Genomic DNA, 57,671 nt, shown 5'->3' on the forward strand with positions numbered 1-57,671 from the left:
GAGGCTGGACGCGCCGCTCCCCGCGCCCCTTCAAGGCACCGCCCACCAGCAACCATGCCACCCAGGCCGGAGCAGATGCCCGCCATGGGACGACACATCGGCAGCCGGGCACGGGAGGCGATGAGGCTGGACGCGCCGCTCCCCGCGCCCCTTCAAGGCACCGCCCACCAGCAACCATGCCACCCAGGCCGGAGCGGACGCCCGCCATGGGACGACACGTGGGCGGCCGGGTGCGGGAGGCTTCGTGGCTGGACGCGCCGCTCCCCGCGCCCCTTCAAGGGGGCTGCCGCCGGCGCGCTGTTTCTCGCGTTTCTTTGGCGGGTGCCGGAGGGCTGGGGTGTTCTGTCGGCGTGCCTGGTGGGGGGAGTGGGCGGCAGTATGGGAGCGGTCTGGTGTGACGCCCGGGAGGTGATGGCGTTGGACGGTAGCAGACGGGGCCCGGGACCGATGGCCTCGACGTGGGAGCACCCGCGGCTCATCACCGCGGGGCTGATGTCCCTGCCCGTCGCGCTGCTGGTGGTGGACCAGCTGGTGAGCCGGTCCATCAGACTGGGTCCCCTGATGGTGGGCGCGCCCGCGCTGGCCGCGGTGTTCTGCACACCGCTCGGCGTGGTCGCCGTCATCGCGATCGCCATCCCCTGCGTGGTGCTGGCGGCGGCCGGAAACCTGGCGCTGGGCACCGCGAACTTCTGGGTGCAGCTCACCGCGCTGGTGCTGATCTGCATGGGCGCCGTGGGCGCCAGCTGGATCCGCGAACGCCGCGAGGACGAGCTGGCCCGCACCCGCGCGGTCGCCGAGGTGACCCAGCGGGTCCTGCTCAAACCCCTGCCGCCCCGCATCGGCGACCTGGCCCTCGCCTCGGTCTATCTGGCGGCCAACGAGGACGCCGCCGTAGGCGGGGACCTGTACGCGGTCGCCGACGTCGGCGGCAGGGTGCGGATCCTGATCGGCGACGCACACGGCAAGGGCCTCGCGGCGGTGGAGACCGCAAGCTATGTGCTGAGCGCGTTCCGCCGCTCCGTGCGCCAGCGCGGACCGCTGCACGCCATGGTCACCGATCTCGAAGAGGACTTCAGGGAGGACCTGCGGGACGCCACGGCGGCGCAGCAGGACCCCATGAGCACATCCCTCGCCCTGGAGGAGTTCGTCACCGCCATGGTGCTGGAGGTGCCGGAGAAGGGCGAAGGACCCACGTTCATGATCAACTTCGGGCATCCGTCGCCCCTGCTCATCGACCGCGGACAGGTCACCGTGCTCGACCCCACGTCCTATGCGCCGCCGCTCGGACTGGGCGATCTCGACCACGCGCATCCGCCCGTGGAGACCGTGGACTTCCCGCCCGGCGCCACCCTGCTGCTGTACACGGACGGCGTCGTGGAGGCCCGCAACCGGGCCGGTGACTTCTACCCCCTCGCGGACCGGCTTCCCGGCTGGGCCGGGCTGGAGCCCGAGGAACTGCTCAGCGCCATCCACAGCGACCTGCGGCGGTATGTGGGCCGCGGCCTGAGCGACGACGTGACCATGGTCGCGCTGCACCGCACCCGTCCGTCGTAGTTCACGGAGGGAGACGAGGAATGTGATCTTCCGTGGTGGCCGAGCAATCTCTCGCCGAGGGCACACCGTAGGTATGGATATGCAGAGATTCCGGTTCTCTGCGGGACGCCTCCCGGACGAAGCTCTGTTGTCCGGGCTGGCCACGGGTGACCCGGAGTTGGCCGTCACCTTCGTACGCAGGTTCCAGCACACGGTCTTCGGTGTCGCCGTCGCCGTCACCGGGGACCCACAGCTCGCCGAGGACGTCGCCCAGCAGACGTTCGAGCGTGCGTGGCGTCATGCCCAGGTGTACGACGCGCGCCGCGGCTCCGTGTCGACCTGGCTGACCACCATCGCCCGCAACCTGGCCATCGACGCCATCCGGACGCGGCGGCCGGAGCCGGTGCCGCCCGAGGACCTGGACGCGGTCCTCGGTGCCGTCAGCGAGACTCCGGAGCAGTACGCGCTGGCCGACGAGGCGTCGACCCGGCTGCGGGCCGCGGTGGCGGAGCTGCCGCGGGAGCAGGGCCGCGCTCTCGTGATGGCGGGCATCTACGGAATGACGGCCCAGCAGATCGCCGACTGGGAGAGGATCCCGCTGGGTACCGCGAAGACACGCATCAGGACGGCGATGGGCAAGCTGCGGACCTCACTCGCAGCCTCGAAGCGAGGCGACGATGGCCAGTGACGTGACCTGCCGGACGCTGCGGGAGATCGGCGCCGAACTGGCTCTGGGCGTACTGCCCGGCCGGGAACGGGCGGAGGCGGTCGCCCATCTGGACCGGTGTCCGGAGTGCCGGAAGTACATCGAGGAACTGACCTCGGTGAGCGACCGGCTGATCGGTCTGCTGCCGGGCAGCGAGCCGCCGGTGGGCTTCGAGGAGCGGGTGGCGCGGAGGCTGACCGCGACGGCGCGGGAGCGGCGTCCGCCCACGCGGGCCGCCGCCACGTTCCCGAGTCGCCGCAGGCGGATCCGGGTGCGGCTCGCCGCGGCGGCGGCCACCCTCGTCCTGGCCGTGGGATTCGGCGGCTGGGCGATCGGCACGGCGATCGAGGACGTCGTGGCCGGCCCCTCCTCCACGGCCGGGACCAACGGGGGCATGCTCTCCGGAGACCTGTCCTCGGCCACGAGCCCCGGGAAGGCGGTCGGCGAGATCTACACCCACCCGGGCAGGCCGGGCTGGATCTATATGGCCGTCGACCTGGCCGACGTGGGTGTTCCGCGCGACGGCAAGGTGACCTGTCTGCTGGTGCACAAGGACGGGAGCACGGTACGCGTGGGCACGTTCGCGCTACGGCACAACGGAACCGGGTTCTGGGGCAGCCCCGCCATGGTCGACACCGCGAAACTCTCCGCCGCCCGACTGACCACCACCGACGGCACAATCCTGGCCACCGCCCACCTCACCACAGGCGACGAGTCCTGACCCGCCCCAAAGGGGCACGGGGAACGGCGCGCTCAGCCACCCAGACAAGACGACACACGGCTGGGCCATCGCCCTGAAGGGGGCGCGGGGAACTGCACGCTCAGCCACGACGCCGCCGCACCCGGCCACCGACACGCTGCCCCACGGCGAACAGCCACCCCGCCGAGTCGCACAGCGCCAACACGGGGAACGGCGCACTCAGCGCCACAACACCACCCGCACTCGCCCCGCCAGAGCGCTGCACGACGGCGCATAGGCGCCCTGCGGCTACCGGCCCGCCGCGAACGGCGAACGGCCACCCCCGCCAAGCCGCCGGCCAGGCGCGTGTTCGGCGTTCAGCCGGTGCAACCGCGCGTATGCGCCACGGCGGGCCAGCAGGTCGTCATGGGTGCCGGACTCGACGACCCGGCCGTGGTCGAGGACCACGATCCGGGTGGCGTCACGGACGGTGAGCAGGTTGTGCGAGATGACGACGGTCGTGCGCCCCGCCATGAGACGCCGCAACGGGCCCATGATCCGCAGCCCGGACTCGACGTCGAGGCCGCTGGTCGGCTCGTCCAGGAGCAGGACGGGCGCGTCCCGGATCATCGCGCGGGCGATCGCCAGGCGCTGCCGCTGACCGCCGGACAGCATCCGGCCACGCTGGCCGACCAGCGTGTCGTAGCCGTCGGGGAGCGACTGGATGAACTCGTGCGCGTCGGCCGCCCCGGCCGCCGCGACGATCTCCGCGTCCGTCGCCCCCGGCCGCCCGTAGGCGATGTTCTCGCGCACCGTGCCGTGCAGGACAAGGGTTTCCTGCAGCACCACCGCGACGTTCTCCCGTACGTCCCGCAGACGCAGCTCGCGCAGATCGGTCCCGTCGAGGCGGATCGCGCCCAGGTCGGGGTCGTAGAAGCGCAGGAGCAGCTTGGCCGCCGTGGACTTGCCGGCCCCGCTGGCCCCGACCAGGGCCAGGATCTCGCCGGGGGCGACGTGGAAGGACACGTCGGACAGCGCCTGGCGCGCGGTGCCGGGGTAGTGGAAGCAGACGCCGTCCAGTTCGATGTCGCCGTGGGCCCGGCCGGTCCGCCGGGCGTCGGCGGCGTCGACGACCTGGGGCCGCTGGTCGAGCAGTTCGAGTATCCGTTCCGCGGCGGCGGAGGCCGTGTAGAAGGTGGCGGCGAGGCCGGACAGGCTGCTGACCGGGCCGTAGAGCTTGCCGATGAGCGCCAGGAACAGCAGCAGCCCGCCCAGCGTGAGCTGTCCCTGGGCGAGTTTCCAGGTGCCGAGGCCGAGCACGGCGAGGATGCCCGACACCTCGATGATCTCGACGAGCGGCGAGTAGACGGCGCCGATCCGCGCGGACGCCATCGCCGCGTGGAAGCGGCCCAGGTTCTCCCTCTCGAAGCGGCGTTCCTCCCAGCCCTGCCGGTTGTACGCCTGGACCAGGGCCACATTGCCGAGCGTCTCCTCGACGACCGCGCTGAGCGAGCCGCTGCGCCGTCTGCGCTCCCGGGACGCCTCGCCGATCAGCCGGGAGAAGTGCCGGGCCGCGCGCCAGAACAGCGGTACGACGACCAGGGCGAGCAGCGTCAGGTCCCAGCGGAGGTAGCAGAGCAGGCCGAGGAAGACGCAGAGCCGCACCACGTGGTAGAGGCCGTCCGCCACCCCTGAGAGCAGCAGCGTCTCTACGGCGTCCACGTCGCCGGTCACCCGGGACAGTACGTCGCCGAGTCGCCGCCGTTCGAAGAACCCGAGCGACAGCCCTTGGACGTGCCGGAACACATCGCGGCGCAGTGACAGCAGGAAGCGTTCGCCGACCCAGGCGGACGTCACGCTGTCGGCGAACCCCAGGATGCCGGAGACGACGATCAGCCCCAGATAGGCGGGGGCGATCCACAGGAACGGGCGCGGATCGCGCGGGACGAGCGCCTCGTCGATCACGGTCTTGAAGAGCCACAGTTCCGCGCCGTCGACCGCCGGGCCGATCAGGCTGAACAGCAGCAGGGGGACCAGCCAGCGCCTGCGGCCCCGGGTGTAGGGCCAAAAGCGCCGGAAGACCTCACGCGGGGACAGGCGCGGTGCGGGCGCGACGACGGCGGGGTCCCGCTCGTCCCCGCTCGCCGGCCCGCCCGGCGACAGCAGTCCCCGCAGTGCATGCCGGAGGACACCCACCATGGCACCGCTCCGTCGCTTTCCTCGCAACCGGACGGCGAAGCGGGCCGGCTTCCCTGGTCACCGACCCGCTCGGCCTTCCCTCACTCTCAGTATTCGAAGCGGTGGTCGTGGTCGTGGTCGCGGTCGTGACGGCGGTCCCTGTCCTCGTCCCGCCGGTCCCTGCCGTGCCGACCATGCTCACCGTGGTCATGTTCGCCGCGACCGTGGTGCCCGTGGCCGCCGTGGTCCCCGCTCCTGCCGGGGAAGAGATGACCGAAGACTGTCATTGCGTTCCTCCAATCGCTTCTCGTAGGAGGTACGCGTCCCGGCTGGAGTTGGATTGCGTCTGCCGGAAACTCCCGGCGGGGAAACCGACGCGCCGGGGGGCGGCCGATGAGGTCCGGTCGGCCGGCGCGCCCTGACACGGTCCCCTGACGGCCGCCGCGTGTCATGGGCGGGTTGCGAAGGCCTCGCTGCGCGGGCGCGACGGGAGGTGAGTGCTGCCTGACGGCCGGTTCACGCGCCCCTGACATCCCGGAGGATGCGGCCCGACGCTGTCGCAGTGGCTGACATCTCCCCCACCACCCCGCCCCGGACCACCGCACCGAGCCTCTTCGAGCAACGGGGAGGCGAACCCGCGATCAGCGCCGTCGTCGACATCTTCTACGACAGGGGGCTCGGCGATCCCCAGCTGCGGCCCCACTTCCCCGGGGTGGACATCGACCGGCTCGAAGGGCGTCAACAGCGCTTCAACTCCCCACCGCCTGGCGGCATCAGAGGTGTTCGCGTGCCGCCCCGTCGGGCCAGAAGACCTCCACGTCGATGCCGCTGCTGCGCGCGTAGGCCACCAAGTGGGCTGTGGCGTCCCGGCCGTTGGACGGCGAGCCGTCCCATATCGCGACCAGACGGCGGCAGGTGCGCAGCAGACTCTCGTCGGCGCCCACGCATGCGCCGCGGTCGACCGGGTCGTACTCCAGCAGCCGCACCTGATCGGAGAGCAGCAGCAACTCCCCGGCGGCCTTGCGGTCGTGCTCCTCCAGCACCGCGGGGACCCCGTTCCTGGCGGGCAGCACGGTCACCAGCGCCAGCCCGGCCTTCCGTGCGGCGCGGCCGAAAACGACCGGCAGCCCCTGGCCCGCACGGACCAGTCCGGCCCTGCCCGCGCGTGCGAAGCCCGCCAGCCGTCGGCCCAGCGCCTCCTCAATCATCGTCAGCGTAGGCGCGGTGAGATCGGGGTGTCCCACAACAGCGATCACTTGAGGCTTCCTCTCTCTCCGGGCCGAGCCGACCACCCGTCACCATCTTCCGTGCGGCCTTGCCGCTCCGCTGCCGGCGACGGCAGTCGATCCTCTCGGAAAGGGGCGGGGCGGGCCAGGGCCTCGGGGGGCGGATCGGGGGCCGTTCGGCCCTTGCCCCGCAACGGCCCCGCGGCACCTTTCAGGTCGCCTGCGGGATTACGCGGCGAGACGGAACAGGGCCTGTCACGGCTCTAGTTCCGAGCCCCCGGCAAATCCGGGTCCTGTCACGGCTCTCGAATCCAGGCCCACCCGGGAAATACCGGGCCTGTCGCGGCAAAGTCCCGAATACACCGGCGTGATCGAGATGCGGTCCGCGGACAGCGGTGCCAAGAATCGAACTGAGAGGCCGTGACGCCGACAAAGAAAGGCTGCCGACCATGCGAAACAGGATCATACGCGCTCTGGCCGCCACTGCCGCCGCGGGCATGCTCGCCGGCGGAGCAGCGGTGGCCTCTACGGGTACCGCCTTCGCAGCTCCGGCGACCACCACGGTGGCGGACAGCCACAACGCGCCCACACCGCACCCCACGAAGACTCCGAAGCACAAGAAGTGCCCGAAGGGTGAGCGTTACACCAAGGTCCACGGCAAGTGGGCCTGTCACAAGAAGTAGCCACCAAGCCGGGCGCCGGGGAGTTTCGGCCCCCACCCTCCGCACAGAGCGGCACGGTGGGGTCCGAGGGAGCCTCCCCGGCGCCCGCGACCTGCCCGCGCTCCTCCAGGCGACGCGCGGTCGCGGTACCGTTCCCTACGGCCCGATCCGCTGCCCCGCCGCGACAGAAGTGCAAGACCGCTGCCGGCGCGCGGTCACCGCACGCCCGACGAGTACGACGACGACAGCCACCGCCGCAAGGCGGGTGACGTTCCATGTCGCGCCGACGAGTGCCCCTCGCACCGGGAGTTCGGTCTGGAGCCGCGTCGATGTCTCCACGACGGCCGCCAGCGGAATCAGCACCTGAAAGGGAAGACCGCGCATTCCCTGATGCCGGGCCAGATTCCCGGCCACCCCCAAAACGGGCCCGAAAAAGACTGCCGCAATGCACCAGGCCGCCGTGGCCGTCAGGAATCCGGACCACTGCACCCGATTTCCTTGCGTAAGGTTTTCCAGGTTCACTGGGAGCAGGAAATCACCCTGCCCGAGTTCGGTCGTGTAATAGGCGATTACCGCGGCGATGAGGGATGCGGGAGCCAGGACGGCGGCCCTGAGCATGCCTGGGCAGCGGAGGCCGATACAGAAGGCCAGTGCCGACCAGGACCAGCCCGCGTTCAGCACGAGATGGAGCGCGTGCAGGGCCGGGGCGTCGGCCGGTTCGAGGAGTGGAGCGAGAACTCCGAATACCGCACCGGCCGTCAGCGCGGCAGCGCATGCCCGGGGCAGAGAGCGTAACGGGAGCACGGCGTTCACCGGCGCCCTGTTCACCGTCGTCCCTCGCTGACGGAGGGCAGGTGGATCAGGCCCGCGTCCGTCGGCCGGAAGCCACAGGCGTCGAAGTAGAAGCCGCGCAGATGGGGGTCGAAGTCCACATGCAGCCACTCGCAGCCCGCCGCCCGCGCCTGGACCACCGCTCGACGCACAAGTGCCGTTCCGATGCCGCGACGTTGGTGGGTGCCCCGGGTCTTCGTGTCGATCAGGAAGGCGTGGTCCGCGCCGTCCCACGCCACGTTGACGAATCCGACGAGGACGCCCTCGCCGTCACGGGCCCCCACCCAGCCGAGGCTGTGCTCCATGACCTTGCTCCACCAGCCGGGTACGGCGGCGCCGCCATGGGACCGGACGAGGTCGATCATCTCCTCGTCGGTGATGGGGTCGCGCCACGTGTAAGAGATCGCTCCGCTCATCCCGCCAGCCTCACCGACCGGCCCCCGCCACGGCAACACACTTCCGACGGCGGGGGCCGCTCCGCCCACCCGGGACATGAACGCTGCTACGCCGCCCCCCGATCGCACATGTTGTCCTCGGCGTAGTCGCGTGCCCGGGCGGAGTCCGGTGGGATCAGGCGATGGCGCGGGCCGCCCGGCCGCCGCCCGGCTGTCCGGCTGTCGGCCGCCCGGCTGTTCGCCGTTCGCCGTTCGCCGTTCGCCGTTCGCCGTTCGCCGTTCGCCGTGGAACGACTGTGCGCGACCGGGCTGGAAGCCGGTGGGCGCGAGCGGGAGCAGCCGGGGCACGGCGGCCGAGGTGACCGCGGTCGCCGCACCCCTACGGTCCGAGGCGGGCGCCGCCGCCGGGTCGTCGTCCCCCTGGGATCCCGCCGTCAGCAGCTCGTGGTGCAGCCGCTGGACGGCGGCGCCGGGGGTGAGCCCCAACTCCTCGTCCAGGCTTCGCCGCAGCATCTGGTAGTGCTCCAGCGCCTGTACGGTGCGCCCCTGCCGGTGCAGCGCCAGCATCAGCTGCCCGGCGAGCCGTTCGTCGAAGGGCTGCGCGGCCACCGCCGGGAGCAGCCGCGGCAGCAGTTCCGCTTCCCTGCCCTGCCGCAGCACGAGGGCTTGTTGTGGTGGCGGTGGGTTCTCGTCAGCGGATCTGGGCGGCGAAGGCGTCGTACGCGGACTGGTCGAAGAGGACGAACCGCACCTCTTCGACGTCGGTCGGTGTGTTTCGCACCGTTTCCAGTGCGATGCGGGCCGCGGCCCGCAGCGGCCAGCGGTAGGCGCCGGTGGAGATCGCTGGGAAGGCGACGGTTCGGGCACCCAGTTCGTCGGCCACACGAAGCGACTCTCGGTGGCAGGACGCCAGCAGGTCCGAGCGGTCCTCGGTCGAGGAGAAGACCGGGCCCACCGTGTGGATGACCCAGTGGGCGTCCAGGTCGCCGGCCGTCGTGGCGACCGCGCGGCCGGTGGGCAGGCCCTTGCCGTACCGGGAGGCGCGGAGCTTGCGGCACTCCTCCAGGATGGCGGGGCCGCCGCGCCGGTGGATCGCGCCGTCGACGCCTCCGCCGCCCAGGAGTGAGGAATTGGCCGCGTTGACGATCGCGTCGGCGGTCTGCCGGGTGATGTCACCCCGCACAAGCGTGAGGGTGGTCATGACTGTCTCAGCCTGCGCCACACGGCCTTCGCCGCGTTGTGCCCCGACATGCCGTGCACGCCGGGGCCCGGCGGGGTGGCCGCCGAGCAGATGAAGACCGCGGGGTGCGGGGTGTGGTACGGGAAGAGGGACGGTTTCGGCCGCAGCAGGAGTTGCAGTCCGGAGACCGAGCCGCAGGCGATGTCGCCGCCGATGTAGTTGGCGTTGCGTACGGCCAGTTCGGGCGGCCCGGCGGTGGCGCGGGCGAGGACGCGGTCGCGGAAGCCGGGGGCGAACCGCTCCAGCTGGCGTTCGATGGCATCGGTGAGATCGCCGGTCCAGCCGTTGGGCACATGGCCGTACGCCCAGAAGACATGCCGGCCGGCCGGGGCCCGGGTCGGGTCGGCGACGCTGGGCTGCACGGTGATCAGGAAGGGCTTGTCGGGGGCCCGGCCCTCACGGGACGCCGCACGCAGGGCGGTGCCGATCTCCGCGGTGCTCGCGCCGATCTGCACGGTCCCGGCGGAGCGCGCCTCGGGCGCGGTCCAGGGCACCGGCCCGTCGAGGGCGTAGTCGATCTTGAAGACGCCCGGGCCGTAGCGGTAGCGCGCGTAGTGGTTGCCGAAGCCGGCGATGCGGGCCAGGGCGGTGGGCGAGGTGTCGAAGACGTACGCCCGTGCGGGTGGCAGGTCGTCCAGCCGTTTGATCTCGTAGTCGGTGTGGACGCTGCCGCCGAGATCCTTCAGATAGGCGGCGAGGGCGTCGGAGATCGACTGGGATCCGCCGCGGGCCACGGGCCAGCCACGGGCGTGCGCGGCGAGGGCGAAGATCAGGCCGATGGCACCGGTGGCGAAGCCGTTGAGCGGCGCCATGACATGGGCGACGAGCCCGGCGAAGAGGGTGCGGGCGCGCTCGTCGCTGAAGCGGCGCATCAGCCGGCTGGACGGCGGCAGGCCGACGAGTCCGAAACGGGCCAGGGTGACCGGGTCACGCGGGAGCGCGGTCAGCGGCAGGGACATGAAGTCGCGGGCCAGCGTGTCCCACTTGGGCAGGAACGGCGCGACGAGCCTGCGGTACGCGCCCGCGTCGCGCGGACCGAAGGAGGCGGCCGTCTCCGCGACGGACCGGGCCAGCACGGCGGCGGTGCCGTCCGGGAACGGGTGGGCCATGGGCAGGGCGGGGTGCAGCCACTCCAGGCCGTACCGCTCCAGGGGCAGGGCGCGGAAGGCGGGTGAGTTGATCCCGAGGGGGTGCGCCGCCGAACAGGGGTCGTGGCGGAAGCCGGGCAGGGTGAGTTCTTCGGTGCGGGCTCCGCCGCCCACCGTGTCACGGGCCTCGAACAGCGCCACGGAGAAGCCGCGGCGGGCCAGCTCCACGGCAGCCGTCAGCCCGTTCGGCCCCGCTCCCACCACGACCGCATCGAGCATCGACGGCACCTTCGGACCCCTTCGTCAGCCGATGGCCACTCAGGGTCAGCATATGCCGGGGCGGTGACAACCCCGGCGGCGCGGGGAGGAAACGGGCGCGGCCATGGCCAGCCGGGGCCCCGCGACCTCCGGTCGGCTCAGCCGCCGTCGCACAGCAGCTCGCGTACGCGGTCGGCCGTGGCCGCGTCCCGTGCCGTGGTGAACGGCAGGGCGTTGCCGCCCGTGATGCGAAACGGCTCGCCGGTGAGCGTGCGATGGGCGCCGCCCGCCTCCTCGACCAGGAGCAGGCCCGCCGCGTGATCCCAGGCCGCTTCCCAGGAGAACGCGGTGGCGTCCAACTCGCCCCGGGCGACGGCGAGATACTCCAGGCCCGCGGAACCGCAGGCGCGCGGCGCGACACCGTCGGCCCACAGTCCGAGCAGTGCGCGCTTTTGCTCGTCGGTCGTGTAGTCCGGGTGGGAGGTGGCTATCCGCAGCTTCCGGCCGGCCGCCGGCGATCCCGCGCGGAGCCGCTCGCCGTCGAGGAACGCGCCCCGGCCCCGTACCGCGGTGGCGAGTCGGTCGGGGACCGGCGCGTACGTCCAGGAGGCGAGCAGGACGCCCCGGTGGGCGAGCGCGACGAGCGTGCAGAAGCCGGGGTCGCCGTGCACGAACTGGCGGGTGCCGTCGACCGGGTCGACGATCCACACCGGCGCGTCGCCGCGTATCGCCTCGTATGTCGTCGGGTCGGCGTGGACCGCCTCCTCGCCGACGACGACGGAGCCGGGCAGGAGAGCGGCGAGCACCCCGGTGAGGTGGCGCTCCGCGAGGCGGTCGGCGTCCGTCACCAGGTCGTGCGGACCGCTCTTCTGGTCGATCTCGTGGTCGGCGAGCCGGCGGAAGCGGGGCAGGATCTCGGTCGCCGCGGCCGTACGGATCGCGTCCTCCACATCGGCCGCGTGCCGGGCGAGGAAGTCCCCTGTCAGGGCCGCGCCGAGGTCTTCGTCCAGGGGACACCCCCAGGTCTTCGTGTCTTCGATCATGCCTCCATGAGAGCATGCGGCACTGACAATCCCCGCCGGTTCGGTGTATCGCGGGTGGAATCGAGACGAACAGACGGTTCCGCCTCCACCGGTCAGAGGCCGGCAGAGGCCAGAGGCCAGAGGCCGGCAGAGGCCAGAGGTCAGCAGTCCGGCGGTCAGCAGTCCGGTGGTCAGCAGTCCGGTGGTCAGCAGTCCGGCGGTCAGCAGTCCGGTGGTCAGCGGCCCACCGCGTAGCCCTGCATCCCGCGCGGGTTGGCCGCCGCCGAGAGCACGCCGGTCGCGGGGTCCCGGGCCACCGCGCACAGGCGTCCCTCGGACCAGCCGTGGCCGACGGTGACGTCATGGCCGCGCCGCCGCAGTTCCGCGACGACCGCGGGGTCGGTGCGGGACTCCACGGTGACACTGCCCGGGCGTCGGCCGCGCGGGTGGAAGGAGCTGGGGAAGCTGTCGTTGTGCCAGTTCGGGGCGTCGATCGCGCCTTGGAGGTCGAGGCCGCCGCGGACCGGGCCGCGCAGCGCGACGGCGAGGAAGAAGTGCAGCTGCCACTGGTCCTGATGGTCCCCGCCGGGGGTGCCGAAGGCCATCACGGGCGTCCCGTCGCGCAACGCGATGGACGGGGTGAGGGTGGTGCGCGGGCGACGGCCCGGGGTCAGGGAGTTGGGCAGGCCCTCCTCGAGCCAGGTCATCTGGAGCCGGGTGCCGAGCGGGAAGCCGAGTTCGGGCACGACCGGGTTGGACTGGAGCCAGCCGCCACTGGGCGTCGCCGCGATCATGTTGCCCCAGCGGTCGACGACGTCGAGGTGACAGGTGTCCCCGCGGGTGGCGCCGTCGGCGGCCGCCTCGGGCCCGCCCGGCGGGTGCGCGACGGTCGGCTCGCCGGCGCCCATCGGGTCGAACCCGGTCTCGTCGCCGGCGATCGCGTGCGCGTGCACGCTCAGCCGTGGGGTGCGCCCACCGGGGCTGCCGGGCCGCAGTTCGTGGGAGGCGCGGTCGCCGACGAGCGCCCGCCGGCCGGCGCTGTACGCGTCGGACAGCAGCTCGGCGAGCGGTACGTCGGCGGCGTCGCCATACCAGGCCTCGCGGTCGGCCATGGCGAGCTTGCAGCCCTCGATCAGCACGTGGAGGTAGTCGGCGGAGCCGTACGGGGGCAGTTCGGGCGGGAGCAGGGCGAGCTGCTGGAGCAGGGCGGGGCCCTGGCTCCAGGGGCCCGCCTTGCACAGCGTCCAGCCGTGCCAGTCGTAGGTCGCGGGGGCCTCGTAGGTCGCGGACCAGCCGGCGAGGTCGGCGGCGCCGAGCGTGCCGCTGTGCCGTTCGCCGCTGGTGTCCAGGGTGGGCCGCCGGGCCTGCCGTACCAGCGCCTCGGCGATGAAGCCCGTCCGCCACACCTCTCGGGCGGCGTCGATCCGTGCCTCTCTGTCACCGGCGCCCTCGGTCTCGGCGAGCAGCCGCTTCCAGGTGGCGGCGAGCGCGGGGTTGCGCAGCAGCCGGCCGGGCCGGGGCGAGCGGCCGCCGGGCAGGTACACCCGCGCCGACGAGGTCCACTCGGTCTCGAACAGTTCGCGGACGCTCTGCACGGTCCGGCCGAGGTTCTCCACGGGCGGATGACCGTGTTCGGCGTAGCCGATCGCGTAGCGCAGGATGTCGGCGAGGGACTTGGTGCCGTGGTCGCGCAGGAGCAGCAGCCAGGCGTCGAAGGCGCCGGGCACGGCGGCGGCGAGCGGTCCCGTGCCGGGTACGAGATCCAGGCCGAGTCCGCGGTAGTGCGCGACCGTGGCTCCCGCCGGGGCCACGCCCTGACCGCACAGCACCCGCACCTCGCCGCCCGCGGGAGCGAGCAGGATCGGCACCTCGCCGGCCGGTCCGTTGAGGTGCGGCTCGACGACATGCAGGACGAACGCGCCGGCCACGGCCGCGTCGAAGGCGTTGCCGCCGTCCTCCAGCACGGCCATCGCGGACTGCGAGGCCAGCCAGTGCGTGGAGGACACCATGCCGAAGGTGCCCTGGAGGGTGGGCCGGGTGGTGAACACGGGGACTCCTCACTGACGGCGACCGATCGTGCGATCGTAAGCAGGGGAGGGATCCCTCCGTCCAGAGCGCGCGCGGTGGCGCGGGACCGGCGCGCGTCAGGCGTGTCAGCCGCGTCGGCGGCGAGGGACACGGTCGGGGACCCGGCCCGACTCGTGGGCGAAGACGGCCAGTCGGACGCGGTGCCGGGCGCCGGGCTCACGCCCGTGATGCGTACGGTTCGTCCACACCTCCCCACGGTCTCCACCGTCACCGCACGGGTACCGAGCGGGTTGGCACTTCCGCCGCACAGCCAGTCGTGTGACACTGGCGTCCCACAGTGTGGACTCCCCCTCCGCACTTCCCTCCCCCACGAGAAGTACGCCGTGCGTCATCTTCCTCTGCCGCTCGCTCTCACCGCGCGTCTGTCACCGGTCGTCGTGCTCGCCGTGGCCGGCTGGGCGCTGACGTCCGGTCCGTTCGCGGCGTCATCGGCCACGCAACAGCAGCCGGAGCAGAAGACGGCCGACCGGTCGTCGCCCTCGGCGCCGTCCTCGACGTCCGCGGCGAAGACGTACGCCGCCGCGCCCGCACCCTGCGGCAGCGTGCCCAAGGCGACCGTCACCGACCTGGTGCCGGGTGCCAAGACGGCCGGCAAGGAGATCCCGTCGACGGACCCGAAGCTGCGCCGCACCTGCTCCTGGAACGCGCTGAAGGGGTACGACTACCGCTGGCTCGACGTCTCCTACGAGGTCGCCGAGTCGGACAAGGCGGCACAGAAGGAATACGAGAAGCGGGTTTCGGAGAAGACCGGCGGTGGTGCCGTTCCGGGTGTCGGCGACTCGGGTTATTCGGTGGTGAACCTCACCACCGAGGACAAGCAGGAGACCCGCGAGGGCATGGTCGTGGTGCGCGCCGCCAACGCCCTGGTGATCGTCACCTACAACGGCAGCGACTTCGAGACGAAGAAGGCGCCCGCCACCAACGAGATCAACAAGGGGGCCATCAAGGCGGCGAAGGCGGCCGTGTCGGCGCTGGAGGACGGCACCGGGAAGAGCTGAAGGCCCAGCACAGGCAAGCGAGTTGCGCGACCGGGCCCGCGCCGGACCCGGTGGGTACCGGATCCGGCCGTCGGGCGGGGAGCAGCCCTACCACAGCCGTCCCGTCGACGCGCTCAGCCCGCGCGGAATCACCAGACGGGACCTCACCATCGCCGTGGAGGAAGCGGGCCGGGCGGTCGTTCCATTGTCAGGGTGCGCTGCCGGGCCGGCTTCTGCGCGCGCCTCCTCGGGTTGCTCCTTCCCGAGACGTTCAGACGGGTCGTTCGGGAGTTCGCCGAAGTAGTCGGCGAGGCCGGAGCGGCCGGGTATCGAGAGCTTGCGGTAGACCGCGCTCAGATGGAGTTCGACGGTCCGCTGTGCGACGAACAGGCTCGCCGCGATCTCACGGTTGGTGCGTTTGGACACGGCCAGCAGCGCGACCCTGCGCTCGGTGGGGGTCAGCGCGTCGATGCCCACCTCGGTCGGGCGGCGCGGCCGGGCGCCGGACACCAGCAATTCCTCGCGGACGGTCTGCGCCAGCTTCGTCGCGCCGCAGATCTCGGCCAGCGACAGCGACCGGCGCAGATACTCGCGGGCGTCCTGGAGGCGGTGGGAGCGCCTGGCCAGGATGCCCAGATCGGCCAGTACCCGGGCGAGATCGAGCCGGGCCGGTGAGGACTCCAGGACCTGCGCGGCATCACCCAGCATGGCTTCCCCCTTGCGGCCTTTGGCCAGCAGACCGGCCGCCCGCAGCGCGCGCCCGATGGCCCGGGGAGCACCCCAGCGGCGGGCCCTGGAAAGCTCGGTGTCGATGAGCCGGCGTGCCTCCTGACGGTCGCCCAGCTCCGCGTAGGCCAGTGCCGCATCGGAACGCCAGGTCAGCACCGCCGGGTTGACGGTGCCCGACTTCGCCAGCTGCGCGCCGCACTCCATGAGATCGGCCAGGCTGCCCTCGACGTCGTCGTCGGCCATCCGCAGCTGCGCACGGTGGAAGAGGAGCGGGCCGAAGCTGCTGCGGTCGGGCATCTGATGTTCCAGCCCGGCCCGTGCGAGGAGGCGGTGCGCCTCCTCGAACTGTGCGGTCTCGACCAGTGCGCCGACCCCCGCTGCCATGGCCTGGCCGGTGCACACCCAGTACTCGAAGGAGGACAGCGGCATCAGCTTCAGGGCGCAGTACGCGTCCTCCAGCGCTTTGGGGACGTTGCCGATCCGGATGTGGACCTCGGCGCGCATGCTGTGCGCCAGCGCACCGAGGGTCCGGGAGCGGGCGCCCTTGGCCTGCTCGACGAGCGCATCGGACTCGCTGAGGGCACTGTCCAGCTCATCGGCTGTGGTGAGCACTTGGATGGGTACGGTGCGGGCGGCCAGCCGCTCGTTGAGGCCGGTGTAGGGTCTGCGCAGCGACCGTTCGGCTTGCTGGACCGCTTCCTCCCGGGCCTCGCCGCGGCAGCAGGCCAGCATGCTGGCCAGGTCCAGCCGGAGCCGATGGTCGAGCGGGTCGACGGATCCGGCCGAGACGGTCTCCGGCCCGCGGCCGAGGGAGTCTTGGCCGGTCTCTCTGCCGGCCAGGACTCCCAGCACGAACTGCTCGCCCCACAGCCTTGGTCCGCCCGTGGGGTCGCTGCTGCTGCTCTCCGCGAGACCCTTCTCCAGGATTTCCTTGGCCTCGTGCGGCTGGTCCAGAATGTAGAGGCAGTGGATCAGGTCGATCTGGATGTCGATGCGCTCGGCCGGGTCGGGACTGAGGGCCAACGCCTTGCGCAAGTATTCGGCCGCGGTCGCCGGATCCGTGGAGAGTTCGATCTGGCCGAGGACCCGCAGAAGCTTGCCCTGGCACCGGCCCTCGCATTCCTCCAGGCCGCGGATCAGATAGTCCCGTGCCACCTCGTATGCGCCGCGGCCCACGGCCTCCCGGGCGGCCTCGCTCAGCACGCTGCACGTCCAGTGCTCGGCCGCGTCGTTGTAGCTGCGCAGGATCTGCGTAGCGATCTGTTCGTGCGGTGCGCCGGTCTCGTACAGCACATGGGCCGCCCGGATATGCAGGGCGTTGCGGCGGCTCGGCGGCAGCCGGGCCAGTACCGAGGCGCACACCATGGGCTGGGTGAAGCGGACGGTGTCGGCGTCCTGGGCCAGGAGTCCGGCCCGCCCGAGGGACGCGACGGTGTCGGCCACCTCCAGCTCTTCACTGCCGGTCAGTCTGGCGATGGCAGCGACGGAGGCGGCGCCGCCGAGCACCGCGGTGGCTTCCGCCGTTGTCTCCGCGCCGGGCCAGGCGCGCTCGTAGCGGTTCAAAAGGGTCTCGGCCACTTCCACCGGCCCTTGGGACGCGATGTCCTGGGGGGTGATGTCGCACGGGCGCAGATTGTTCAGCCGCAGTGCGCGGAAGAGGGCGTTGAGGAGGTAGGGGCTGCCACCGGTGGCGTCGACGGCGGCTTCGAGAGTCTCCGGCTTCGCGGGGGCGCCGAGCGTATCGGTGGAGAGGAGGGCTGCCTCGTCGGTGGTCAGCCCGGCCAGCACCACCCTGTGCTGGAACCCCGAAAGTACCTCGGTCATCAGGGAGTTGGCCGGTGCCTCGCCGAGCGCGAGAGTGGCCACCAGAGCGACCGAAGCGCTCTCCAGCCGCGCCATCAGATAGCCGAGGCAGCGTAGTGAGGACAGGTCCATCCACTGCAGGTCGTCGATGGCCAGCAGGACCGGCACGTCATTGGCCAGCACCCGCATCAGCGGGTGCAGGTCGGCGTCGGCCGACGTCAGGTCCTCGTTGGGAAAGGGGCAGGAAAGTCTGCCGGGCCGGCCTGGTGGCCCGTCGGTTCCCCGGGTGTCGCCGAGCTTCGCCATGAGCTGGTGGGCGACGCCGTACTCCACATTCTGCTCCGAGGCGCGGGCACGCGCGGTGAGGACGCGAAGGCCGAATCCGGGCGCGGCTTTCCCGACGGCACGCAGCATGCTGCTGCGGCCCATACCCACGGCGGCCTCGATAAGTAAACTCTGGCCCTCTCCGTCCCTGGCCCTGGATAAGAAATCCAACATTTCCCCCGCGTGTCATAGGCGATAATGCGGTGCAAGGATATCGAGATGAATTTCTTCGCTCAAGATAAGTCAGGCACGCCTTGCGGTCAAGGAGGTTTTGCACACTCCGTCAGGCGTCACGCCGCCCGCCTTGGTCTATCTGCGCCCAGTCTTCCGTCTGACCTTTCCGCTACGCGTCGTCCGTCGCACTCGAACCCCGCCCATCGCACGGGAAAGTTATGCAATGTAGTGATATGTGAGACTTAAGGGCCCGGGTACATCGCCTATCACTTCGGTACCAGGGGCATAATCTCTCGGTGTCCCTGCGGGGCTCCCGTGGAGACCGGTGCATGCCTCCGGGAAATGGTGGGGGTGTCCGCAAAAGCAGCTGTTAATCAATGTTACGTGAATTTGGAGCCGACAGCTGAATGGCTACTTTCATCCGGGCGGATCACCCACCCTTCCGGCTTTCAAGGAGTCACTATGTCAGAGGCTTCGGTGGAGAAGAATATTCCGCAGTACGATCTCATAGGTGCGGCATATGAGGCGTCAAAGCAGCTGCCGCTGACCCGGTTCGTGGAGCGGCCGAGCGTCCTGCGGCTCATGGGTGACCTCCGCGGACAACGTGTCCTGGATCTGGCGTGCGGCAGCGGGGTCTACACGAGGGCCGCGCGGCGACTTGGTGCCGAACACGTGGTGGGGGCGGACATCTCCGCCGAGATGGTGGCGGTGGCCGAGCGGCTGGAGGCGGCCGACCCGCTCGGCATCACCTACCGGGTCGCGGACGCCGCGGAACTCCCCGCGCTCGGTACCTTCGACACAGTCCTCGCCATCTATCTGCTCAATTACGCCGATTCCCCGGACACCATGCTGAAGATGGCTCACGCCGTCGCGCGCCAACTCCGTCCCAAAGGCGCCTTCCGCGCGCTGACCGCACGGCCGGACCTGGACCTCAACGGGCCGGACCTGGCCAAATACGGCTTCACCTTCGCACACGAGCGCACACTCCCGCGCGGCAGCCAGATCCGTGTCACGGCGGGTACCCGTCCGCCGTTCGACTTCCGCGCCTATCTGCTGCACGCATCGGTCTACGAGGATGCCTTCGCGGCCGCCGGCTTCGAGGACTTCCGCTGGGCATCCACCGAACTCGCGGTCGAGGGGGTCTTCGAGTTCGGCTGGCCCTACTGGCAGAGCTACTTCGCCAATCCGCCGTGGGTCTCGTTCAGTTGCCGCCGGGCCGCCGACGCATGACCACGGGGGGATGATGGAGTTCCTGCTGCCGCGCCACTGGGACGAAGCCCTCGCCATGATGGCGGCACGGCCCACCACCGTGCCGGTCGCGGGAGGCACGGAGGTGATGGTCCGGCTGAACGCGGGTGACGCACCCCCCGACGTGGTGTTGGACCTCTCTTTGCTGGGAGCCGCGGCCACCTGGCGGCGGCAAGAAGGGACGGTCCGGCTCGGCGCGACTTTGACGTACACACAGCTGGCCGACGAGCTGAGCGGTCTGCTGCCCGGCGTCGCCGAGGCCGCCGCGGCGGTTGGCTCCCGGCAGATCCGCAACCGCGGCACCCTTGGCGGCGGCCTGGGCGCCGCCTGGCCTGCGGGAGATGCCCACCCGATACTGCTCGCCTGCCGGGCGGAGATCGAGCTGGACTCGGTGCGCGGCACCCGGCGGGTGCCGGCCAGGGACTTTTACACCGGGCCCGGTCGTACGGTCCGGGAACCGGACGAACTCATCTCCGCCGTCGTGCTGCCGGTGGCCGACGGGCCGCAGAGCTTCGCGTGGGTGGGCCGGCGCGCCGCCGTGACCCTCTCCACGGCCTCGTTCGCGATGGCGCTGTGGCCCGCGCGGCAAGGGGTGGGCACCGGCATGGGCGGGGTCGCCGACCGCCCCCTTCCGGCCCTGGCCGCCGAGGAGTTCCTGGCCGGCGTGCTGGCGGACCGCGAGGCATGGCGGTCCGGGGCCCCGCTCCCGCCGGACGTACTGCGGCGGTTCGGCGAACTGGCCGCGCAGGACACCGCACCCGTGGACGACGTCCGGGCCAGTGCCGCCTACCGGCGGCATGCCGTGGAGGTCCTGGCCCGACGGACCCTCGCCCGGACATGGGAGAACTACAGGACGGAATGGCGATCATGCGCATGACCCTGACCGTGAACGGCGAGCGGCACGTACTCGACGACGTGCGGGAGACTGAGAGCCTGCTGTACGTGCTGCGCGAACGGATCGGCCTGCCGGGCACGAAGAACGCGTGCGAACAGGGCAGATGCGGCTCCTGTTCGGTGCAACTGGACGGACTGCTCTGCTGTTCCTGCCTGGTGCCGGCGGCCCAGGTGCACGACCGGCCCGTGCGCACCGTCGAGGGCTTGTCCCCGCCCGGCTGTCAGGAGGAACCGCACCCCCTGCCGCGGGCCTTCCTCGACGCGGGAGCCGTGCAGTGCGGGTTCTGCACCCCCGGCATGCTGATGGCCACCGAGGATCTGTTGAGCCGGAGCCCGGACCCCGACGAGGCCGAGGTGCGGGCCGCGCTCGCCGGGAACCTGTGCCGTTGCAGCGGCTACCAGCACATCGTTGACGCAGTGCTGCTCGCCGCCGCCCGGCTGAAGGCCCCCGCCCCCGAGGCCGGCCGGTGACCGCCGCCGTGCCGGCCCGGTACCCCCATCAGGAGACGGTCGTCTCCGGAGGCGTGATCGGGGACAGCACGCCGCGGCCGGACGGCCCGGCGAAGACCGACGGCACCTTCACCTACTCCTCCGACCTGTGGGCCGAGAACATGCTGTGGGGGGCCACCACCCGCAGCCCCCATCCGCACGCCCGCATCCTGCGCATCGACACCCGCGAGGCACGTGCCCTTCCCGGTGTGCACGCGGTACTCACCCATCAGGACGTCCCGGGGCGGGCGCTGCACGGCTCGATGGTGGCGGACCAGCCGGTGCTCGCAGTGGACACCGTGCGCTACCAGGGTGAGGCCGTCGCCGTGGTGGCCGCGGACCACCGCGAGACCGCCCGCCGGGCCGCAGCGCTGGTCCGCGTCGACTACGACGTCCTGTCGCCGCTCACCGACGCCGAGGCTGCCCTCGCCCCGGACGCCGAACGGGTGCATCCGGACGGCAATCTGGTCCGGCATGTGCGGCTGCGCCGGGGCGACGCGCAGCACGGCACGCTGCCGCCCGCCGAGGTGGTGGTGTGTGGCGAGTACCAGGTAGGCATGCAGGACCAGGCCTTCCTGAGCCCGGAGTCGGGGATGGCGGTGCCCGCCGATGACGGGGGCGTCGACCTCTATGTCGCCACTCAGTGGATCCACATCGACCATGAACAGGTCGTGGCCTGCCTCGGGCTGCCGCACGACAAGGTCCGGCTCCGACTGGCCGGCGTGGGCGGCGCGTTCGGCGCACGTGAGGACCTCTCCATGCATGTGCACGCCAGCATGCTGGCGCTGCGCACCGGGCGCCCGGTGAAGATGTGCTACTCCCGTGAGGAGTCCTTCTTCGGCCATGTGCACCGGCATCCGGCGACGATGCGCTACGAGCACGGAGCCACCCGGGAGGGGAAGCTGGTCTACGTCAAGGCATCCATTGTGCTGGACGGCGGCGCGTACTCCTCCAGTTCGACGGCGGTGGCCGGCACCGTGGCCACCTGCAGCGTGGGCCCGTACGAGGTGCCGCACGTCGAGGTGGACGTGCGGGCGGTCTACACCCACAACCCGCCTTGCGGTGCGATGCGCGGCTTCGGTGCCGTACAGACCTGTTACGGCTATGAGTCGCAGATGGACCGGCTCGCCCGCGAACTGGACCTGGATCCGGTGGAGTTGCGCCTGCGCAACGCCATGGCGCAGGGCTCCGTCGTGGCTACGGGGCAGGTGCTCGACCATCCCGCGCCGGTCGCCGAACTGCTGCACCGGGTCAGGGCCATGCCGCTGCCGGAGCCGGCCGCCCCCGAGGACGGCGCGGGCACCACCGGGGGCCCGCGCACCGTGCGGGGCGTGGGCTACGCCGTCGGCCTCAAGAACGTCGGTTTCGTCGAGGGCTTCGACGACTACTCCACCGCCCGGGTACGGGTCGAGGTCCACGAGGGCACCCCGCGGGCCACGGTCACCACCGCGGCAGCCGAGGTCGGGCAGGGGCTGGTCACCGTGCAGGCGCAGATCGTCGCCGAGGAGCTGGCACTGGACGAGGTGGTGGTGGAACAGGGCGACAGTAGCTTCGGCGACGCGGGCCCCTCGTCCTCTGCCCGCCAGAGCTATGTCACCGGCGGCGCCGTCAAGGCCGCGGCCGAGGCGGTACGCGCCCGGATATGCGAGCGAGCGGACCGGCTCGTCGGGGTGAAGGGCGCCGCGGCGGGGCTGGCCCGGGGCGCGGTGGTCGACACCGGCGGGCGAGTGCTGGCCAAACTCACCGAGGTACTGGGCGAGGCGGCGGTGGAGGAATCGGCGGAGTTCCACCACCGGCCGACCCGGCCGCTGGATCCCCGGACCGGCCAGGGCGACTCCGTCTTTCAGTTCGCCTTCGCCGCGCACCGGGCGGTCGTGGAGGTGGACCGGGAACTCGGCCTGGTGCGGGTGGTGGCACTGGACAGCACGCAGGACGTCGGCCGGGCGCTGAACCCGCGGGCCCTGCGTGGGCAGATCCACGGCGGCAGCTGCCAGGGACTCGGCCTCGCCCTGATGGAGGAGATCCAGCTGGCTGACGGAAAAATCACCAATCCCTCCTTCACCGACTACCTCATCCCGACGATGGCCGACATGCCCCGGATGCGGGTGGACATCCTGGAGCTGCCCGACCCGCATGCCCCCTACGGGCTGCGCGGAGTGGGCGAGATGCCGCACGTCACCTCGCCGGCCGCCGTCGCGGCCGCCGTCCGCGACGCCACCGGGCGTGAGCTGCCCCGGATCCCCATCCGTCCCGAGGACATCCTCGGTATCGCATCCGGACCCGCAGGGGGCCCCGGCCCCGGTCACAGGAAAGGCATCCGGCATGACTGAAGGTTTCGAGGCCCAGCAGTACGACGCGATCGGCGCGCACTGGAAGAACGCCAGGGAACTGCCCACTGTGTACCCGGAGCGGGAGAGCTTCCTGCGGCTGCTGGGCGATGTCAGCGGATCCCGGGTGCTGGACCTGGCCTGCGGTGACGGCTTCTACACCCGCCAGATCAAGCAGCTGGGTGCGGAGCGGGCCGTGGGGGTGGACATCTCCCCGGCGATGATCGAGGCGGCCCGCGCGGCCGAACGGCAGGCGCCGCTGGGCGCCGAGTACCTGGTCGCCGACGCCGGGGATCCGGACCTGTCGGAGCTGGGCCGCTTCGACCTGGTCACCGCCGGTTACCTGGTGAACTACGCCAAGGACGCCGAGGAGCTGACGGACATGTGCCGCGGCGCCCGGAGCCTGCTGGGCAGGGGCGGGCGATTCATCGGTGTCACCCAGCACCCACGGTTCTCCTTCGACGGCCCCCGTCCGGACCCGTACGGCTTTGTCTTCGACCGGCAGCGGGTCACGCCGTTCGGCACATACATACAGGTCACGGCCGCACTGCAGCCACCGATCAGCTTCGAGACCTGTCTGATCCGGCCCGAGGTGTACGCACATGCCTTCGCGGCGGCCGGCTTCAGTGAGCTGCGCTGGGTCGAGATGACCGTGGGAAAGGACGCCATGCGCCGCTTCGGCGATGACTTCTGGCAGGACTTCCTGGCGAACCCGCCGATCGTGCTCTTCGAAGCCCGGAGCTGAGGTGTCGGCTACCGCGCTCGTCTGCGCAGACGGGGAATCGAGGCGCCCCTTGCCCAGCCGGACGACCAGCGGGCCAAGCGCCGGCGCAAGGGCGGGCCGGCGGACGTCCGCCGGCCTTCGACCACACGCAGTACCGCCGCCGCAGTGCCGTCGAGCGGTGCGTGAGCGAGTGGGCTTCACCATGATCAAGCACCACGAGTGTCAACAACGCTCGTGATCAATACGCCTAGCCCACGTCGGCCAGGGCTGCCGGTGCGAGCCCCTCCAGCAGCTCACGCAGCTCGGCGATGGCCTCCGGCCGCACCGAGTAGCAGATCTGCACACCACGGCGCCGTGTGCTCACCACACCGGCCTCGCGCAGCACCTTCAGATGCTGGCTGATGGTCGGCTGTGACACGGCGAACAGCTCGGTGAAGTCGCAGGCGCAGGTCTCCGGTTGAACGGCCAGCGCACGCACGATGCCCAGCCGCACGGGATGGCCGAGAGCCTTCAGCATTGCGGCACTTGACTGGTTGGTGGTCACGCTTGACAGCGTATCAAGGAATCTCTATATAGTGGTTTCACTGTATAGGGAATCTCCTATATGAGCGGGGCGGGCTAAAAGCGCCCCATAGCCATCGCGCAGCCGCGCTGTACAGGTTTGGAGAGCTCATGAGCGAGTCCGCTCGCACGAGCGCCCAAGAAGAGGGCATCTGGTCCCCCCGATATCGGTCCCTCACCATCGGGCTGATCCTCTCGGTCACTTTGGTGGCGTTCCTCTGGCTGGGCGTCGCGACGGTGCTCCCCTCGGCGGCTGAGGACCTCGATGGGCTGGGCTTGTTCGGCTGGGCTTTCACCGCGTTCATGCTGGCCAATATCTTCGGCACCGTTCTCGCCGGCCAGGGGGCGGACCGGACGGGGCCGACCCGTCCCTACCTCCAGTCATTCCTCTATTTCATCGTCGGCTGTGTGGTCTCCGCCATCGCGACCAACTGGTCTGTGTTCCTGCTCGGCAGGACGCTTCAGGGAGCCGGTGTCGGCGGGGTGCTGGCCCTCGCCTATCTGACCGTGGGCCGCGCCTACCCGGACAAGCTGCGCGCCCGGATGCTCGCGCTGGTGGCCTCCGCCTGGACGCTGCCCGCGCTGCTCGGGCCGGCCGTCGCCGCCGCCATCGCCGAGGCCAGCAACTGGCGGGTGGTCTTCATCGTCCTGGTGCCGCTGGTGCCCTTCGGCGTGGTGCTGACCCTGCCCGCACTGCGCAAGCTGGGACCGCCCGAGGTCTCGGCCCCCGACAAGAGCCGTATTCCCTTCACCCTGCTCCTGGTGGTGGGCGCGGGCGCCGTGCTGGCCGGGCTGGAGGAGCACAATCTGGCGCTCACCCTGCCGCTCGTGGCGGTGGGTGCCGCACTGGCGCTGCCGATGCTGCGCAAGCTGTTGCCGCCCGGCACGCTCGCCGTTAGGCGCGGTATGCCGGCCGGCATGATCGTGCGCGGACTCGTCAGCACCGCCTACTACGGTGCCGAGTCCTTCTTCCCGCTGAGCATGACCCAAGTCCTGGGGCTGAGCACCCTGGAGTCCGGACTGGCGCTCTCCGCGGGAGCGCTCACCTGGGTCAGCGGTGCCTGGATCCAGGCCAAGCTGGACACCCGCAGTGGCGGCAAGGGGCGGCACAGCCGCGTCGTCGCCGGCTTCGTGCTGCTGCTGGCCGGTGACGCGCTGATCGCCGTCTCCATCGGCACCGAGCTGCAGAGTGTGGCGCTCGCCGTCATCGGCTGGGCCATCGCCGGCTTCGGGATGGGGCTTGTGTACCCCGCCGTCACCACCATCGTCCTGGCGCTGGCCCCCAAGGGCCAAGAGGGCGCGGCCAGTTCCAACCTCCAGCTGTCCGAGACCCTGTCCGTCGCCGTGATGACAGGCCTGGGCACCGCCGTCAGCGCCTTGGGCGCCGCCCAGGGCTGGGCGCAGCACAGCGCCCTTGGCATCGTCTTCACCATCACCGCGCTGGCGGCCCTGCTGGGCATCGGTGCGGGGCTTCGGACCGTGGTGCGGGAGGCCCCGGAAGCCGATCCGGCTGACGAGGACACCACCACCGAGACCGATCCGCTTCGCAAGGGAGCGGGACGGACCGCCTGACCGGGGACACCCCGCGGCAAGCCGTGCCGCATCCGTCACGCCGCCCGTCGGCCCCTGGAGGTCCGCCAAGGGCCTTACACCGCTGGATACGAACGACGCCGCCGACCGCACCGCACCGGGCCGCCACCCTCGCGCTTCAGGGTGGCGGCCCGGTGCGGTGCCGAGGCACCCAACGGTTCCGCGGCAAGACCGACTCTGGTGCGGCGAGGCCCTTTCGGTGGGGACTCGGCAGGCACCGGAAAATGCTTCGGGCATGTATCGGTGCGTACCGCATGTCCGTTGCGGGCCGCGTTGTGAAGACTCTTGCTGGTCCGGAAGCAACGCATACAGGTGGCTCGTCAACCTGGAGGATCAGTGACCGACGCACTCAAAGGCGAGAACACGTCATCGCGCACCGCGGAGGCGGACCCGGTTCACGACGGTGCAAGCGTCAGAGTACGGGTGGAAGTACCTCTGCGCTTGGCCGACGGCACCGCCCTGAACGCGCACATGGTTTCGTTCCGAGGTCTCAGCGACGGGCTGGAGCATCTGGCGCTCACCTTCGACCCGATAGCCGACACCCCACTGGTCAGGGTCCACTCGGAGTGCCTGACGGGCGATGTCTTCGGCTCTGCCCGGTGTGACTGCGGCCCGCAGCTGACGGAGTCGCTGAAAATGCTGTCCGTGTCCGGCGGCATCCTGTTGTACCTCCGGCAGGAGGGCCGGGGTATCGGCCTGTACAACAAGCTCGATGCCTACAGCGTCCAGGACCGCCTGGGCCTGGACACCTTTGCCGCCAACCGGCATCTGAATTTCTCCGACGACCTCCGGGACTACCGGGCAGCAGCCCAGATGCTGCGCGTGCTGGGCACGTCCCAGGTGTGCCTGCTCAGCAACAACCCGGACAAGACCGAGCAGTTGCGGCGCTACGGCATCGACGTCGTGGATCAGGTCCCCACCGGGGCGTTCCTCAACGAATGCAACCTTCGCTACCTCCGAGCGAAGGTGGAGCTGCACGGCCACCGCATCGAGATCACGCAGGAGATCGCATGATTCAGCACCGGGGCCCCATCAGCGGAATAGCCGCTTGGCAGGACCGCTACGTGGCAACCGCCGGTTACGACAACCAAGTCATCTGCTGGGACCAGAAGACCGGGGAGTCGATTTCCCGTTCCTTGCACGACCATCTGGTCAACCAGTGCGCCTTCTCGCCGGACGGCCGGTTTCTGCTCACCTCCTCCAGCGACTACACGGCGCGGATGTGGACCGTACCGGAGCTGCGGCTGGTCGCCGTGTTCGACGGCCAGGAGGACGACGTCGAGATGTCGGTGTTCCACCCGGCCAAGGAGCTGATCGCGACCGCGTCCCGGGACCACCGGGTGCGGGTCTACGACTTCGGCGGGCGGCTGACGCATACCTTCACCGGGCACACCGCGGACGTCATCTCCGTCGAGTGGAGCCGTGGCGCGGACGAGCTGATCTCCTCCAGCGACGACGGCACCATCAAGCACTGGTCCCTGGAGACCGGCGGGCTGCTGGCGGACCTCGACATGGAGGGCGTGGAGACCGACACCATCGCGATCTCCTCCAGCGGCACCATCTTCGCCGGCAACGACGAGGGCCAGATCATCGTGGTGGGCGCGGACGGCCGAGAGGTGCTGCCCGCACACGACGCCGGCATCAAACGGCTGGTTCTCGACGACGCGCGGAACCTGCTGGTCAGCCTCAGCTACGACCGCACCATGCGGCTGTGGAACGTCGCTTCACGGCGGCCCGAGCCGATGGGCACCACCGCACTGCCTGACGACGTCTGGCCGCGCTCCTGCGCCTTCGCCGCCGGCTCCCGGCTGGTCTTCGCGACATTTGGCGCCACCTATCGCCGTTACGACTACGAGCAGCGCGTCTGGGACACCGCCACGGTCCCCAGCACCGGCGGCATCAACGCCGTCCTGCCCCGGCCGGCCGCGCCGAGCCTCACCGTGGGGGACGCGGGCATCGTGCGCAGCGACGGCGCCGTGGTCGCCGAGACGGGCAGCCTGTGCAACTTCCTGGCGCCGCTGGGCAATCTGGTACTGACCGGCGGCCAGTTGGGCAAGGTGTTCGACGCGCTGACCGGCAACGAGCTGTACCAGCACCGCTCTCCGCTGAACTGCGCGGCGGCCTTCGAGCACGACGGCGCCCGGCACGCGGTCGTCGGCGCGTACACCGGCGAGGGCGTGGTGCTGCGGCTGACCGGCGACGGCCGGGCCGAGCACGTCCGGGACCTGCCCCTGCACACCAACGCGGTAAAGGGCGTCGCCGTCTCCGGCGACTTCCTCTTCTCCGTCGCAGCGGACGCCTCGGCCACCTGGTACCGCGTCTCGACGCTGGAGAAGGTCGCCACCCTCGACCATGCCCATAACAAGATCGCCAACGGCTGCGCGGGGCTCGGCGAGGGCTGGTTCGCCAGTGTCAGCCGCGACCTGAAGCTGCGGCTGTGGGACCCCGAACGCAACGCCCACGAGTTGTCGACGCCGCATACGCACTCCATCAAGTGCGTCGCGGCCTCGGACGACGGGAGGCTGATCGCCACCGGCAGCTACAACGGCCGGGTCGCGATCTACGACCGTACGACCGCCTCGTGGAGCGCGGTGACCCGCCCCACGGCTGCCGGGATCTCCTCTCTCGCCTATGACGCGGAGCAGAAGCTGTTCCTCGCCGCGTCCTACGACGGGCAGGTCTACCCGCTCGCCGGCTGACCGCCACGACCGGCTGTCCGGGAAGCGGGGTCGGTGCCCGCCTTCCCGGCCGGCCCATGTCCGCGTCCCCGCCGTGGCTCCAGCCAGTGGGCTCCATCCTCGTGACAGCACACCGGAGGCAATCGTGACCGGCAGTACGCCGCCCGCCGTCATGGCCAACCCCAACACCTTGTCCGACCGCGAGGCGATGGGACTTCCCCCTTCCTTCGTCTCCCGTGGTCCGTACTGGGCCCTGCGCAACCATCAGGACCTCTTGGCGAAGACCCCGAAAGAGCTGGTCGCCCTGGCCGAGGACCCCCGGCAGGAGTTCGCCACCCGCTGTGCGGCCGGCACCGTCCTGGGACTGGTCGGGGACCCCCGGGTGCAGCCGTACGACCCGCCGATGGCCGAAGTACCGGCGGCATGCGTCTCGTTGGGGCTGGCGCCCGAATCGGTGGACGCCGTCGTCGGGCAGTGGCGGCATGCCGGGGTCGAGCGGGAGTGGATCGCCAAGGAGTGCCCGGTTCACGAAGTGCGCCTGGCCGCGTTCCGGATCGCCCTGCACCCCGTCACCAACGCCGAGTACCGGCTGTTCCTGGAAGACACCTCCAGCACCTGGCTGCCCTCCTCCTGGCAGTTCGGTGCCTATCCCGCACCGCTGTCCAACCACCCGGTGTGGACCGTCCCCGCCGAGGCCGCGGACGCCTACGCCGCCTGGCTGGCCGCTGCGACCGGGCGCCGGTTCCGGCTGCCGACCGAGGCCGAGTGGGAGTACGCGGCGTCCGGCGGCGACGGCCGCGCCTACCCCTGGGGGGAATCGTTCCGGCCGCTGTGCGCGAACACCGTCGAGGGCGGGCCGCTGACCACGGTGCCGATCGGCGTCCATCCCGCGGGACGCTCCCCGTTCGGGGTGCACGACATGGCCGGAAACGTGGAGGAGTACGTCGCGGACGACTACCAGGCCTACCCCGGAGGCGACCCGGTCGACGACGATCTCGCCCGCACCCGCGGAACCTACCGGGTGGCCCGCGGCGGCAGTTTCACCCGCTTCGGCGACCTCGCCCGCTGCCGCCGCCGGCACGGCTGGTACGAACGGGACATCTACGCCATGGGTTTCCGCCTCGCGGAGACGATATGAGCGCCGGGGAGGCGCAGCCCCCCGCTGTCACGCCCGCCGAACACGACGCCATGGCGCGTGCCGTGCGTCTCGCCGCCACCGCCCTGGGGCACACCAGCCCCAACCCGGTGGTGGGGTGTGTGCTGCTCGCCCGCGACGGCAGCCCGGTGGGCGAGGGATACCACCGGGGAGCTGGGCAGCCGCATGCGGAGGTGGAGGCCCTGCGCGCCGCCGGCGCGCGGGCGCGCGGCGCGACCGCGGTGGTCACGCTGGAACCCTGCGCGCACCAGGGCCGCACCGGCCCGTGCGCCGAGGCACTGCTCCACGCCGGGGTGGCCCGGGTCGTCTATGCCGTGGACGACCCGACACCGCAGGCGGGCGGCGGCGCGGCGCGGTTGCGGGCCGCCGGCGTGCAGGTGGTCGGCGGGGTGCTGCGCGAGGAGGCCGAGCGCGGCAACGAGCTGTGGCTGACCGCGGCCCGGCATGGCCGGCCGTGCGTCACCTGGAAGTTCGCCGGCACGCTCGACGGCCGGACGGCCGCGGCGGACGGCACCTCACGGTGGATCACCGGCAGCGCGGCCCGCGCGGACGGCCATGTGCTGCGGGCCACGCACGACGCGGTACTGGTCGGCTCGGGAACGCTGCGCAGCGACGACCCGCACCTGGGGCTGCGGCACGGGGTCACCGGCCGGCCGCCGCTACGGGTGGTGCTGGACCGGACCGGCGGCATCCGGCGGGAGGCCCGGGTCCTCGACGACGCGGCGCCGACGGTCGTCGTGGTCGCCGAGGGCGCCCGGCTGCCCCTGCTGCCGCATGGCCATGAGGTGCTTGCCCTGCCGTGTGACGCGCAGGGCATCGATGTCGCGGAGCTGATGGCCGAGCTCTACCGGCGCGGACTGCGCTCGGTGCTGCTGGAAGGCGGTGCCAAACTGGCCGCCGCGTTCGCCCGGCGCGGCCTGCTCGACCGCACCGTCGCCTACCTGGCGCCCATGTTCCTCGGTGCGGGCGGCCGCGCCGTCCTGGACGACTTCGGCGCGATGAGCCTGGCGCAGGGGCTGCGGTTCCGGTTCGGTGAGATGCACCAGCTCGGGGACGACATGCGGCTGGTGCTGCGCACCGCACCGCAGCCAGCGGCGGAGGCGCGATGACCGGCCGGTGGAGCGCCGGCCGGGAGCGGCCTCGGGTCGCTGTGGTCTTCCACAGCCGCCGGGGCACGATGCGCAGGCTTGCCGTCGCCGCCGCCGAGGGGGCCCGCGCCCGCGGGGCACAGGTGCGGCTGCTGCGGGTCGCGGACACCGCCGAGGACCCGCTGGAGCCGGGGATGACCGCCTCCTTCGCGCTGGAGGAAGAGGTGGCCACGCCCGATGACCTGCTCTGGGCGGACGGGCTGGTGCTGGCGACGCCCACCTACTTCGGGAATGTCTCCGCGCCGTTCAAGTGCTTCCTCGACTCCACGGCCCGGCTGTGGGCCCAGGGCCTGCTGGCGGACCGGGTGGTGACCGCGATGACCTCCGCCGAGTGCACTTACGGCGGCCGCGAGGCCACTTTGCTGAGCCTGTACCAGAGCGTCTACCACTGGGGCTCCTGGGTGCTCGGCGCGGATCTCGGGGACACGGAGCACACCGGCACCAGCGGCAATCCCTACGGCCTGTCCGCCGCCTACCGGCGGGGCAGTGAGGTCGGGCCGCCCGAGATACGGGCCGCGTGGGCGCAGGGGCGGCGGCTGGCCGGATTCGCCGCGCGCGGACCGCGCTGCCACCCACCCGCCGTACCGGACACGACGCGCCGTCCCACCCGGGTGACGGTGGTGCACCACGCGGACGGCGGCGCCGTCCGGACCCTGGCCCAGGAATGCGCCGCGGGCGCCCGGGAGTCCGGGGCTGAAGTCCGGCTGCGGCGTGTGCGGGACGCCGGCCCGGGCAACGGGCCGGCGCCGGGCGGGCCATGGGGTGCTCCCCGGGCCCAGGTGGTCACCGCCGAGGACCTGGCGTGGGCCGACGCGGTGGTGTTCGGTGCCGCGGCGCGGCTCGGCACGCTGGCCGCACCGCTGCTGGACTTCGCGCAGCGGCTCGAACCGGTGGTCGGCGGCGGCCCGTTGGCGGGGAAGGCGGCGAGCGCCTTCGCCGTCACGCCGCGCCCGCACACGGGGAGCGAGTCGGCGTTGCTGGCGTTCCACCAGGTGCTGTTCCACTGCGGCGCCGTGGTCGCACCCCCCGGGTACACCGACTCCGCGGTGTTCGCAGCGGGCGGGAACCCGTACGGCTGCGCGTACGCCCTGTCGGACGGCGCCGTCCCGAGCCCGCAGGTGCTGGCCGCCGTCCGCCACCAGGGAGGCCGGGCCGCGGTGGTCGGGCACTGGCTGCGTCGACAGCCGGAGCGGCAGGCGGGCCGCTCGCCGTACGGGGCGGCCGGCGCGCATTTCGAGGGCCACAGGGGAAGGGCAGTGATGTGAGCGTTCAGCAGTACGACGAGATCGGCGAGGCATACGAGGGGTTCAAGACCCTTCCGATGGCCCGGTACGTGGAGGTGCCCAGTTTCTTGGACATGCTGGGCCCGCTCACCGGCGGTAGTGTGCTGGACCTCGCCTGCGGCACCGGTTTCTACACCCGGCAGATCGAACGGCTGGGCGCCGCGCACGTTCTGGGCGTCGACATCTCCGGCGAGATGATCGCCGCCGCCCGGAGCATCGAGGCACGGCGTCCGTCGGGCATCCGTTACGAGGTCCGGGACGCCGCCGAACTGGACTTCCCGGAGCCCGCGTTCGACGTGGCGACCGCGGTCTATCTGCTCAACTACGCCGATGACGAGGAGGGCATGGCCCGGATGTGTTGCGCTGTCCACGGCAGCCTGAAGGACGGCGGGAGATTCTACGCCCTGACCCAGAATCCCGCGTTCCGCTTCGATGGCCCCTCGACCGACCCCTACGGATTCCGCTACGAACAGGTGGGCGCGACGCCGATGGGCCCCCGGGTGCACATCACGGCACTGCTCGACCCGCCGATCGGCTTCGACACGAACTGCCCGCCACAAAAGACGTACGAGCGCGTTCTGCACGCCGCCGGGTTCCGGAACGTGGAATGGGTTCCGCTCCAGGTGCCGGAGGCATCGAAGGCGGCGTTCACCGACGGCTTCTGGGACGATTTCCTGGCCAACCCGCCGCTGATCATGCTGCGTTGCCGCAAAGAGCCGGCCGGATCCCGGCAGGAGGAGACAGCGCCAGGCGCATTGCCGTGACCGTTCGCTCGCCTCGATGCCGACCGGGGACAGATCCACCTCATCCCGCTGCGCTGCTTTGGCGATCAGGCCCTCCAGGAGGGCCCCTCGAAGACCCCGGCGTCACGCCACTGCCGGAAGCGGTTGGGGACGGTCGACCAGGCACCGGACTCCGCCGGCATCTCCCGCCGCTGCCCGCCCGTCCTGAACCGCCACAGGTCTGCCGCTGGGCGAACCCCGTCGCCCGGCAGCAGCCTCCTCTCATGGCCGCTTTCGCCCTCCGGCCGTCAGCAGGACGTAGCCGACGAGCGAGGCTCCCAGCCCCACGGCCCACCCGTAGTCGGCGAGCGGCTTGAGGAAGGGGACGATGCCGTCGGTCGGAAACGGTCCTGCCTTGTTCCCCTTCTCGTCCAGCGTGGAGTACGAGCCACCGACCGCCAGCACACCGCCGACCGCGAAGGCGACGACGGCCCGCCAGTTCCAGCCGCCCGAGTACCAGTACCGCCCGCCTTCCAGATACAGGTCGGCGAGGTGCAGCACGGTCCGCCGGATGATCCAGTAGTCCGCGATGAGAATGCCCGCCACCGTGCCGAGCAGTCCGCCCACCACACCCAGCCACGTGAAGATGTACAGCTCGGGCGTGGAGGTCAGCTTCCACGGCATCACCAGGACGCCCACGATGCCCGTGATGATCGCGCCCGTACGGAAGTTGATGATCTTCGGGGCGAGGTTCGCGAGATCATACGCGGGTGAGACCACGTTCGCCGCGATGTTCACGCTGATCGTCGCCACGAAGACGGTGATGAGGGCGAAGAGCAGACCGAAGACGTTGTCGGTCTTGCCGGCCAGCTCGACCGGGTCCCAGATCGCCACCCCGTAGACCTTCTCCGAACCGGCCGTCACCAGGACCGACATCAGCGCGAAGAGTGTCATGGTGGTCGGCAGGCCGAGGGTCTGGCCCCAGACCTGTGCCCGCTGGCCCTTTCCGAAGCGGGTGAAGTCCGGGATGTTGAGACTGAGGGTGGACCAGAAGCCGATCATGCCCATCAGGCCCGGGAAGAAGACCTTCCAGAAGTCCGCGCCCCAGCCGACCTTCGACGGCTCGTGCAGCAGCGGACCGAAACCGCCCGCCTTGTTCGCGATCCAGACCAGGAGCACCACCGCGCCGACGAGGACGAACGGCGCCGCCCAGTTCTCGAACCGGCGCAGGGTGTCCATTCCCCGGTAGATGATGGCCAGTTCGAGCACCCAGAAGATCACGAAGCAGAGCCACAGGGTCCACGGGTAGCCGCCGGTCTTCGCGGCGTCCGTCCAGCCGCCGAAGATCTTCCCCAGGAGGATGAAGATGCCCTGGCCGCCGATCCACGTCTGGATGCCGAACCAGCAGCAGGCCACCGCCGCCCGCACCATCGCGGGCAGGTTCGCGCCGCGGACACCGAAGGAGGCACGGGCCAGTACCGGGAAGGGTATGCCGTACTTGGGTCCCGCGTGGCCGGTGAGCAGCATCGGGAGCAGCACGATCACGTTGGCGAGCGCGATCGTGAGGACGGCCTGTCTCCAGTCCATGCCCAGGGCCACCAGTCCCGAAGCGAGCGTCCAGGACGGGATGCAGTGGGCCATGCCGATCCACAGGGCCACGAAGTTGTAGGTGGTCCAGCGGCGTTCGGCGAGGGGGACGGGGCGCAGGTCGTCGTTGGCGTAGCGGCTGCCGGCCGGGTAGGCGTCGCCGGCCAGCTCGATGGCCGGGTCGGGTATGCGGGGTGGGGCGGTGTCGGTCATGGGCAGCAGTCCGTTCTAGGGAGGGGAACGAGGGACGGCGACGGTGCGGATGCCGTGAACTGCCGTGCTGTGCTGATGAGTTGCCGTCGGGGCTAAGCCGTGGGTCATGCGTTCACCACCGGGATCACCTCCCGGCCGTACTGTTCGATCACCTTCTCCTTCGCGTCGTGCATCGCGTACACCGCGAACTGGTCGACACCCAGCTCGCGCAGCGCACGCAGCTTTTCGACATGCGCGGAGGCCGGGCCGATCAGACAGAAGCGGTCGACGATCTCGTCCGGCACGAACGCCGTGTCCGGGTTTCCCGAGCGGCCGTGGTGCGCGTAGTCGTAGCCCTCACGCGCCTTGATGTACTCGGTCAGCTCGTCCGGCACCATTCCCGAGTGGGCGCCGTACTTGGCGACCAGGTCGGCGACGTGGTTGCCGACCATGCCACCGAACCAGCGGCACTGCTCGCGCGCGTGGGCGAGGGCCTCGGGCGAGTCGTCCGCGGTGACATAGGCGGGGGCCGCGACGCAGATGGTCACCTCGGCGGGGTCGCGCCCGGCGGCGACGGCCGCGTCCTTCACGGCCTTGACCATGTGCTCGGTGAGGTAGAGGTCGGCGAGCTGGAGGATGAATCCGTCGGCCTCCTCACCGGTCATCTTCAGGGCCTTGGGGCCGTACGCGGCCATCCAGACCGGGAGTTCGGCGCCCGGTCTGATCCAGGGGAACCTGACGACGGTGCCGCCGCCGAGGTCGGCCTGCTCGCCACGGCCCAGCGCCCGGATAACCTTCATGGCGTCGCTGATCCGCGCCAGTGTGTTGGGCTTGCGGCCCGCCACCCGCATCGCCGAGTCGCCGCGGCCGATGCCGCACACGGTGCGATTGCCGAACATGTCGTTGAGGGTGGCGAACGTGGAGGCGGTGACCTCCCAGGTGCGGGTACCCGGGTTGGTGACCATCGGACCCACGGTCAACGTGTCCGTGGCGGACAGGATCTGACTGTAGATCACGAACGGTTCCTGCCAGAGCACGGCGGAGTCGAAGGTCCAGCCGTGGCTGAACCCGTTGCGCTCGGCCCGCTGCATCAGGCTGATGACGCGGGAGGCCGGCGGGTCGGTCTGCAGAACGAGCCCGAAGTCCATGGGCGCCACTCCTCGTTCGATTAGTTGAGGTACTGACAGGTGGAGCGCGGGGTGTAGACGCCGTGGCCGGCGCGTCCGGTGTACTCCCGCTCGGTGATGACGGCCTCGCCGCGCGAGAGCACGGTCTCGACCCGGCCGGTGACGCGCTTGCCCTCGTAGGCCGAGTAGTCGACGTTCATGTGGTGGGTCGTCGCGGACAGCACCTGCTCGGCGTGCGGGTCGTAGACGACGACATCGGCGTCGGCGCCGGGCGCGATGGTGCCCTTCTTCGGGTACAGGCCGAACATCCGCGCCGGGGTGGCGCAGGCGATCTCGATCCAGCGGCGGCGGGAGACATGTCCGTCGACGACGGCCTGGTGCAGCAGGTCCATGCGGTTCTCGACGCCGGGCAGGCCGTTGGGGATCTTCGAGAAGTCGCCCCGGCCCAGCTCCTTCTGGCCGGCGAAGCAGAAGGGGCAGTGGTCGGTGGAGACGACCTGGAGGTCGTTGGTGCGCAGTCCCCTCCACAGCGCCGCCTGGTGCTCCCGGGGGCGCAGCGGGGTGGAGCAGACGTACTTGGCGCCCTCGAAGTCGGGTTCGGCGAGGTTGTCGGTCGACAGGAACAGATACTGCGGGCAGGTCTCGCCGAAGACGTTCAGGCCCTGGTCGCGGGCCCTGGTCAGTTCGGCGACCGCCTCCTGCGCTGAGACGTGCACGACGTACAGCGGCGCCCCGGCGACCTGGGCGAGCCGGATGGCTCGGTGGGTGGCCTCGGCCTCCAGCAGGGCTTTGCGGACCTCGCCGTGGTAGCGGGGGTCGCTCTCGCCGCGGGCGAGGGCCTGCTCGACCAGGACGTCGATCGCGATGCCGTTCTCGGCGTGCATCATGATCAGCCCGCCGTTGTCGGCGGCACGCTGCATGGCGCGCAGGATCTGGCCGTCGTCGCTGTAGAAGACACCCGGGTAGGCCATGAACTGTTTGAAGGAGGTCACGCCCTCCTCCACCAGCAGATCCATCTCCTTCAGCGTCTCCGGGTTCACCTCGGAGACGATCATGTGGAAGCCGTAGTCGACGGCGCAGTTGCCCTCGGCCTTGGCGTGCCAGGCGTCCAGGCCCTCGCGCAGCGAGTGGCCGACGCTCTGGACGGCGAAGTCCACGATCGTCGTCGTGCCGCCCCAGGCGGCGGCCCGGGTGCCGGTCTCGAAGGTGTCCGAGGCGGAGGTGCCGCCGAACGGCATCTCCATGTGGGTGTGGGCGTCGACCCCGCCCGGGATGACGTACTTGCCGGTGGCGTCGATGCTCCGGTCGGCGGTGAAGGCCCCGGCCGCCTCGGTGCCGGAGGCCGCGAGGGCGGCGATGCGGCCGTCCTCGATCAGGACGTCGGCGTGGATCTCGTCGGACGCGGTGACGACGAGTCCACCGCGGATGACGGTACGGCCGGTCATGGGTCCACTCCCTCGCTGGTCATGTGCGGATTCGATGGGGCCGCCCGCGCCCGCGCGGCGGCGGCCGCACGGCGGACACGGCCCCGCGTCGCTCGGGGGCGCGTCCGTGCGAGCGGCGCGATCACGGAGCCGTCAGCGGACCGTAGGCGCCCGGGGCGCGGTCGCGGTAGAACTGCCAGCGGTCGCGGACCTCGCGCAGCTTGGCCAGGTCCAGGTCGCGCACGACGAGTTCGGTCTCCTTGTCGCTCGCCACCTCGCCGACGAACTGGGCCTCCGGGTCGACGAAGTACGTCGTCCCGTAGAAGTCGTTGGCGCCGAGGTCCTCGACGCCGACCCGGTTGATCGCGCCCACGAAGTACTCGTTGGCCACCGCCGCGGCCGGCTGCTCCAGCTGCCACAGATAGCGGGACAGGCCGCGCGAGGTGGCCGACGGATTGAAGACGATCTCGGCGCCGGCGAGGCCCAGCGCCCGCCAGCCCTCCGGGAAGTGCCGGTCGTAGCAGATGTAGACGCCGATCCGGCCGGCGGCCGTCTCGAAGACGGGCCAGCCGCTGTTCCCGGGGCGGAAGTAGAACTTCTCCCAGAAGCCCTCGACCTGCGGGATGTGGGTCTTGCGGTACTTGCCGAGGTAGGAGCCGTCCGCGTCGATCACGGCCGCGGTGTTGTAGAGGACACCGGGCTGCTCCTCCTCGTACATGGGCAGGACGAGGACGATGCCGCACTCCTGTGCCAGGGCCTGGAAGCGGCGCACGGTGGGGCCCTCGGGGATCTGCTCGGCGTACTCGTAGAACGCCTTGTCCTGGACCTGGCAGAAGTACGGTCCGTAGAACAGCTCCTGAAAGCACAGGACGCGGGCGCCCTGCGCGGCCGCGTCGCGGACCGCCTGCTCGTGGACCTGGATCATCGACTCCTTGTCGCCGGTCCAGGCGGTCTGGAAGAGGGCGGCACGGATCACTTGGCTCATCGGGACCTCCGGTCGCTCGGTGTCCGGTGAGCCTAGGAAGTCCTCGGATGCGGATTGAGTGGCAGTGTGTCACGTCTGCGGGGGTGTGGCGTGCCACCGTGTCACATCGGCTCGGGGCCATGTTTCACCGCCGTTTTCACAGGTCATTTCATGTTTCAGCCCTGTTGCGCGTCATGCGCGAGCAGCGCGATGTGTACCGAGGCCGCCTGTTCGAAGTCATCGAGGTCGACACCCAGCCGGGCCTGTATCGCCTCCAGCCGGCGGTAGAGCGCGGGCCGGGAGACATGGTGCAGCTGGGCGGTGCGGGACTTGTTGCGGCCGGTGGCGAGATAGGTCCGCAGCACGTTCAGCAGGTCCTGGTCGGTGCCGCACAGCAGCCCGTCCAGCTCCCGCTCAGCGAAGGACTGGACGTGCGGGTCGTCGCGCAGGAGCCGGATCAGGCCGCGCAGATGGACGTCCCTGAGCCGGACGACGCAGGGCAGGTCGAGGGCGGCCGAGGAGTCGGCGACGGCGTCGGCGACGCGCTGGGCCTCGTGCAGTCCGGCGGGCACCTCGTCCCAGACGGTCCGCGGCCCGGCCGCGGCGACCACGCTCCGGGTCCGGCCGGACTCGGAGCGCAGCCGGGCCGCGAAGTGCGCGGTGAGCGCCTGCGCGTCCTGGTCACGGGCGAGGCTCAGCAGCACCGCGGTGGCCCCGTCGGCGAGTTCGGCGACGAGTCCGGCGAGGCCCAGCATCCGCAGCACCCGGTCGAGCCCGGCGGGCGCGACATCGCGCACCACCAGGGGGACGAAGGTCCGCCGGTTGACGGGCAGCCCGGCCGCCCGCGCCCGCGGCAGCAGCTGCCGGGCGGGTACCACCCCGGAGACCAGGTCGGTCAGCAGGCTCTGCGCGGACTGCTCCTCCCAGGAGTGGGCCGAGCCGCCGCCGAGCATGCGGTGCAGCACCAGGGCCTCGGCGGCCCGGCCGGCGAGCAGCAGGCCGGCGGCCGTGCCGCCGCGGTAGCCGCACAGCATGAGCTGTCCCCAGCGCTCCCCGCGTCCGCCCAGTTCGGCCCGGATCCAGCCGTCGCCCTCGCTGCCGCCCGCCTGCCGTGCGATGCGCTCCCAGTCGCGCAGTACGTCGTCCACGGCCGGCCGCTCCCCCGCCGTGGCCAGCACCCGGTGGGCGAGGTTGGTGACGACGACGGGGCAGGCGCTGTGCGCGGCGACCTCGTCGAGCAGGCTCTGCAGCGGCGCGCCCGCGGTGATCAGGGCGGTCAGCGCCGTCCGTACCGCCTCCGAGAGGCTGACGGCGGCGAACTTGCGCCGCACCAGCCGGGACTGCACCTCCTCGGTCAGTTCGGCGAAGGGGAACGGCCGGTGCAGCACGACCAGGGGCAGCCCGCACCGCTCGGCGGCCCGGCGCATCACGTCCGGCGGCGCCGGGAACGCCCGGCCGAGGCCGAGCACGACGGCCGCGGCCTCCGCGCGGTGCAGCGACCTGATGTACTCGGCCTGCTTGTCCTCGTCGCCGGCGAGCAGCACCCCGGTGGTGAGCACCATCTCCCCGCCGGTGAGCATCACTCCGACGTCGGCGGCTTCGGCCACATGCACCCAGCGCACCGGCCGGTCGAGTTGGGCGGCGCCGGCCACCACCTCGGGCTCCCCGGCCAGCACCCGTTCCAGGGCGAGGACCTGACGGACCGACAGCAGGGGTTCCAGGGGCTCCAAGGCGGTGGTCATGGCATGCTCCCCTTCCTTCTCTCTTGCGTCGTTTTTCTTTCTCTGCTGCTCGGTTCTCCTCGGGGCCGCGGGATGCCGGTGCCGGGTTGACGCTGCCGGGCTCGCAGCTACTGCGTGCTCCTGAGGGCGCGTTCGAGGACGTCGGCGCCCTCCTCGGCCTCCGCGACGGTCAGCGACAGCGGCGGCGCGATGCGCAGGGCGCTGGTGTTGTGGCCGCCGCCCTTGCCGATCAGCAACCCGCCCTCGCGGGCCGCCTCCAGGACGGCGGAGGCCGCCTGGGGGTCGGCCTCGTCGGTGCCCGGCCGCACCAGCTCGATGCCGATCATCAGCCCGCGCCCGCGCACCTCGCGTACGCCGGGCAGCTGCGCGGCGGACCGCAGCCGCTCGATGAGCAGACCGCCGACCCGCCGGGCGTTGCCCTGCAGATCGTGCTCCAGCAGATAGGTGAGGTTGGCCAGACCGGCCGCCATGGTGACCTGGGTGCCGCCGAACGTCGAAATGCTGTTGGCGTCGAGGCAGTTCATGATCTCGGCGCGGGCCACGACCCCGCCGATGGACATGCCGTTGCCGATGCCCTTGGCGAAGGTGACGATGTCGGGCGGGCCGCCGCGGGCGTGTGCCTGCCAGCCCCAGAAGTGTTCTCCGGTACGGCCCCAGCCCGTCTGCACCTCGTCGGCGATCCACAGGATGCCGTGCTCCTGGAGCACATCGCGGAAGGCCGCGTACAGGCCGTCGGGCGGCGAGGTGAAACCGCCGACGCCCTGGATGGGCTCGGCGATCAGGGCGGCGGACGGCCGGGTGTGACCGAGGAGGTCCTTCAGGTCGGCCACGCAGGCGGCGATGAACTCCGCGTCGTTCAGATGGGCGTAGGGGCCGCGGGTGCGGACGCCGCCGTGCACGTACAGGGTCTGCAGCGGGGACAGGGCGGTCGGGGACCAGCCGCGGTTGCCGGTGATGCCGACCGCGCTGAAGGAGCGGCCGTGGTAGCTGTTGCGCATCGCCAGGACCGTGTTGCTGCCCCGGTGGGCGGTCGCGAGCAGCAGGGCGGTGTCGTTGGCCTCGGTGCCGGAGCTGGTGAAGAACACCCTGGCGTTCGGGATCTGCGACAACTGGGCGATGCGCTCGGCGAGTTCGACCATCGGCCGGTTGAGGTAGAGGGTCGAGGAATGGATGATCCGCCCCGCCTGCTCGCTGACCGCCTTCGTCACCTCGGGCAGCGCGTGGGCGGTCATCGTGGTGAGGATGCCGCCGAAGAAGTCCAGGTACCGGTTGCCGCGCGCGTCCCAGACGTGGCGTCCCTCGCCGTGGGTGATCTCCAGCGGGTCCTCGTAGTAGAGGGCGAGCCAGTCGGGCAGGACGTTGCGGTGGCGGGCGTAGAGGTCGTTCACGGCTGCACCAGCCCTTCGTAGGCGTCGGGGCGGCGGTCGCGGTAGAACGCCCACTGCTGCCGCACCTCTTCGATGAGGTCGAGGTCGAGATCGCGGACGAGCAGTTCCTCGTCCTTGTCGCCGGCGACGTCACCGACGAACTGTCCGCGCGGGTCGACGAAGTAGCTCGTCCCGTAGAAGTCGTTGTCCCCGTACTCCTCCTGCCCGACCCGGTTGATGGCGGCGATGAAGTACTCGTTGGCCACCGCCGCGGCCGGCTGCTCCAGCTGCCACAGATGGGCCGAGAGGCCGCGCGAGGTGGCCGACGGGTTGTACACCAACTGGGCGCCCGCCAGGCCCAGTTGGCGCCAGCCCTCGGGGAAGTGCCGGTCGTAGCAGATATAGACGCCGACCTTGCCAGCCGCGGTGTCGAAGACGGGCCAGCCGGCGTTGCCTGGCTTGAAGTAGTACTTCTCCCAGAAGCCCTTGAGCTGCGGGATGTGGTGCTTGCGGTACTTGCCGAGGTAGCTGCCGTCGGCGTCGATCACGGCCGCGGTGTTGTAGTAGAAACCGGACTGCTCGATCTCGAAGACCGGCACGACGATCACCATGCCGGTCCCGCGGGCCAGGTCCCGCATACGGCGCACGGTCGGCCCGTCCGGCACCGGCTCGGCCCAGCGGTAGTGCTCCGGTTCCTGGACCTGGCAGAAGTAGGGGGCGTTGAAGACCTCCTGGAAGCCGATGATCCGGGCTCCCCGGCGGGCCGCCTCGCGGGCGTGCTCCTCGTGTTTCGCCACCATGGACCCGGTGTCGCCGGTCCAGGTGGCCTGGACCAGAGCGGCGCGCAGGACGTCGGCCATGAGCTGCTCCTTCGACGGGACCTCAGAGCCTCTACGCCCGTAGACACAGGCGGTAGAGGGACGAACGTAAGCCTCCCGGGCGGGCTTGCCAAGACCATCGTCGTGAACCCGCGGAGTCGATCATGTTTCACACTCCAGTGGGTGAGCCGCTGGGCCGGTCAGGCGGCGATCCCGCCACGCACAGGGCGTGCACCAGCTCCCAGTGTCGCTCCTGCGAGCCGCCCCGCGCGGCCTCGGGCAGATGCGGTACGAGGCGCTGTGGATCGACGGCGGCACTACGCGGGCCACCTCCGCGGGGGTACGGGCCCGGACGTACGCGTCTAGGGCGTCACCCCACCGCTACAGGGAGTTTTCCGGGCGGCTGCGACCGCCCACGGGAACGGCCGGCAGGCCGCGGATCGCCGCGCACGAGGGGCGCGGCCATGGGGCTCACACCTCGACCAGCGCGCAGCGCTCCGGCAGTTCGTCCAGCGACAGACCGAGCGCACGGGCGAGCGCCGTGACGGTGAACGAAGGCGGGGGTCGGCGCACGGCCCGTCTCGATCTTGCGGAGCGTCTCGGCGGAGACACCCGCATCGGCGGCGACCTCCGTCATGCTCCGGCCGCCGCGCGGCGCGCAGCAGCCGCCCGAGCCGCTCGCCCCGCTCGCGCTCTTCCGGGGTGAGGGGGGTGCGCACCACGCCGCCATTCTCATGCCGGTACACCGATGGGCATGAGGGAACTCACGCGGCCGGGCCGTCAGGCCGGGCCCCGGCTGGACATGCCCCGCCTCGCCGAACGTGCCATCGTGGGGTAGGCCCACCCGTACGACCTCTTTGGTGAACGGAACGCCATGACCAGCGGCTTCACGGGACCGGAAGGACACGGCCCGGACCCCTTCGGTGAATTCCTCTCCCGCTTCTTCGGCGGCGGCCCGCATCCCGGACCCCGTCAGGTGGACATCGGCCGGCTGCTCAGCCAACCGGCCAGGGAACTGGTGAAAGGCGCCGCCCAGTACGCCGCCGAGCACGGCAGCCGCGATCTGGACACCCAGCACCTGCTGCGCGCGGCCCTCGCCACCGAACCCACCCGGAGCCTGCTCAGCCGGGCGGGCACCGACCCCGACTCGCTCGCGACGGACATAGACCAGCGCTCCGGGCCGGTGCAGCATCCGCAGGGCGGTGCGCCGCCGCCGACCTCGCTCTCCCTCACCCCCGCGGTCAAGCGGGCGCTGCTGGACGCGCACGACATGGCCCGGTCGAGCGGCGCCGGATACATCGGCCCGGAGCATGTGCTCGGCGCGCTCGCCGCGAACCCGGACTCGGCCGCCGGGCACATCCTGAGCGCGGCCCGGTTCGCGTCCGCCGGGATACCCGCGGACGCCCCCGAGGCGCCGCCGCGGGCCGGCGCCGAACGTCAGCGGCCCCCGGCCACCCCGACCCTGGACAAGTACGGCCGCGACCTGACCGACCTGGCCCGCCAGGGGCGCGTCGACCCCGTCATCGGACGGGACGACGAGATCGAGCAGACCATCGAGGTGCTCTCCCGGCGCGGCAAGAACAATCCGGTGCTGATCGGCGACGCCGGCGTGGGCAAGACGGCGATCGTGGAGGGACTGGCCCAGCGGATCACCGACGGTGATGTGCCGGACGTCCTCACCGGGCGCCGGGTCGTCACCCTGGACCTGACCGGCGTGGTCGCGGGCACCCGCTTCCGCGGGGACTTCGAGGAACGGCTGAACAACATCGTCAGCGAGATCCGGGCGCACTCGGACCGGCTGATCGTCTTCCTCGACGAGTTGCACACGGTCGTGGGCACGGGGTCCGGCGGCGAGGGCGGCGCGCTGGACGCGGGCAACATCCTCAAACCCGCGCTGGCCCGCGGCGAACTGCACGTCGTGGGCGCGACCACGCTGGAGGAGTACCGCAGGATCGAGAAGGACGCGGCGCTGGCCCGCCGGTTCCAGCCGATCCTGGTGCCCGAGCCGACCGTCCCGGACACCATCGAGATCCTGCGCGGGCTGCGCGACCGTTACGAGGCCCACCACCAGGTCCGCTACACCGACGACGCGCTGATCGCCGCCGTCGAACTGTCCGACCGCTATCTCACCGACCGGCGGCTGCCGGACAAGGCGATCGACCTGATCGACCAGGCGGGCGCCCGGGTGCGGCTCGGCGCCCGGACCAAGGGCACGGACGTACGTGCCATGGAACGCGAGGTCGAGCAGCTGCTGCGGGACAAGGACCAGGCGGTCGCGGACGAGCAGTACGAGCAGGCCACCCAGTTGCGGGACCGCATCGTCGCACTGAAGGGCCGGATCTCCGAGACCACCGGCGACGACAAGGCCGACGAGGGACAGGACCTGGAGGTGACAGCCGAGGCCATTGCCGAGGTGGTGTCCCGGCTCACCCACATCCCGGTCAGCAGGCTGACCCAGGAGGAGAAGGAGCGGCTGCTCGGCCTGGAGGAGCATCTGCACCAGCGGGTGATCGGCCAGGACGAGGCGGTCGCCGTGGTCGCCGAGGCCGTGCTGCGCTCCCGCGCCGGGCTGGCCAGCCCGGACCGGCCGATCGGCAGCTTCCTGTTCCTCGGCCCGACCGGTGTGGGCAAGACGGAGCTGGCCCGGGCGCTCGCGGAGGTCCTGTTCGGCAGCGAGGACCGGATGGTGCGGCTGGACATGAGCGAGTACCAGGAGCGGCACACGGTGTCCCGGCTGGTGGGTGCACCACCCGGGTACGTCGGCCATGAGGAGGCCGGTCAGCTCACCGAGGTGGTGCGCCGGCACCCGTACTCGCTGCTGCTGCTCGACGAGGTGGAGAAGGCGCACCCGGACGTCTTCAACATCCTGCTCCAGGTCCTCGACGACGGGCGGTTGACCGACGCGCAGGGCCGGACGGTGGACTTCACCAACACGGTCATCGTGATGACCAGCAACCTGGGTTCCGAGGCCATCGGGCGGCGCGGCGCGGGCATCGGGTTCGGCGCGGGCGGCGCGGAGGCGGACGAGGAGGCCCGGCGGGAGCAGATCCTGCGCCCGCTGCGCGAGCACTTCCGGCCGGAGTTCCTGAACCGCATCGACGAGATCGTGGTGTTCCGCCGGCTCAGCGCCGGGCAACTACGGCGGATCACCGACCTGTTGCTGGAGCGCACCCGGCGGCTGCTGCATGCCCAGGGGGTCACCGTCCACTTCACCGACGCGGCCGTCGGCTGGATCGCGGAGCGCGGTCACCAGCCGGAGTACGGCGCCCGCCCGCTGCGCCGCACCATCCAGCGCGAGGTCGACAACCGTATCTCCCGGCTGCTGCTGGACGGCCGTCTCCCGGAGGGCAGCCGGGTCAGGGTGGACGCCACGGACCACCATCTGACCTTCGAGACGGAACCGCCGCCGCGGGCCGACGCGGAACCGGTGGGCGGCACGGCCCCCGCGCCGGCCTCCGGCCAGGACACGCCGCCCGATACACCCCCCTCGCCACAGCCACCCACCCCCGGCCCCTGAAGCCCGTCCGGCACGGGCCGGGCAGCGAGGCGCGGCACCCGGGCCGGCACCCGGGTCAACGGCGGGCGCCGTCCGCAGGGCATGCGGTGCGCCGGACGGCTCCCGCGAGATCGTCGTCACCGCCGCTGGGGGTGCCCCCTCTGGCGGAGGCACCGAGAAGACGCCCACCGCCGACGCCGTACTCATCACGACCGCGGCCAGCCCCACGACCTGCCCGCCCCCCGGCCCGACAGCAAACGCACCCGAGCCGCGGCACCCGGCACCGCCCCGGGGCTTGTCGGCGCGCGGGTGGGTGGCGGTCCACGGCGGGCTGCCCGTCTTCCGTCCCGTGGCCCGGCCACGCCCCGCACGGGACAGGTGGCCGGGCGCCGACCTCATGTCGCGGACGTCACCGGGTCGGGTGTACCACCATGGCCGAACCACCGCCCCTGCGTACCGTTTCCGCCGCGGCCAGCCATTTGCCGTCGGGGAGGCGCTGGACGCCCGTCGCGGCGCCGATCTCCGGGTTGAGCGAGAAGGCGTGCCCGATGGCTTCGAGCCTCGTGCGCACGTTGCTGTCGTAGAGGCCGGGTTCGAGTTCCGTCCTGGCCGCGTTGCGCTGGCTGGCGCGGGGCGCGGCGATCGCGTCGACCAGCCGCAGATGCCGGTCGAGGACCCCGGTCAGGGTCTGCAGCACGGTCGTGATGATGGTCGCGCCACCGGGCGACCCGAGCGCCACCAGCGGCCTGCCGTGCCGGTCGAGCACGATCGTCGGCGAGATCGACGACCGCGGCCGCTTGCCGGGACCGGGCAGATTCGGGTCGTGCACGGCCGGGTTCGCCGGGGCGAAGGAGAAGTCCGTCAGCTCGTTGTTGAGGAGGAACCCCCGGCCGGGCACGGTGATCGCGCTGCCGCCGGTCTGCTCGAGAGTGAGCGTGTAGGAGACGACGTTGCCCCACTTGTCGGCGACCGTGAGGTGCGTGGTGTTCTCGCCCTCGTACGTCGTCGGGGCCGCCGTGCCGCCCGTGCCGCAGGCCGCCGGGTGGCGCGGATCGCCGGGCGCGACCGGGCTGGTCAGCACCGTGTCGTCCTTGATCAGGCAGGCGCGTGAGTCGGCGTACGACTGCGACAGCAACTGCTTGGTCGGTACGTTCTCGAAGGCGGGGTCGCCGACCCAGCGTCCACGGTCGGCGAACGCGATCCGGCTGGCCTCGATGAAGCGGTGCAGATACTGCGCCTCGGTCGCCTTCGAAAGATCGGTCCTCTCAAGGATGTTGAGGGCTTCGCCGACCGTGGTGCCGCCCGATGAGGAGGGTGCGACCGAGTAGACGCCGAGCCCGCGGTACGACGTCTTGGTGGGCGCCTGGAGCTTGGCGCGGTAGGCGGCGAGGTCCTTGGCGGACAGCCTGCCGGGACGCGCGTTCCAGCCCGAACCGGGGTCGACCGGCGGTTTGTTGACGGCGGAGACGATGTCCTCGCCGAGGTCGCCGCGGTAGAGCGCGCCGATGCCCTTGCGGCCCAGTTCCTTGTAGGTGCGGGCCAGATCGGGGTTCTTGAAGGTGGCGCCGACGACCGGCAGTTGCCCGTTCGGCAGGAACAGCTCGGCGGTGTCCGGGAAGTAGCGGAACCGGGTCTCGTTGGCCGCCGTCTGCGAACGGAAGGTGTCGTCGACGCTGAAGCCGTCGCGGGCGAGCCGTTCGGCGGGTCCCAGCACCGTGCCCAGCTTTTTGCTGCCCCAGGTGTCCAGGGCCGTCTGCCAGGTGGCGGGCGTGCCCGGCGTGCCGACGCTCAGCCCGCTGCTGACGGCGTCGGCGAAGGCGAGTGGCTTGCCGTTCTCCAGGAACAGGTCGGAGCCGGCGCTGAACGGCGCGGTCTCCCGGCCGTCGATGGTGTGCGCGCTACGGGACCTGGCGTCGTAGTAGACGAAGTAGCCGCCCCCGCCGATACCGGCGGAGTACGGCTCGGTGACCCCCAGGGCGGCGGCCGTGGCGACGGCGGCGTCGACCGCGTTGCCGCCCTTCTTCAGGACCTCGATGCCGGCGGCCGAGGCGTCCGCGTCGACGCTGGCGACCGCGCCGCCGTAGCCGACGGCGACCGGGGTCTTGGACGGGGTGGTGCTCGGGGCGCCCGGTGGCGCCGCCGCCCCCACGGAGACGACGGCGGCCGAGACCGCCAGGACCGATAGTTTCCGCACGACAGGGCGACGCATCCGCACCTCCAGCGAGTGACCGTCCGCGCAGCTTAATCGAACGACATGTCCCCGTCAGGACCGTCTCGAACGCCGGTTTGCCTTCGGCCGCTAGCATGCGCGCCCATGAATGACGACGTGCGCAACATCATCCTGGGTCTGGTGGCCGCCGGCATCAGCGCCGGCTTCGGCTGGCTGGCCCGCACCACCCTGTGGAAGCGCAGACTGCGGCGCAAGCAGGCGTTCTTCGGGCTGCCGGAGAACGCGGAGTCGCTGCTCGTCGTCAACCGCGACCCGGCGGCCTCCGAACCGGCGGTACACCGCTTCGATGTGTTCGCGCTGCTGGAGCTGGCCGCGCTGATCAAGGACTGCGGCGCGCATCTGCAGATGGTGACCCAGGACAACGTCCAGCAGAGTTTCGGCGAGCGCACCGAGTTCTGCGTGGGCGGTCCCGGATCGAACCGGCGCATGGTGGCCCACATGTCCGCGATGCTACCCGGGGTGCGGGTGAACATCGATCCGGAGCCGGGTCCTGACCGCGGCGCCTTCCAGATCGGCGGCGAGCGCTACCGTCTGGAGCCGGGCGTCACCGAATATGTGCTCCTGGCCCGGCTGACCGCCGGGGAACGGCGCGAGGCACGGCCGGTGTTCCTGTTCTGCGGCCAGCGCGCGATCACCAACCAGGCCGCGACCCGTTATCTCGCCCGGCACCATGAGCGGCTGGCCCGCAGGCACGGCACAAACCCGTTCGTGCTGCTGCTGAAGGTGGTCAACTCGCAGGCGTACGGCCCGGACGTGGTCGAGCTGGTCGCCGATGTGACACGCGCCGCGCAGGCGCCGCTGCCAGCGTCGGAGGCACCGCGCTCGCACCGGGCCTAGGGCGTGAGGGGACCGGCGGTCCGGTGGGGCGAGGGCCCGGGAGCAACCCGTCCGGCGCGCAGCTGACCTTCCCCTCGCCGGCGGCCGACCCGTCCTGCGGGTGCGCACCGCCGCGCGAGCAGTGATCTCCGGCTGCCGCCGGGCGGGCCTGGCCCCGAGCCGCTGCCCCCCACGGTTTCGGAACGGCGGGGAGACCCCCACCGGTCGGCAGCGTCCCCGGCTGGACCGCGGCGATGTCCACGGCCTCCGTCTTGGGACTGCGCCACTCACCCCGGGACACCCGGCCGGCGAACCAGGAGAGCAGCACGCACATCCCGATGCGGATCGGTGAGATCACCATCACCACGGGGATGAACGGCACATCGTAGTCGAGGCGGGACGCACGCCGGAGCGGAACACCTCGCCGAGCACGGAGCCATCGGGGAGGGTGAACCGCACACGGCCGGTACGCAACAGGGGGCGCACTTCCCCGGCTCAGCGCGTGAGGATCGTGGCCGGGACGTCCCCGGCACGCCCGCCGCGCGGTCCGGTGAACGGCACGACACACACTTTTCGGGCATCAGCCGTATGTGCCGTGCCCGTCAGGCCTCGGCGACCTCCGCGTACAGCTGCGACAGCTCGGGAACGCCGCTGGTGGCCCACTCGTGACCGGCCTCGACGACATCGAACTCACGCCCCGATACAAGCCGTACGACGGGCTGCCCGCCGGGCTGGAACTCCCAGTACGCGCCGGGCACGGTGCGCACGATGACCGTGCCCAGATACAGGCCCGCGTCATTGCCCAGCCAGGGCAGGATCTCCGCGTCGTCGCGCCAGCGCGGCACCAGCTGGTCAAGGGCCTCGAGCGAGGTCACGGAGTCGTCCAGCCGGACGCCCTCCTGGGCCGCCTGGGAGCGCAGCAGATCACACTCGGACAGCAGCTCGGCGACGCCCTCGCGGTCGGCGGGCAGCACCGGGGCATCGCTCTTCTTGTGCCGGTTGCCCAGGAAGGGGATGTTCATGTACACAGCGTGTCACCGACCCGGTGCCCCGCACCACAGGGTGAGCGCGGGGTGTCGCCCCACGCCCGTGATCAGTACTCCTGGAGCGCCAGATCCACCACCACCGGGGCATGGTCCGAGGCGCCCTTGCCCTTGCGCTCCTCGCGGTCGACATAAGCGTCCTTGACGGCCTCGGCGAAGGGCCTGTTGCCGTAGACCAGGTCGATACGCATGCCGCGGTTCTTGGGGAAGGCGAGCTGGCGGTAGTCCCAGTAGGTGTAGGGGCGGTCGTACTTCAGGGGACGCGGGACCACGTCCGTGAGGCCCGTCTCACGCAGCGCGGTCAGCGCGGCGCGCTCGGCCGGGGTGACATGGGTGAGGCCGGCGAAGGCGGCCACGTCGAAGACATCCTCATCGCTCGGCGCCACGTTGTAGTCGCCGAGGACCGCGAAGGGGCGGCCGCCCGCCGCGTCGCCCGCGACGGCGGCCCGCAGCGCCTCGAACCACTGGAGCTTGTAGGCGTAGTGCGGGTGGTCGACCTCGCGGCCGTTGGGCACGTACACCGACCAGACGCGGACCGGGCCGCAGGTCGCGGAGATCGCCCGGGGCTCCTGCACACCGTCGTACCCGGGGTCGCCGGGCAGGCCCTTGACGACGTCCGCCAGGCCGACCCGGGAGAGCACCGCCACGCCGTTCCACCGGCCGGTCGTGTGGACCGCCGCCTCGTAGCCCAGCTCGCGCAACTGGTCACGGGGGAACTGCTCCTCGGCGATCTTGGCCTCCTGCAAGCACAGCACGTCGGTGCCGCTGCTCTCCAGCCAGGCCAGCAGTCTCGGCAGGCGGGCGGTGATCGAGTTCACGTTCCAGGTCGCGATGCGCATGCCCCACAACCTACCCGGGGGCACTGACAGCGCCGGACCGCGCTCAGACCTCGGCGCTGGATCCCGGTGCGAGCCGCAGATGGTCCGAGCCGCCCAGAGCGCCGATCTGCCGGTCGTACACCGGCCGGGCGAGATCGGTGAGCAGGGCGTCGTGGATGTCGTAGGCGCGCTGTGGCCCGACCTCGCGGACGTAGTCGATGACCTCGGAGATCTTGTTCCACGGGGCCATCACCGGGAGCATCAGCGTCTCGACGGGCCGGTCGGGGACGGTGAGGGCGTCGCCGGGGTGGAAGAGCCGGCCTCCGTCGATCAGATAGCCGACGTTGGTGATCCGCGGGATGTCCGGGTGGATCACCGCGTGCAGCTCGCCGTGGACCTGGACGTCGAAGCCCGCCGCGGTGAACGTGTCGCCGTGGCCGACGGTGTGGACCCGGCCGGGGAAGGCGGCGGCGATCTGGTCGGCGACCGACTTCAGGGTCCAGATCCGCGCCGCCGGGTTCGCCTCCATGGCGGCCCGCAGCCGTCCCTCGTCGAAGTGGTCCGGGTGCTCGTGCGTGATCAGGATCGCGTCCGCGCCGAGGGCGGCGTCGGGCTCGCTGAAGCCGCCGGGATCGAGAACGAGCGTCCGCCCGTCCTGCTCCAGCCGGACGCAGGAGTGGGCCTTCTTCGTGAGCTTCATACGAGCCATCCTCCTCCCCGCCGAAGCCGTGCGCTCACTCCGCGGGCGTGGTCTCCTCCCGCACGACCTGCTGGGCCACCCGGAACGCGCTGTTCGCGGCCGGCACACCGCAGTACACGGCCGCCTGGAGCAGCACTTCCTTGATCTCGTCCGGGGTGAGGCCGTTGCGCAGCGCCGCCCTGGTGTGGAAGGCCAGCTCCTCCAGGTGACCGCCGGCGACCAGCGCGGTGAGCGTGACACAGCTGCGCATGCGGCGGTCGAGTCCGGGACGGTCCCAGATCTCGCCCCACGCGTAGCGGGTGATGAACTCCTGGAAGTCCCCGGAGAACTCGTCGGACCCCTCCAGCGCCCGGTCGACATGGGCGTCGCCCAGCACCTCGCGGCGGATCTTGAGGCCCGTCTCATAGGCGTCGGGCCGCCCCGGCGGCTGCGGGGCCGTCACGGGCGGGGCGATCTCGGCGATGGGCGCGGCCTGCGGCGGGGCGGCGAGGACCGGCTTCGCGGGTGCCGCCACGATGGCCATCTGGCCGGTCGTCGAGTCGAACGCCGGCTGCCAGGCGCTGGAGAAGTGCCGCACCAGCAGGTCGGTGACGGCCGCGGGCTGCTCGACGGGCACGAGATGGGAGGCGCCGGGGACGACCGCGAGCCGGGCGTCCGGTATCCCGGCGACCAGGGTGCGTGCCTCGGCCGGGCCGGTGACCTGGTCCTCCGAGCCGACCAGCACCAGGGTGGGCACGCCGACGCGGCCCAGTTCGGGGCGGACGTCGAAACCGGCCAGCGCCTCGCAGGCGGCGATGTAGCAGCCCGGGTCGGTGGTGCGCACCATCTGCACGGCCCACTCGGTGATGGCGGGCTGCGCGGCGGCGAAACCGCCGGTGAACCAGCGGTCCGGCGAGCTACGGGCGATCGGGTCGAGCCCGTTGGTGCGCACGATCACCCCGCGCTGCCGGAACTCGTCGGCGGTGCCGAACCGGGGCGAGGTGGCGACCAGTGCGAGCGAGGCGAGCCGTTCCGGGTGGCGCAGGGCCAGTTCCACACCGATCGCGCCGCCGAGCGCGCACCCCGCGTAGCCGAAGCGCTGCACGCCGAGCGCGTCGAGCGTGGCGAGCAGCCGGGCGGACAGTTCGGCGACGGAGTCCGCCGGATGGGCGGGCGCGCCGCCGTGCCCCGGCAGGTCGAACCGGAAGACACGCCACTGCCGGGTCAGTTCCGGAACCTGGCGGTCCCACATGTGCCATGTGGTACCGAGGGACGGTCCCAAGATCAAGACAGGGGCGTCTTCTGGCCCGTCAAAGCGGTATTGCAGCGTTTCGATCTTAGCTTCGCTCACGGGTTCACACCTTCATCTGTCACGATCTGTCACACGCCCCCTGCGAGACCTCCCCATGCCTCCGCTGCTGGAAGCAGGTCCGCCACGTCCGGCTTCACGTACCACTTCTTCGTCGTCTTCACGTTCGTGTGCCCGGCCCACATGGCGAGCAGGTGATCCGGCACCCCGTTGTTGGCGAGGTACGTGAGGCAAGACGCCCGAGCATCGTACAGACGGACTCTGCGAAGACCGTTTACGTCCATGATCTTGTATGCTTGCACCCGCAACTGCCGCCCGTTCAGCGCGGCGCCGAGTTCATTCACGAGTACGTAGCCGGCGCCTACGTAGCCTTCTCCCGCAGCCAGGCGTTCCACTGCCGTCGTGGCGCGGAACGTCTTCAGCGCCTCCCTCACCAAGCTCGGGAGCGGCAAAACGCGCTCCCCCGCCATGCTCTTCGTGTCCTTCTCCACCACCGTGCGGTTCCCCATCATGGTCCGCGTGTTAGCGATGCTGAGCGTGCCGGCGTTCAGGTCGATGTCCGACCACCTTAGGCCGCAGACCTCCGCCGGACGGAGCCCCATCAGGGACAGCAGCAGCGGCGCGTACAGCCGGTCCCCCTTCATCGCAGCGACGAAGGCACCCACCTCCGAGGCGTTCCATGGCTGGACGACCGCCTTCGTCTTCCGCTCCGCCTTCCGGGCCTTCAGCGGGATGTGCACTTCGCTGGCTACATTCACGGTCACCAGGCCGCGCGTGACAGCGCGGTTCAGGGCATCCTTCAGCCTGGCCAGGCTCATGTCCACCGACGTGATCCCGAGACCCATTCCGGCTTTCTCGCCACGCACACGGCCCCCCTGAAGTGCCCACCGCATCCACTCCACCACATGGTCCTCCGTAAGCTCTTGCAGCCGGAGGTTGCCGAGCTTCCCGCGCACACGATCCAGGGTCACCTGGTAGTTGTAGATCGTGGTCGGCTCCAGGTCTTCAGCCTTCATCGCGAGCCACTGATCCAGCCATTCGTTCACAGTGATCTTATTGGGCGGGACGAATGTCCCCTCGTGCCGCTTGCTCGTGATACGGGCATACTCCGCCTTCGCTTCCTTCAGTGTGCCGAAGGTGCGCCGCAGCTGCTTCCGCTTCCCCGTCTCGGGATCCACGCCCACGTCCACCACGAAGCGGTAGCGCACCTGCCCCTTCGCGTTTGGCGGCAGCTTCTTGATCACTTCGGGCATCTCAATCTCCTCCGTTGCTTGCCGGGTCTTCTTACAGGGCAGTTCGCGAAGTCATCGCGCCGTACTCGCGGAGATCAGTTGGGAAGTCGGATACAGCGAGGGACCGCGTCCCATCTGTCGCCATGCATGGAAGATCGACCTGGCGCTCTGCGGCTCGCGGCATACCTCGTGCCTCGCTGAGGGCGCCCAGGGTCACGTAGTGCAACTCGCAGAACAGCAACACACGTCATCCAGCGGGGCGTTACCAAACCACAAGGAATAACGTTGCAAGCTTGGGAAAACCGCTGGCTGTCTGTGTCCTTCGCGGCATCGCGTACTGCATCAATCCGGCTCCACCGCCGAGCGCAGCCGGATCGAACACAACCCATGGTCCGAAGGATCGCCGGTTTGACCAACAGGCGATCGTCGTCTATGTTGCGGCTCGTCCACCAACAGCGCCGACCGGTTACGGGGGTAATCGTCCTACTTCCCCAGTAAGGCCGACGAGCAGGTGCTCACCTCATGACATGAGCCACACCTCGGTTCACCAGCCACCTGTGCGATGACGACCTAAAACTGTGCCCTGGAGGGCGGCGAGCAAACGAGCTGGCAGCCGAAAAGCATTCAGGACACCGCAGCATAGAGCTTCTCCTCATGTCGTCGACGGCAGGTCACTTTGCGACCACTTACTCCGCGGTGTTGTACGTTGACATAGGCCAGCGATGGGTTCCAGATTTTGCAAGGTCTTCCTCGTCTGCCGTGAGCGAATGCCAGGTTCTCGGTGGACGCCAGGCGGTGATGCGCCGTCACAGGAAGCACTTCATCGATGCAGCTACGGTCGGCCTTAAGCGAGGGAGCGCGGGCAGGTAAAGAGGGAACAGGGGAAAGACTTTCCTCTTGGTTACGTCGATAGGCGGTCTTTCGCTGGCCACTTCCCAGAGCGTGGGAATCCCGATCAACTCGTGGCCCGACCACCTGGGGGGTCACCGTCGAGCGCTGATCATTCCCATGCAGTGCCTACGGATGCCTTACAAGGCGATCGGATGGTCCCCCGCCTGCGGTATCAAAATTATGGCGGCGTCGAGAAAGTACTGTCATCCCGCCTGGCGGCGACCTGCGACGGCTCCCGCCCCCACTAGGGAACCCGAACCTGGTCGATGAGGCGGAGGAGGGTCATGGGGGCGGTTAGGTCAGGCACAACGTGGTTTGCTCCTGCAGCGCGTAGTTGCTGTTCGGTGGTCGTGCCTGACGCGACTGCGATGATCCTGGCGCCACCTTCCAGGCCGGTGCGCACGTCTTCCAGCGAGTCACCCACGATCACGGTGTTGTCGCGGTTGAACCGACCTCCGTGCTTCGCCGCTGCCCGGTCCTGTGCGATGCGGACCAGGGCCGGACGGTGGGGATCGTCGGACGCGTAGCCACCGATGGTGGTGTCGAGGTAGCCGATGAGGCCCAGCGCGGCCAGCTTGGTCTCGGCGCTGCCTCGCAGGTTCCCGGTAACAACGGTCGGGATCAAGTGCTCCGCCTGCTGGACCGCGGCAAGCGCGTCCACGGCTCCGGGCATGATGATCCCGTCGTTGGCCAACAGCTCCCGGTATCCGGCGAGGCGCTCGGGGAGTTCGGCGACGATGCGCGCCGCAAGCGCCTCCACCCTCTCTTCAGGAACCTGGTTGACGCGCAGAAGCTCGCGGACGGCCAAGGGCATGGTGACCCCCGTGCCACGAGCGGGCAGGGCACTTGGGGGACGACCGACGACGCTGGTGAACGTCTCCTTGTAGACGCGCCGGTCGATATCACCGGTGTAGAGGAGAGTGCGGTCGATGTCCCACAGAACCAGGATCATGCGGCACGTTCCTCCATGACGGTCCGACCGCGTTCCAGGAGTTCCCTGGCAGGTTCCGCCGAGTAGCGGCGCGCTTCGGTGAGCATCGTGGCGAGGTTGTCGTCCAAGCGTGCGGAGCGGACTCCGGCGACAAGGGCCAGAACTTCGTGTCCAATGGCAGATCCAGCGTCGACATCGCCGGCGCGCATCTGGGCGGTGGCGGCGCGGGAGAGGAACTGGGCGCGGGTACGGATCTCGTCCGTGCTGAAGGCGTTGCGCGCGTCAGCGAACGCCTCGGCGGCTTGGTCGGGACGACCGAGGTCGAGTAGGCAGCTGCCTGTCTGGCCCATGATTTCTCCCGGGTTGATCCAGTACAGCCAGTGCGGATCGTCCTCTCCGCGTCCGCGGGCACAGAGGGCCTGTGCCTCTTCCAGGGCGGTGAGGGCCTGACGGTCTTCGCGTAGGCGGGCGTGCCCGCGGGCCTGGCGCGTGAGGAGCATGGCGTGTAGGGCGGGCGCGTCTTGGTCGGCGATGACCTGGCGGGCGGTGCGCGCGGCGGTGACCGCGTCGCGGGGGTCGCCGGCGGAGTACCCGTGAATGGCGAGGAAGGACAGCGCCCCGGCCCTCAGCCTGCTGTCACCACTGGCATGGGCTGCGCGCAGGGCTCCAAGGAGGAGGTTGTGAGCGGCGGTGTGGGCGCCGCTGTCGAAGTGGTACCAGCCGGTCTGGATTGCGGTGTCCGCAGTCACTGCCGCGAGGCGTCGGCCGGTCGCCTCGTTGTAGTTCCCTTCTTTCAGAAGTCGGAGCAGGACTTTGAGGTGCGCTGCTGCGGCTCGGGCGAGGTTGCCGCTGCCGTGGCTGGCGTCGGCCTGGCGCAGGGCGTCAGTGGTGGACTGCAGGCTGGCGAGGAGCTGGTCGGAGACGCTGATTCCATTCCGGGCGGTGGCGGCGACGGCCTCGGGAGGGGCGACTGCTGCTTGCAGGATGTACTGCGTGAGACTGGCCCCGCCCAGGGCTGCGATCACGCTGCGGCGGTTCAATCCGTTCATGGCTCCTCCGACGGCTGCTTCCAGTGACGTCACCATACGAGCCGCCGTCCATGGCAAAGCCGGGTCGATGGCGTCGACAAGTCGCTGCGATTCAGCCTGTGCAAAGGGGACGAGGAGGAGCGGGCGGAGGTCGGAGGGAAGTCCGAGTCCGGTCAGGAGATCGATGATCGTCTCGCGACCGTTGACCTGTTTGAGGCCGCGCTCCAAGTCCGAAATGAAGCCCTGAGTGAGTCCGGTCAGCTCCCGTACGGCCTTCTGCGACAGCCCGGATCGGCGCCGGACCAGGCGCACGACCGTTCCGAAATCCCAGACGGAAAGGGCCCGTTGAACTTCCTCGTCGCGCCAAGCCCGGTCCGGGATGGTCGGTGTCGCATCGGTCCGGGCGCAGGTGGAACAGCGTGTATCCGGGTTGTACCGGCTGATCGGCAGCCCGCACCGCACGCATGTGCGCCCTGGTCCCCCTGGCATGTTCGCCTCGGCTCTCCTCGTCGCGATCCAGCTCGCCCCGGCCGTGATACCAGGCTAGGTGGAGATCGATATCGCTGCAGCGATATCGCTACAGCGATGCCCCTCATGGCCGACGCGCCTCCAAACTCATGGCACTGCACCGCCTCTGTGCCGCCCACCTGGGAGGACTCGGATGCGCCCTGGACCAGGCGTCGCACCGACCGCGGCCAAACCGAGTTGGCCTGATGCGAACAGGAGTTGTGTCATGCGTCGTCCGATGACTTCTCGTCGCAACGCCCGCCAGCGCGTTGCCTCCACCAGACAGGACGGTACCGGCGCCGAGCTGGGCCCGCAGCGCGATCGGGCAGTGGCCGCAGCGGAGACGGTGGCGCTCGTGTTGGCCGAGGAGTCGCCGCTGCCGGAGAGCGCTGACGACGTGGAAGAACTCGCGCGGCGCCTCCGCGGTCACATCAGCCAACTTGCGGTCGTGGCCCCGTCGGGAGCGTGCGCGCTGCGTTGCGCGCAGCAGCTCGCTTCGGTGGGCGTCCCGGATGGTTACATGCCCAGCAGGGTCCACCTGATCCGTCTGGCCGAGGCAACCCAGGCACTTATTGCTGTCGTACGGGCGCACGGCGTTGTCCCCGCCAAGCCGAGAAAGAGACGGCGTTGGTGGAACGCGCAGGCCAACGTGCTGCGCGGAGCGGTCTTCGCTCTTGCCTTGGCGTGCTTGGTTGTGGCCGCCTCGGTGCCCCGAACGTGACCATCCCCGGGGCAGT

General features: G+C 70.8%; 46 protein-coding genes and 3 pseudogenes. 20 read left to right on the forward strand and 29 right to left on the reverse strand.

The genetic code is table 11. The annotated features are described in order from the left end of the window. Positions 1–447: 447 nt before the first annotated feature. The 3 genes from ABT245_RS15660 to ABT245_RS15670 all read left to right on the forward strand — a co-directional run bounded on the left by ABT245_RS15660 (position 448) and on the right by ABT245_RS15670 (position 2,960). A complete protein-coding gene (locus ABT245_RS15660; RefSeq protein ID WP_351733736.1) occupies positions 448–1,554 on the forward strand; it encodes a PP2C family protein-serine/threonine phosphatase in 1,107 nt (368 codons plus the stop codon). A gap of 79 nt (positions 1,555–1,633) precedes the next feature. Beyond that, on the forward strand, positions 1,634–2,221 hold the full coding sequence (locus tag ABT245_RS15665; protein WP_351733947.1) for an RNA polymerase sigma factor: 588 nt from the start codon (positions 1,634–1,636) through the stop codon (positions 2,219–2,221). Beyond that, positions 2,211–2,960: a hypothetical protein gene (locus ABT245_RS15670; protein WP_351733738.1), complete on the forward strand. Its 750-nt coding sequence runs from the start codon at positions 2,211–2,213 to the stop codon at positions 2,958–2,960. Before ABT245_RS15665 ends, ABT245_RS15670 begins: the two co-directional genes overlap by 11 nt. Positions 2,961–3,227: 267 nt before the next feature. On the opposite strand, the gene ABT245_RS15675 is transcribed toward ABT245_RS15670, so the two are convergent. Further along, positions 3,228–5,117 (reverse strand): ABC transporter ATP-binding protein, encoded by a 1,890-nt coding sequence (locus tag ABT245_RS15675; protein WP_351733740.1) that lies wholly within the window; start codon positions 5,115–5,117, stop codon positions 3,228–3,230. 752 nt (positions 5,118–5,869) lie between these two features. After that, positions 5,870–6,352, reverse strand: coding sequence for a hypothetical protein (locus ABT245_RS15680; RefSeq protein WP_351733742.1), 483 nt, complete (start codon positions 6,350–6,352; stop codon positions 5,870–5,872). Positions 6,353–6,771: 419 nt separating this feature from the next. Here ABT245_RS15680 and ABT245_RS15685 point away from each other — a divergent pair, with 419 nt between their 5' ends. Beyond that, complete coding sequence (locus ABT245_RS15685; protein ID WP_351733744.1) at positions 6,772–7,005, forward strand: hypothetical protein; 234 nt, start codon at positions 6,772–6,774, stop codon at positions 7,003–7,005. A gap of 135 nt (positions 7,006–7,140) precedes the next feature. On the opposite strand, the gene ABT245_RS15690 is transcribed toward ABT245_RS15685, so the two are convergent. From ABT245_RS15690 to ABT245_RS15715, 7 genes and pseudogenes are all read right to left on the reverse strand, one after another. Further along, the gene (locus tag ABT245_RS15690; protein ID WP_351733746.1) at positions 7,141–7,602 is read right to left on the reverse strand and encodes a hypothetical protein; all 462 of its coding nucleotides are present in this window, start codon (positions 7,600–7,602) and stop codon (positions 7,141–7,143) included. A gap of 206 nt (positions 7,603–7,808) precedes the next feature. Continuing rightward, entirely contained in the window at positions 7,809–8,231 is a 423-nt protein-coding gene (locus ABT245_RS46080) for a GNAT family N-acetyltransferase (RefSeq protein WP_502982132.1), read from the reverse strand. Between the two features lie 426 nt (positions 8,232–8,657). Then, positions 8,658–8,870, reverse strand: a pseudogene (locus ABT245_RS46085) (BTAD domain-containing putative transcriptional regulator); the annotation flags it as partial. Positions 8,871–8,901: 31 nt separating this feature from the next. Next, positions 8,902–9,411 (reverse strand): O-acetyl-ADP-ribose deacetylase, encoded by a 510-nt coding sequence (locus tag ABT245_RS15700; RefSeq protein ID WP_351733750.1) that lies wholly within the window; start codon positions 9,409–9,411, stop codon positions 8,902–8,904. After that, on the reverse strand, positions 9,408–10,817 hold the full coding sequence (locus ABT245_RS15705; protein WP_351733752.1) for a phytoene desaturase family protein: 1,410 nt from the start codon (positions 10,815–10,817) through the stop codon (positions 9,408–9,410). The genes ABT245_RS15700 and ABT245_RS15705 overlap by 4 nt, the downstream gene beginning before the upstream one ends. Before the next feature lie 137 nt (positions 10,818–10,954). Beyond that, positions 10,955–11,839, reverse strand: a complete 885-nt coding sequence (locus tag ABT245_RS15710) for an inositol monophosphatase family protein (protein ID WP_351733754.1) — start codon at positions 11,837–11,839, stop codon at positions 10,955–10,957. 215 nt (positions 11,840–12,054) lie between these two features. Then, positions 12,055–13,866 (reverse strand): gamma-glutamyltransferase family protein, encoded by a 1,812-nt coding sequence (locus ABT245_RS15715; RefSeq protein ID WP_351733756.1) that lies wholly within the window; start codon positions 13,864–13,866, stop codon positions 12,055–12,057. A 363-nt stretch (positions 13,867–14,229) separates the two neighbouring features. Between ABT245_RS15715 and ABT245_RS15720 the strand changes: the two genes are divergently transcribed. Next, on the forward strand, positions 14,230–14,904 hold the full coding sequence (locus ABT245_RS15720; protein ID WP_351733758.1) for a hypothetical protein: 675 nt from the start codon (positions 14,230–14,232) through the stop codon (positions 14,902–14,904). An 87-nt stretch (positions 14,905–14,991) separates the two neighbouring features. Here the strand turns inward: ABT245_RS15720 and ABT245_RS15725 are convergent, their stop codons facing one another. Then, positions 14,992–17,913 (reverse strand): helix-turn-helix transcriptional regulator, encoded by a 2,922-nt coding sequence (locus tag ABT245_RS15725; RefSeq protein WP_351733760.1) that lies wholly within the window; start codon positions 17,911–17,913, stop codon positions 14,992–14,994. A gap of 462 nt (positions 17,914–18,375) precedes the next feature. On the opposite strand from ABT245_RS15725, the gene ABT245_RS15730 reads away from it, so the two are divergent. From ABT245_RS15730 to ABT245_RS15750, 5 genes are read left to right on the forward strand one after another with little or no spacing between them, the layout of a single operon-like run. Then, positions 18,376–19,143 carry a class I SAM-dependent methyltransferase gene (locus ABT245_RS15730; protein WP_351733762.1) on the forward strand — a complete coding sequence of 256 codons (768 nt, stop codon included), beginning with the start codon at positions 18,376–18,378 and terminating at the stop codon, positions 19,141–19,143. Between the two features lie 13 nt (positions 19,144–19,156). Further along, positions 19,157–20,038 (forward strand): FAD binding domain-containing protein, encoded by an 882-nt coding sequence (locus tag ABT245_RS15735; RefSeq protein WP_502982133.1) that lies wholly within the window; start codon positions 19,157–19,159, stop codon positions 20,036–20,038. Next, on the forward strand, positions 20,029–20,526 hold the full coding sequence (locus tag ABT245_RS15740) for a (2Fe-2S)-binding protein (protein ID WP_351733766.1): 498 nt from the start codon (positions 20,029–20,031) through the stop codon (positions 20,524–20,526). The genes ABT245_RS15735 and ABT245_RS15740 overlap by 10 nt, the downstream gene beginning before the upstream one ends. Next, on the forward strand, positions 20,523–22,874 hold the full coding sequence (locus ABT245_RS15745) for a xanthine dehydrogenase family protein molybdopterin-binding subunit (protein WP_351733768.1): 2,352 nt from the start codon (positions 20,523–20,525) through the stop codon (positions 22,872–22,874). The genes ABT245_RS15740 and ABT245_RS15745 overlap by 4 nt, the downstream gene beginning before the upstream one ends. Continuing rightward, a complete protein-coding gene (locus tag ABT245_RS15750; protein ID WP_351733770.1) occupies positions 22,867–23,616 on the forward strand; it encodes a class I SAM-dependent methyltransferase in 750 nt (249 codons plus the stop codon). Before ABT245_RS15745 ends, ABT245_RS15750 begins: the two co-directional genes overlap by 8 nt. A 226-nt stretch (positions 23,617–23,842) precedes the next feature. Here the strand turns inward: ABT245_RS15750 and ABT245_RS15755 are convergent, their stop codons facing one another. Further along, a complete protein-coding gene (locus ABT245_RS15755; protein WP_351733772.1) occupies positions 23,843–24,139 on the reverse strand; it encodes an ArsR/SmtB family transcription factor in 297 nt (98 codons plus the stop codon). 128 nt (positions 24,140–24,267) lie between these two features. On the opposite strand from ABT245_RS15755, the gene ABT245_RS15760 reads away from it, so the two are divergent. From ABT245_RS15760 to ABT245_RS15790, 7 genes are all read left to right on the forward strand, one after another. Continuing rightward, positions 24,268–25,728 carry an MFS transporter gene (locus ABT245_RS15760; RefSeq protein WP_351733774.1) on the forward strand — a complete coding sequence of 487 codons (1,461 nt, stop codon included), beginning with the start codon at positions 24,268–24,270 and terminating at the stop codon, positions 25,726–25,728. A 459-nt stretch (positions 25,729–26,187) separates the two neighbouring features. Beyond that, positions 26,188–26,760 (forward strand): GTP cyclohydrolase II, encoded by a 573-nt coding sequence (locus ABT245_RS15765; RefSeq protein WP_351733776.1) that lies wholly within the window; start codon positions 26,188–26,190, stop codon positions 26,758–26,760. Further along, complete coding sequence (locus ABT245_RS15770) at positions 26,757–28,445, forward strand: WD40 repeat domain-containing protein (protein WP_351733778.1); 1,689 nt, start codon at positions 26,757–26,759, stop codon at positions 28,443–28,445. Before ABT245_RS15765 ends, ABT245_RS15770 begins: the two co-directional genes overlap by 4 nt. A 124-nt stretch (positions 28,446–28,569) precedes the next feature. Then, on the forward strand, positions 28,570–29,562 hold the full coding sequence (locus ABT245_RS15775; RefSeq protein WP_351733780.1) for a formylglycine-generating enzyme family protein: 993 nt from the start codon (positions 28,570–28,572) through the stop codon (positions 29,560–29,562). Continuing rightward, positions 29,559–30,689, forward strand: coding sequence for a bifunctional diaminohydroxyphosphoribosylaminopyrimidine deaminase/5-amino-6-(5-phosphoribosylamino)uracil reductase RibD (gene ribD, locus ABT245_RS15780; protein WP_351733782.1), 1,131 nt, complete (start codon positions 29,559–29,561; stop codon positions 30,687–30,689). The genes ABT245_RS15775 and ribD overlap by 4 nt, the downstream gene beginning before the upstream one ends. Continuing rightward, positions 30,686–31,993, forward strand: coding sequence for a flavodoxin family protein (locus ABT245_RS15785; protein WP_351733784.1), 1,308 nt, complete (start codon positions 30,686–30,688; stop codon positions 31,991–31,993). Before ribD ends, ABT245_RS15785 begins: the two co-directional genes overlap by 4 nt. Beyond that, on the forward strand, positions 31,990–32,775 hold the full coding sequence (locus tag ABT245_RS15790; protein ID WP_351733786.1) for a class I SAM-dependent methyltransferase: 786 nt from the start codon (positions 31,990–31,992) through the stop codon (positions 32,773–32,775). The genes ABT245_RS15785 and ABT245_RS15790 overlap by 4 nt, the downstream gene beginning before the upstream one ends. 65 nt (positions 32,776–32,840) lie before the next feature. On the opposite strand, the gene ABT245_RS15795 is transcribed toward ABT245_RS15790, so the two are convergent. From ABT245_RS15795 to ABT245_RS15835, 9 genes and pseudogenes are all read right to left on the reverse strand, one after another. After that, positions 32,841–33,008, reverse strand: coding sequence for a transposase (locus ABT245_RS15795; RefSeq protein ID WP_502982134.1), 168 nt, complete (start codon positions 33,006–33,008; stop codon positions 32,841–32,843). A gap of 7 nt (positions 33,009–33,015) precedes the next feature. Next, complete coding sequence (locus ABT245_RS15800; RefSeq protein WP_351733788.1) at positions 33,016–34,533, reverse strand: NCS1 family nucleobase:cation symporter-1; 1,518 nt, start codon at positions 34,531–34,533, stop codon at positions 33,016–33,018. Positions 34,534–34,637: 104 nt separating this feature from the next. Then, on the reverse strand, positions 34,638–35,660 hold the full coding sequence (locus tag ABT245_RS15805) for a TIGR03842 family LLM class F420-dependent oxidoreductase (protein ID WP_351733789.1): 1,023 nt from the start codon (positions 35,658–35,660) through the stop codon (positions 34,638–34,640). A gap of 20 nt (positions 35,661–35,680) precedes the next feature. Beyond that, positions 35,681–37,084: a dihydropyrimidinase gene (gene hydA, locus ABT245_RS15810; protein WP_351733791.1), complete on the reverse strand. Its 1,404-nt coding sequence runs from the start codon at positions 37,082–37,084 to the stop codon at positions 35,681–35,683. A gap of 121 nt (positions 37,085–37,205) precedes the next feature. Further along, positions 37,206–38,048, reverse strand: coding sequence for a nitrilase-related carbon-nitrogen hydrolase (locus ABT245_RS15815; RefSeq protein ID WP_351733793.1), 843 nt, complete (start codon positions 38,046–38,048; stop codon positions 37,206–37,208). Positions 38,049–38,203: 155 nt separating this feature from the next. Then, positions 38,204–39,769: a PucR family transcriptional regulator gene (locus ABT245_RS15820; protein ID WP_351733795.1), complete on the reverse strand. Its 1,566-nt coding sequence runs from the start codon at positions 39,767–39,769 to the stop codon at positions 38,204–38,206. Between the two features lie 107 nt (positions 39,770–39,876). After that, a complete protein-coding gene (locus ABT245_RS15825) occupies positions 39,877–41,157 on the reverse strand; it encodes an aspartate aminotransferase family protein (RefSeq protein WP_351733797.1) in 1,281 nt (426 codons plus the stop codon). Next, entirely contained in the window at positions 41,154–41,996 is an 843-nt protein-coding gene (locus ABT245_RS15830) for a nitrilase-related carbon-nitrogen hydrolase (protein ID WP_351733799.1), read from the reverse strand. The genes ABT245_RS15825 and ABT245_RS15830 overlap by 4 nt, the downstream gene beginning before the upstream one ends. A 429-nt stretch (positions 41,997–42,425) precedes the next feature. Then, a pseudogene (locus tag ABT245_RS15835) lies at positions 42,426–42,676 on the reverse strand (helix-turn-helix domain-containing protein). A 152-nt stretch (positions 42,677–42,828) separates the two neighbouring features. Between ABT245_RS15835 and ABT245_RS15840 the strand changes: the two are divergent. After that, the gene (locus ABT245_RS15840; RefSeq protein WP_351733801.1) at positions 42,829–45,471 is read left to right on the forward strand and encodes an ATP-dependent Clp protease ATP-binding subunit; all 2,643 of its coding nucleotides are present in this window, start codon (positions 42,829–42,831) and stop codon (positions 45,469–45,471) included. 388 nt (positions 45,472–45,859) lie between these two features. On the opposite strand, the gene ggt is transcribed toward ABT245_RS15840, so the two are convergent. After that, on the reverse strand, positions 45,860–47,659 hold the full coding sequence (gene ggt / locus ABT245_RS15845; RefSeq protein ID WP_351733803.1) for a gamma-glutamyltransferase: 1,800 nt from the start codon (positions 47,657–47,659) through the stop codon (positions 45,860–45,862). A 105-nt stretch (positions 47,660–47,764) separates the two neighbouring features. On the opposite strand from ggt, the gene ABT245_RS15850 reads away from it, so the two are divergent. After that, on the forward strand, positions 47,765–48,517 hold the full coding sequence (locus ABT245_RS15850; RefSeq protein WP_351733805.1) for a hypothetical protein: 753 nt from the start codon (positions 47,765–47,767) through the stop codon (positions 48,515–48,517). A 196-nt stretch (positions 48,518–48,713) separates the two neighbouring features. Here the strand turns inward: ABT245_RS15850 and ABT245_RS15855 are convergent. The 8 genes and pseudogenes from ABT245_RS15855 to ABT245_RS15890 form a co-directional block, all read right to left on the reverse strand. Continuing rightward, positions 48,714–48,899 (reverse strand): annotated as a pseudogene (locus ABT245_RS15855) (amino acid ABC transporter permease); the annotation flags it as partial. A gap of 199 nt (positions 48,900–49,098) precedes the next feature. Then, a complete protein-coding gene (locus tag ABT245_RS15860) occupies positions 49,099–49,518 on the reverse strand; it encodes a DUF6278 family protein (RefSeq protein ID WP_351733807.1) in 420 nt (139 codons plus the stop codon). A gap of 71 nt (positions 49,519–49,589) precedes the next feature. Beyond that, the gene (locus ABT245_RS15865) at positions 49,590–50,378 is read right to left on the reverse strand and encodes an exodeoxyribonuclease III (protein ID WP_351733809.1); all 789 of its coding nucleotides are present in this window, start codon (positions 50,376–50,378) and stop codon (positions 49,590–49,592) included. 43 nt (positions 50,379–50,421) lie between these two features. Next, a complete protein-coding gene (locus tag ABT245_RS15870) occupies positions 50,422–51,057 on the reverse strand; it encodes an MBL fold metallo-hydrolase (protein ID WP_351733811.1) in 636 nt (211 codons plus the stop codon). A gap of 34 nt (positions 51,058–51,091) precedes the next feature. Then, positions 51,092–52,387 (reverse strand): bifunctional 3-oxoadipate enol-lactonase/4-carboxymuconolactone decarboxylase PcaDC, encoded by a 1,296-nt coding sequence (gene pcaDC, locus ABT245_RS15875; RefSeq protein ID WP_351733813.1) that lies wholly within the window; start codon positions 52,385–52,387, stop codon positions 51,092–51,094. Positions 52,388–52,416: 29 nt separating this feature from the next. Further along, positions 52,417–53,598 carry a tyrosine-type recombinase/integrase gene (locus tag ABT245_RS15880; protein ID WP_058082656.1) on the reverse strand — a complete coding sequence of 394 codons (1,182 nt, stop codon included), beginning with the start codon at positions 53,596–53,598 and terminating at the stop codon, positions 52,417–52,419. A 1,114-nt stretch (positions 53,599–54,712) separates the two neighbouring features. Further along, on the reverse strand, positions 54,713–55,420 hold the full coding sequence (locus ABT245_RS15885; protein ID WP_058082655.1) for an HAD family hydrolase: 708 nt from the start codon (positions 55,418–55,420) through the stop codon (positions 54,713–54,715). After that, complete coding sequence (locus ABT245_RS15890) at positions 55,417–56,916, reverse strand: helix-turn-helix domain-containing protein (protein ID WP_058082654.1); 1,500 nt, start codon at positions 56,914–56,916, stop codon at positions 55,417–55,419. Before ABT245_RS15890 ends, ABT245_RS15885 begins: the two co-directional genes overlap by 4 nt. Positions 56,917–57,160: 244 nt before the next feature. On the opposite strand from ABT245_RS15890, the gene ABT245_RS15895 reads away from it, so the two are divergent. Then, the gene (locus ABT245_RS15895; RefSeq protein ID WP_237281008.1) at positions 57,161–57,655 is read left to right on the forward strand and encodes a DUF6415 family natural product biosynthesis protein; all 495 of its coding nucleotides are present in this window, start codon (positions 57,161–57,163) and stop codon (positions 57,653–57,655) included. The last annotated feature ends 16 nt before the right edge of the window (positions 57,656–57,671 follow it).

The organism is Streptomyces sp. NPDC001508 (assembly GCF_040298665.1).
In the GTDB taxonomy this organism is placed as follows: Bacteria; Actinomycetota; Actinomycetes; order Streptomycetales; family Streptomycetaceae; genus Streptomyces.

Coding starts and splice junctions, on each gene's coding strand:
- ABT245_RS15880 (WP_058082656.1), bottom strand. CDS start 53,598: ATGCCCGAAGTGATCAAGAAGCTGCCGCCAAACGCGAAGGGGCAGGTG.
- ABT245_RS15760 (WP_351733774.1), top strand. CDS start 24,268: ATGAGCGAGTCCGCTCGCACGAGCGCCCAAGAAGAGGGCATCTGGTCC.
- ABT245_RS15800 (WP_351733788.1), bottom strand. CDS start 34,533: ATGACCGACACCGCCCCACCCCGCATACCCGACCCGGCCATCGAGCTG.
- ABT245_RS15700 (WP_351733750.1), bottom strand. CDS start 9,411: ATGACCACCCTCACGCTTGTGCGGGGTGACATCACCCGGCAGACCGCC.
- ABT245_RS15725 (WP_351733760.1), bottom strand. CDS start 17,913: ATGTTGGATTTCTTATCCAGGGCCAGGGACGGAGAGGGCCAGAGTTTA.
- ABT245_RS15705 (WP_351733752.1), bottom strand. CDS start 10,817: ATGCTCGATGCGGTCGTGGTGGGAGCGGGGCCGAACGGGCTGACGGCT.
- ABT245_RS15750 (WP_351733770.1), top strand. CDS start 22,867: ATGACTGAAGGTTTCGAGGCCCAGCAGTACGACGCGATCGGCGCGCAC.
- ABT245_RS15840 (WP_351733801.1), top strand. CDS start 42,829: ATGACCAGCGGCTTCACGGGACCGGAAGGACACGGCCCGGACCCCTTC.
- ABT245_RS15820 (WP_351733795.1), bottom strand. CDS start 39,769: ATGACCACCGCCTTGGAGCCCCTGGAACCCCTGCTGTCGGTCCGTCAG.
- ABT245_RS15870 (WP_351733811.1), bottom strand. CDS start 51,057: ATGAAGCTCACGAAGAAGGCCCACTCCTGCGTCCGGCTGGAGCAGGAC.
- hydA (WP_351733791.1), bottom strand. CDS start 37,084: ATGACCGGCCGTACCGTCATCCGCGGTGGACTCGTCGTCACCGCGTCC.
- ABT245_RS46080 (WP_502982132.1), bottom strand. CDS start 8,231: ATGAGCGGAGCGATCTCTTACACGTGGCGCGACCCCATCACCGACGAG.
- ABT245_RS15675 (WP_351733740.1), bottom strand. CDS start 5,117: ATGGTGGGTGTCCTCCGGCATGCACTGCGGGGACTGCTGTCGCCGGGC.
- ABT245_RS15815 (WP_351733793.1), bottom strand. CDS start 38,048: ATGAGCCAAGTGATCCGTGCCGCCCTCTTCCAGACCGCCTGGACCGGC.
- ABT245_RS15660 (WP_351733736.1), top strand. CDS start 448: ATGGCCTCGACGTGGGAGCACCCGCGGCTCATCACCGCGGGGCTGATG.
- ABT245_RS15890 (WP_058082654.1), bottom strand. CDS start 56,916: ATGCCAGGGGGACCAGGGCGCACATGCGTGCGGTGCGGGCTGCCGATC.
- ABT245_RS15860 (WP_351733807.1), bottom strand. CDS start 49,518: ATGAACATCCCCTTCCTGGGCAACCGGCACAAGAAGAGCGATGCCCCG.
- ABT245_RS15885 (WP_058082655.1), bottom strand. CDS start 55,420: ATGATCCTGGTTCTGTGGGACATCGACCGCACTCTCCTCTACACCGGT.
- ABT245_RS15770 (WP_351733778.1), top strand. CDS start 26,757: ATGATTCAGCACCGGGGCCCCATCAGCGGAATAGCCGCTTGGCAGGAC.
- ABT245_RS15730 (WP_351733762.1), top strand. CDS start 18,376: ATGTCAGAGGCTTCGGTGGAGAAGAATATTCCGCAGTACGATCTCATA.
- ABT245_RS15670 (WP_351733738.1), top strand. CDS start 2,211: ATGGCCAGTGACGTGACCTGCCGGACGCTGCGGGAGATCGGCGCCGAA.
- ABT245_RS15850 (WP_351733805.1), top strand. CDS start 47,765: ATGAATGACGACGTGCGCAACATCATCCTGGGTCTGGTGGCCGCCGGC.
- ABT245_RS15740 (WP_351733766.1), top strand. CDS start 20,029: ATGCGCATGACCCTGACCGTGAACGGCGAGCGGCACGTACTCGACGAC.
- ABT245_RS15690 (WP_351733746.1), bottom strand. CDS start 7,602: ATGCTCAGGGCCGCCGTCCTGGCTCCCGCATCCCTCATCGCCGCGGTA.
- ABT245_RS15665 (WP_351733947.1), top strand. CDS start 1,634: ATGCAGAGATTCCGGTTCTCTGCGGGACGCCTCCCGGACGAAGCTCTG.
- ABT245_RS15805 (WP_351733789.1), bottom strand. CDS start 35,660: ATGGACTTCGGGCTCGTTCTGCAGACCGACCCGCCGGCCTCCCGCGTC.
- ribD (WP_351733782.1), top strand. CDS start 29,559: ATGAGCGCCGGGGAGGCGCAGCCCCCCGCTGTCACGCCCGCCGAACAC.
- ABT245_RS15830 (WP_351733799.1), bottom strand. CDS start 41,996: ATGGCCGACGTCCTGCGCGCCGCTCTGGTCCAGGCCACCTGGACCGGC.
- ABT245_RS15710 (WP_351733754.1), bottom strand. CDS start 11,839: ATGATCGAAGACACGAAGACCTGGGGGTGTCCCCTGGACGAAGACCTC.
- ABT245_RS15895 (WP_237281008.1), top strand. CDS start 57,161: ATGCGTCGTCCGATGACTTCTCGTCGCAACGCCCGCCAGCGCGTTGCC.
- ABT245_RS15865 (WP_351733809.1), bottom strand. CDS start 50,378: ATGCGCATCGCGACCTGGAACGTGAACTCGATCACCGCCCGCCTGCCG.
- ABT245_RS15735 (WP_502982133.1), top strand. CDS start 19,157: ATGGAGTTCCTGCTGCCGCGCCACTGGGACGAAGCCCTCGCCATGATG.
- ggt (WP_351733803.1), bottom strand. CDS start 47,659: ATGCGTCGCCCTGTCGTGCGGAAACTATCGGTCCTGGCGGTCTCGGCC.
- ABT245_RS15785 (WP_351733784.1), top strand. CDS start 30,686: ATGACCGGCCGGTGGAGCGCCGGCCGGGAGCGGCCTCGGGTCGCTGTG.
- ABT245_RS15685 (WP_351733744.1), top strand. CDS start 6,772: ATGCGAAACAGGATCATACGCGCTCTGGCCGCCACTGCCGCCGCGGGC.